Source organism: Streptomyces sp. NPDC101194, from assembly GCF_044767885.1.
Lineage (GTDB): Bacteria > Actinomycetota > Actinomycetes > Streptomycetales > Streptomycetaceae > Streptomyces.
Genome location: NZ_JBIWOS010000002.1, coordinates 828,308 through 885,173, shown reverse-complemented (window position 1 = coordinate 885,173; position 56,866 = coordinate 828,308). Strand labels below are relative to the sequence as shown.

Annotated in this window: 52 protein-coding genes and 1 pseudogene (2 of these 53 cut by a window edge); 18 read left to right on the top strand and 35 right to left on the bottom strand. The window is 69.7% G+C overall.

What is annotated here, in order from left to right; genetic code table 11:
• From ACIRP2_RS10780 to ACIRP2_RS10765, 4 genes are all read left to right on the top strand, one after another.
• Positions 1-1,373: the 3' portion of an APC family permease gene (locus tag ACIRP2_RS10780; protein ID WP_404248582.1), read on the top strand. 58 nt of this gene lie to the left of the window's left edge; the window shows 1,373 of its 1,431 coding nt (coding positions 59-1,431); its start codon lies off the left edge, out of view; its stop codon occupies positions 1,371-1,373.
• A gap of 309 nt (positions 1,374-1,682) precedes the next feature.
• The gene (locus tag ACIRP2_RS10775; protein WP_404248578.1) at positions 1,683-3,680 is read left to right on the top strand and encodes a hypothetical protein; all 1,998 of its coding nucleotides are present in this window, start codon (positions 1,683-1,685) and stop codon (positions 3,678-3,680) included.
• 83 nt (positions 3,681-3,763) lie between these two features.
• Positions 3,764-4,336, top strand: coding sequence for a hypothetical protein (locus tag ACIRP2_RS10770; RefSeq protein WP_404249452.1), 573 nt, complete (start codon positions 3,764-3,766; stop codon positions 4,334-4,336).
• 20 nt (positions 4,337-4,356) lie between these two features.
• Positions 4,357-4,806: a DUF3592 domain-containing protein gene (locus ACIRP2_RS10765; RefSeq protein WP_404248576.1), complete on the top strand. Its 450-nt coding sequence runs from the start codon at positions 4,357-4,359 to the stop codon at positions 4,804-4,806.
• Between the two features lie 27 nt (positions 4,807-4,833).
• On the opposite strand, the gene ACIRP2_RS10760 is transcribed toward ACIRP2_RS10765, so the two are convergent.
• The 3 genes from ACIRP2_RS10760 to ACIRP2_RS10750 form a co-directional block, all read right to left on the bottom strand.
• Positions 4,834-5,562 carry an Imm52 family immunity protein gene (locus ACIRP2_RS10760; protein ID WP_404248574.1) on the bottom strand — a complete coding sequence of 243 codons (729 nt, stop codon included), beginning with the start codon at positions 5,560-5,562 and terminating at the stop codon, positions 4,834-4,836.
• Between the two features lie 48 nt (positions 5,563-5,610).
• Positions 5,611-7,941 (bottom strand): Tox-REase-5 domain-containing protein, encoded by a 2,331-nt coding sequence (locus tag ACIRP2_RS10755; protein WP_404248572.1) that lies wholly within the window; start codon positions 7,939-7,941, stop codon positions 5,611-5,613.
• Positions 7,942-8,155: 214 nt separating this feature from the next.
• Positions 8,156-8,749 (bottom strand): hypothetical protein, encoded by a 594-nt coding sequence (locus ACIRP2_RS10750; RefSeq protein ID WP_404248570.1) that lies wholly within the window; start codon positions 8,747-8,749, stop codon positions 8,156-8,158.
• A gap of 242 nt (positions 8,750-8,991) precedes the next feature.
• On the opposite strand from ACIRP2_RS10750, the gene ACIRP2_RS10745 reads away from it, so the two are divergent.
• The 3 genes from ACIRP2_RS10745 to ACIRP2_RS10735 all read left to right on the top strand — a co-directional run bounded on the left by ACIRP2_RS10745 (position 8,992) and on the right by ACIRP2_RS10735 (position 10,572).
• Positions 8,992-9,495 (top strand): DinB family protein, encoded by a 504-nt coding sequence (locus tag ACIRP2_RS10745; RefSeq protein ID WP_404248568.1) that lies wholly within the window; start codon positions 8,992-8,994, stop codon positions 9,493-9,495.
• Positions 9,496-9,628: 133 nt separating this feature from the next.
• Positions 9,629-10,021, top strand: a complete 393-nt coding sequence (locus ACIRP2_RS10740; RefSeq protein WP_404248566.1) for a helix-turn-helix domain-containing protein — start codon at positions 9,629-9,631, stop codon at positions 10,019-10,021.
• A gap of 140 nt (positions 10,022-10,161) precedes the next feature.
• Positions 10,162-10,572, top strand: a complete 411-nt coding sequence (locus ACIRP2_RS10735; RefSeq protein WP_404248564.1) for a VOC family protein — start codon at positions 10,162-10,164, stop codon at positions 10,570-10,572.
• Between the two features lie 145 nt (positions 10,573-10,717).
• Here ACIRP2_RS10735 and ACIRP2_RS10730 read toward each other — a convergent pair whose 3' ends face one another.
• On the bottom strand, positions 10,718-11,587 hold the full coding sequence (locus ACIRP2_RS10730) for an LLM class F420-dependent oxidoreductase (protein ID WP_404248562.1): 870 nt from the start codon (positions 11,585-11,587) through the stop codon (positions 10,718-10,720).
• A 483-nt stretch (positions 11,588-12,070) separates the two neighbouring features.
• Between ACIRP2_RS10730 and ACIRP2_RS10725 the strand changes: the two genes are divergently transcribed.
• Positions 12,071-12,916 carry a hypothetical protein gene (locus ACIRP2_RS10725; protein WP_404248560.1) on the top strand — a complete coding sequence of 282 codons (846 nt, stop codon included), beginning with the start codon at positions 12,071-12,073 and terminating at the stop codon, positions 12,914-12,916.
• 59 nt (positions 12,917-12,975) lie between these two features.
• Here ACIRP2_RS10725 and ACIRP2_RS10720 read toward each other — a convergent pair whose 3' ends face one another.
• The 4 genes from ACIRP2_RS10720 to ACIRP2_RS10705 all read right to left on the bottom strand — a co-directional run bounded on the left by ACIRP2_RS10720 (position 12,976) and on the right by ACIRP2_RS10705 (position 17,552).
• Positions 12,976-13,812, bottom strand: coding sequence for a carbohydrate ABC transporter permease (locus ACIRP2_RS10720; protein ID WP_404248558.1), 837 nt, complete (start codon positions 13,810-13,812; stop codon positions 12,976-12,978).
• The gene (locus ACIRP2_RS10715; RefSeq protein ID WP_404248555.1) at positions 13,809-14,849 is read right to left on the bottom strand and encodes a carbohydrate ABC transporter permease; all 1,041 of its coding nucleotides are present in this window, start codon (positions 14,847-14,849) and stop codon (positions 13,809-13,811) included. Before ACIRP2_RS10715 ends, ACIRP2_RS10720 begins: the two co-directional genes overlap by 4 nt.
• Before the next feature lie 86 nt (positions 14,850-14,935).
• Positions 14,936-16,237 carry an ABC transporter substrate-binding protein gene (locus tag ACIRP2_RS10710; protein ID WP_404248553.1) on the bottom strand — a complete coding sequence of 434 codons (1,302 nt, stop codon included), beginning with the start codon at positions 16,235-16,237 and terminating at the stop codon, positions 14,936-14,938.
• Positions 16,238-16,316: 79 nt separating this feature from the next.
• Positions 16,317-17,552, bottom strand: coding sequence for an aminotransferase class V-fold PLP-dependent enzyme (locus ACIRP2_RS10705; protein WP_404248551.1), 1,236 nt, complete (start codon positions 17,550-17,552; stop codon positions 16,317-16,319).
• 281 nt (positions 17,553-17,833) lie between these two features.
• Here ACIRP2_RS10705 and ACIRP2_RS10700 point away from each other — a divergent pair, with 281 nt between their 5' ends.
• From ACIRP2_RS10700 to ACIRP2_RS10690, 3 genes are all read left to right on the top strand, one after another.
• Positions 17,834-18,559 carry a FadR/GntR family transcriptional regulator gene (locus tag ACIRP2_RS10700; protein ID WP_404248549.1) on the top strand — a complete coding sequence of 242 codons (726 nt, stop codon included), beginning with the start codon at positions 17,834-17,836 and terminating at the stop codon, positions 18,557-18,559.
• 411 nt (positions 18,560-18,970) lie between these two features.
• Positions 18,971-19,441 (top strand): hypothetical protein, encoded by a 471-nt coding sequence (locus tag ACIRP2_RS10695; protein ID WP_404248547.1) that lies wholly within the window; start codon positions 18,971-18,973, stop codon positions 19,439-19,441.
• A 290-nt stretch (positions 19,442-19,731) separates the two neighbouring features.
• Positions 19,732-22,308, top strand: coding sequence for an MFS transporter (locus ACIRP2_RS10690; protein WP_404248545.1), 2,577 nt, complete (start codon positions 19,732-19,734; stop codon positions 22,306-22,308).
• Positions 22,309-22,449: 141 nt separating this feature from the next.
• Here the strand turns inward: ACIRP2_RS10690 and ACIRP2_RS10685 are convergent, their stop codons facing one another.
• The 3 genes from ACIRP2_RS10685 to ACIRP2_RS10675 all read right to left on the bottom strand — a co-directional run bounded on the left by ACIRP2_RS10685 (position 22,450) and on the right by ACIRP2_RS10675 (position 25,791).
• Positions 22,450-23,034: a hypothetical protein gene (locus tag ACIRP2_RS10685; RefSeq protein WP_404248543.1), complete on the bottom strand. Its 585-nt coding sequence runs from the start codon at positions 23,032-23,034 to the stop codon at positions 22,450-22,452.
• A gap of 5 nt (positions 23,035-23,039) precedes the next feature.
• The gene (locus ACIRP2_RS10680) at positions 23,040-24,866 is read right to left on the bottom strand and encodes a hypothetical protein (RefSeq protein ID WP_404248541.1); all 1,827 of its coding nucleotides are present in this window, start codon (positions 24,864-24,866) and stop codon (positions 23,040-23,042) included.
• Positions 24,867-25,266: 400 nt separating this feature from the next.
• Complete coding sequence (locus ACIRP2_RS10675; protein ID WP_404248539.1) at positions 25,267-25,791, bottom strand: ATP-binding protein; 525 nt, start codon at positions 25,789-25,791, stop codon at positions 25,267-25,269.
• 318 nt (positions 25,792-26,109) lie between these two features.
• On the opposite strand from ACIRP2_RS10675, the gene ACIRP2_RS10670 reads away from it, so the two are divergent.
• Entirely contained in the window at positions 26,110-26,961 is an 852-nt protein-coding gene (locus ACIRP2_RS10670; protein ID WP_404248537.1) for a helix-turn-helix domain-containing protein, read from the top strand.
• Between the two features lie 11 nt (positions 26,962-26,972).
• The gene (locus ACIRP2_RS10665; protein ID WP_351080300.1) at positions 26,973-27,164 is read left to right on the top strand and encodes a hypothetical protein; all 192 of its coding nucleotides are present in this window, start codon (positions 26,973-26,975) and stop codon (positions 27,162-27,164) included.
• A gap of 68 nt (positions 27,165-27,232) precedes the next feature.
• On the opposite strand, the gene ACIRP2_RS10660 is transcribed toward ACIRP2_RS10665, so the two are convergent.
• The 14 genes from ACIRP2_RS10660 to ACIRP2_RS10595 form a co-directional block, all read right to left on the bottom strand.
• Positions 27,233-27,838: an OmpA family protein gene (locus ACIRP2_RS10660; RefSeq protein ID WP_404248535.1), complete on the bottom strand. Its 606-nt coding sequence runs from the start codon at positions 27,836-27,838 to the stop codon at positions 27,233-27,235.
• Between the two features lie 53 nt (positions 27,839-27,891).
• Positions 27,892-28,506 (bottom strand): hypothetical protein, encoded by a 615-nt coding sequence (locus ACIRP2_RS10655; protein WP_404248533.1) that lies wholly within the window; start codon positions 28,504-28,506, stop codon positions 27,892-27,894.
• Positions 28,507-28,537: 31 nt separating this feature from the next.
• Positions 28,538-29,146: a pilus assembly protein TadG-related protein gene (locus ACIRP2_RS10650; protein WP_404248531.1), complete on the bottom strand. Its 609-nt coding sequence runs from the start codon at positions 29,144-29,146 to the stop codon at positions 28,538-28,540.
• The gene (locus tag ACIRP2_RS10645; RefSeq protein ID WP_329818171.1) at positions 29,146-29,376 is read right to left on the bottom strand and encodes a hypothetical protein; all 231 of its coding nucleotides are present in this window, start codon (positions 29,374-29,376) and stop codon (positions 29,146-29,148) included. The genes ACIRP2_RS10650 and ACIRP2_RS10645 overlap by 1 nt, the downstream gene beginning before the upstream one ends.
• Before the next feature lie 245 nt (positions 29,377-29,621).
• Entirely contained in the window at positions 29,622-30,731 is a 1,110-nt protein-coding gene (locus tag ACIRP2_RS10640) for a response regulator (RefSeq protein ID WP_404248529.1), read from the bottom strand.
• Positions 30,732-30,786: 55 nt separating this feature from the next.
• Positions 30,787-32,103, bottom strand: coding sequence for a sensor histidine kinase (locus ACIRP2_RS10635; protein WP_404248527.1), 1,317 nt, complete (start codon positions 32,101-32,103; stop codon positions 30,787-30,789).
• Between the two features lie 51 nt (positions 32,104-32,154).
• Entirely contained in the window at positions 32,155-33,042 is an 888-nt protein-coding gene (locus tag ACIRP2_RS10630; protein ID WP_404248525.1) for a DUF5936 domain-containing protein, read from the bottom strand.
• A 14-nt stretch (positions 33,043-33,056) separates the two neighbouring features.
• On the bottom strand, positions 33,057-33,995 hold the full coding sequence (locus ACIRP2_RS10625; protein ID WP_404248523.1) for a type II secretion system F family protein: 939 nt from the start codon (positions 33,993-33,995) through the stop codon (positions 33,057-33,059).
• A gap of 10 nt (positions 33,996-34,005) precedes the next feature.
• A complete protein-coding gene (locus ACIRP2_RS10620) occupies positions 34,006-35,343 on the bottom strand; it encodes a CpaF family protein (protein WP_351080315.1) in 1,338 nt (445 codons plus the stop codon).
• A gap of 59 nt (positions 35,344-35,402) precedes the next feature.
• On the bottom strand, positions 35,403-35,801 hold the full coding sequence (locus ACIRP2_RS10615; RefSeq protein WP_404248521.1) for a TadE family protein: 399 nt from the start codon (positions 35,799-35,801) through the stop codon (positions 35,403-35,405).
• On the bottom strand, positions 35,798-36,241 hold the full coding sequence (locus ACIRP2_RS10610) for a TadE family protein (RefSeq protein WP_404248519.1): 444 nt from the start codon (positions 36,239-36,241) through the stop codon (positions 35,798-35,800). The genes ACIRP2_RS10615 and ACIRP2_RS10610 overlap by 4 nt, the downstream gene beginning before the upstream one ends.
• 39 nt (positions 36,242-36,280) lie before the next feature.
• On the bottom strand, positions 36,281-37,582 hold the full coding sequence (locus ACIRP2_RS10605; RefSeq protein ID WP_404248517.1) for a CpaE family protein: 1,302 nt from the start codon (positions 37,580-37,582) through the stop codon (positions 36,281-36,283).
• Between the two features lie 7 nt (positions 37,583-37,589).
• The gene (gene cpaB / locus ACIRP2_RS10600; RefSeq protein WP_404248515.1) at positions 37,590-38,297 is read right to left on the bottom strand and encodes a Flp pilus assembly protein CpaB; all 708 of its coding nucleotides are present in this window, start codon (positions 38,295-38,297) and stop codon (positions 37,590-37,592) included.
• A gap of 75 nt (positions 38,298-38,372) precedes the next feature.
• On the bottom strand, positions 38,373-39,239 hold the full coding sequence (locus ACIRP2_RS10595; protein ID WP_404248513.1) for a hypothetical protein: 867 nt from the start codon (positions 39,237-39,239) through the stop codon (positions 38,373-38,375).
• Between the two features lie 763 nt (positions 39,240-40,002).
• Here ACIRP2_RS10595 and ACIRP2_RS10590 point away from each other — a divergent pair.
• Positions 40,003-41,670, top strand: coding sequence for a chitinase (locus ACIRP2_RS10590; RefSeq protein WP_404249450.1), 1,668 nt, complete (start codon positions 40,003-40,005; stop codon positions 41,668-41,670).
• Positions 41,671-41,770: 100 nt separating this feature from the next.
• Here ACIRP2_RS10590 and ACIRP2_RS10585 read toward each other — a convergent pair whose 3' ends face one another.
• From ACIRP2_RS10585 to ACIRP2_RS10570, 4 genes are all read right to left on the bottom strand, one after another.
• Positions 41,771-43,246 carry a GntP family permease gene (locus ACIRP2_RS10585; protein WP_404248511.1) on the bottom strand — a complete coding sequence of 492 codons (1,476 nt, stop codon included), beginning with the start codon at positions 43,244-43,246 and terminating at the stop codon, positions 41,771-41,773.
• Positions 43,247-43,373: 127 nt separating this feature from the next.
• Positions 43,374-43,784, bottom strand: a complete 411-nt coding sequence (locus ACIRP2_RS10580) for a RidA family protein (RefSeq protein ID WP_404248509.1) — start codon at positions 43,782-43,784, stop codon at positions 43,374-43,376.
• Between the two features lie 6 nt (positions 43,785-43,790).
• Positions 43,791-44,549: an IclR family transcriptional regulator gene (locus ACIRP2_RS10575; RefSeq protein WP_376283258.1), complete on the bottom strand. Its 759-nt coding sequence runs from the start codon at positions 44,547-44,549 to the stop codon at positions 43,791-43,793.
• Between the two features lie 73 nt (positions 44,550-44,622).
• A complete protein-coding gene (locus tag ACIRP2_RS10570) occupies positions 44,623-45,675 on the bottom strand; it encodes a sugar kinase (protein ID WP_404248507.1) in 1,053 nt (350 codons plus the stop codon).
• Between the two features lie 127 nt (positions 45,676-45,802).
• Between ACIRP2_RS10570 and ACIRP2_RS10565 the strand changes: the two genes are divergently transcribed.
• From ACIRP2_RS10565 to ACIRP2_RS10555, 3 genes are all read left to right on the top strand, one after another.
• The gene (locus tag ACIRP2_RS10565; RefSeq protein WP_404248505.1) at positions 45,803-47,137 is read left to right on the top strand and encodes an amino acid deaminase; all 1,335 of its coding nucleotides are present in this window, start codon (positions 45,803-45,805) and stop codon (positions 47,135-47,137) included.
• A 92-nt stretch (positions 47,138-47,229) separates the two neighbouring features.
• Positions 47,230-48,861, top strand: a complete 1,632-nt coding sequence (locus tag ACIRP2_RS10560; protein ID WP_404248503.1) for an amidohydrolase family protein — start codon at positions 47,230-47,232, stop codon at positions 48,859-48,861.
• Positions 48,862-49,058: 197 nt separating this feature from the next.
• Positions 49,059-50,600, top strand: coding sequence for a S8 family serine peptidase (locus ACIRP2_RS10555; protein WP_404248501.1), 1,542 nt, complete (start codon positions 49,059-49,061; stop codon positions 50,598-50,600).
• Between the two features lie 192 nt (positions 50,601-50,792).
• Here ACIRP2_RS10555 and ACIRP2_RS10550 read toward each other — a convergent pair whose 3' ends face one another.
• Positions 50,793-51,644 (bottom strand): siderophore-interacting protein, encoded by an 852-nt coding sequence (locus ACIRP2_RS10550; RefSeq protein ID WP_404248499.1) that lies wholly within the window; start codon positions 51,642-51,644, stop codon positions 50,793-50,795.
• 84 nt (positions 51,645-51,728) lie between these two features.
• On the opposite strand from ACIRP2_RS10550, the gene ACIRP2_RS10545 reads away from it, so the two are divergent.
• Positions 51,729-52,550 (top strand): TetR/AcrR family transcriptional regulator C-terminal domain-containing protein, encoded by an 822-nt coding sequence (locus ACIRP2_RS10545; protein ID WP_404248497.1) that lies wholly within the window; start codon positions 51,729-51,731, stop codon positions 52,548-52,550.
• A gap of 132 nt (positions 52,551-52,682) precedes the next feature.
• On the opposite strand, the gene ACIRP2_RS10540 is transcribed toward ACIRP2_RS10545, so the two are convergent.
• The 5 genes and pseudogenes from ACIRP2_RS10540 to ACIRP2_RS10520 form a co-directional block, all read right to left on the bottom strand.
• Positions 52,683-53,828, bottom strand: a complete 1,146-nt coding sequence (locus ACIRP2_RS10540) for an RNA polymerase sigma factor (RefSeq protein WP_404249448.1) — start codon at positions 53,826-53,828, stop codon at positions 52,683-52,685.
• 8 nt (positions 53,829-53,836) lie between these two features.
• Positions 53,837-54,244 (bottom strand): YciI family protein, encoded by a 408-nt coding sequence (locus ACIRP2_RS10535; RefSeq protein WP_404248495.1) that lies wholly within the window; start codon positions 54,242-54,244, stop codon positions 53,837-53,839.
• Between the two features lie 306 nt (positions 54,245-54,550).
• Positions 54,551-55,429 (bottom strand): serine protease, encoded by an 879-nt coding sequence (locus ACIRP2_RS10530; protein ID WP_404248493.1) that lies wholly within the window; start codon positions 55,427-55,429, stop codon positions 54,551-54,553.
• 175 nt (positions 55,430-55,604) lie between these two features.
• Positions 55,605-56,338: pseudogene (locus tag ACIRP2_RS10525) on the bottom strand (GyrI-like domain-containing protein); the annotation flags it as partial.
• Positions 56,275-56,866 carry the 3' portion of a class I SAM-dependent methyltransferase gene (locus ACIRP2_RS10520; RefSeq protein ID WP_404248491.1) on the bottom strand. The gene runs 71 nt beyond the window's last position, so only the last 592 of its 663 coding nucleotides appear in the window; its start codon lies off the right edge, out of view; the stop codon is at positions 56,275-56,277. The gene ACIRP2_RS10520 and the pseudogene ACIRP2_RS10525, both read right to left, overlap by 64 nt.

Below are 56,866 nucleotides of genomic sequence, written 5' to 3'. Positions count from 1 at the left end.
GCTCCGTCTCCACGTTCGAGGTCGGCGCGCAGAGCGTCGCGAATGTCGCGCCCAGCGCCGTCATCGCGTTCGCCCCCGCCAGCATGGCGGCGTCCGCCGGCAACGGCGCCTGGTTCTCGTTCTTCCTGGCCATGGCCGCCGTCCTCGCCATCGCGTACTGCATCTGCGTGTTCGCCCGCCGGCGCGCCGGGGTCGGTTCGCTGTACGCCTTCTCCCGGCTCTCGCTCGGGGCACCGGGCTCCTTCGTGACCGGGTGGGCCCTGCTCATCGGCGCGGTGTGCATCGGTTCGGGTTCGCTCGCGGGTGCCGGGTACTACACGGCGCGCGCCCTCGACCAGATCGGCATCGGGATCTTCACCGGCATCCCCGGTCAGATCCTGCTCGATCTGCTGCTGGCCGCCGTCGCGATCCGGCTGACGATCGCCAGTGTGCGGACGGCGGCGCGCGTCGCCTCCGTGCTGGAGGTCGTGTCGATCGTCCTCATCGTCGTCGTGCTGGTCCCCGCCTTCTTCAAGAGCGGGAACATCATCGACACCGAGCAGCTGAGCCTCAGCGGCTCCACCCTCGACGGTGTCGTCTTCGCCGTGGTGCTGGGCGTGCTCGGCTTCGTCGGCTTCGAGGGCGCCGCGTCGCTCGGGGCCGAGGCCACCGATCCGTACAAGGCGATCCCCCGCTCGGTGATGGGCAGTGCGGTGCTGGCCGGTGTGCTCTACATGTTCGCGACGTACGCACAGGTCGCCGGGTTCGGCGGGGCGGACGCCCTGGCGAGGAGCAGCGACCCGATGGACGAACTGGCGGAGCTGTCCGGCCTCGGCTTCCTGAAGTTCTTCCTGCACGCGGGCTTCGCGGCGTCGTTCGTGGCCGTGGTGATGGCCTGCATCACCGTCGCCGCCCGCCTGCTGTTCGGGATGGCGAAGGAGGGTGTGATGCCGGCCCGGCTCGGTGTCGCCCACCCCCGCCACCGGACCCCGTCCGTGGCGATCTGGGCCGTCGCCCCGTTCGTCGCCGTTCCCGCGGTGATCGTGGTCGGCGCCGGGACCGCGCCGCTGAACGCGACGTCGTACATCGACACCATCGGCGTCTTCGGCTACATGCTCAGCTACACCCTGGTGTGTCTGGCCGCGCCGCTGTTCGTACGCCGGATCGGGGCCCGCGGCCTGCTCGTCACCTGGGGCCTGGGGCTGATCGGCGCCGCCGCGATGATCTACGTCTTCTACCGCAACCTGTGGCCGGTCCCGGCCTGGCCGCTGAACGTGCTGCCGTACGTGTTCGTCGGCGCGCTGGTCGTCGGCATCGTCGGCTTCGCCGTGCTGCGGGTCCGCAGGCCGGAGGTCGCCGAACGCGCGGGGACGTTCGCGGACGACCTGGACTGACCCCCGGAGCGGGTCCGGGCCGGCCGCCCCGTGGCCGGAACCGGGCCACCGTCCGGGACCCGGACCGGCCGCCCGGTGGCCGGTCCGGACCCGCTCCCGCCCGGCCCGGCCCCCGGTCTCCCACTCCCCCACCCTCACGACGCCCTGCTCCCCCGCACCCCGCGGGCGGGGCGGGGCATCGCTCGTTGGGCCCGACTTTGGGGCCAAGGGCCCAGGTCACCCGGTCCGTACACCCGTACGCTCACGCCCAGACCCGTATCTCGAACTGCGGGCACAGGCATGGCACATGAGCGTCGGAGAGGAAGAACCGTGACGGGTGGCGGGGGCTGGGGAAGCGGAAGCGCGGGCCACATACCACCGGGGAGCGGGGGTGGTGGTTCCGGCGCGGGCGGTGGCGTGTTCTTCGCCCTGACGCGTAGTTGGGCCGCGGGTGCCCTGGTCTACATCGCCGCCGGATACCTGGTGTCGCGCGGGCTCGTCGAGATGCTGGCCACCGACCAGCGGCTCACGTCGTTCGGCTGGCGGCTGGCCCTGCTGCACGTGCCGAGCGTCATCACGACCGTGCTCACGGTCCTGGCCGCGGCCCGCGTCCTGCCCGACGAGCGGCGCGAGTCGCGCCTGCTCACCCTGCTCGCCGCGCTCGGCGTCCCGCTGGCCGCGCTCCTCTACGGATTCGCGGTGTCCTGGCATCTCGTGGGCCTCGAGGGCACGTTGATGCCGGTCGTCACGCTCGTGACGGGTTCGGCCGCGGGACTCGCCGTCGACCGGTTGCTGGACGACCGCGAGGAGCAGGCGCCCGTGCCCCACTCGTACTCGTGGCGCGACGGCGGAGCCACCGCGATGGAGTACCTCGGGGTGATCGTCCTCGTCGTCACGCTGATCGGCGCGATGGCCATGGCGGGCGTGGGCGGCCAGATCGGCGAACGCATCCGCTGTGCGATCAACGCGATGGGCGGCGGCGGTGCCGCCTGCTCCACGGGCGGCGGCGGGACCACCACCGCGAAGCCGAAGACGGACGCCGACTACGAGCCCAAGATGTGCCAGGTCTCCAGCGTCTCCGACACCGTCGGGGACAAGGTCAAGATCGGCTGGTTCGAATGGGGCAACGAGTACGGCTTCCAGCAGAAGGTCAGCCAGGCCAAGACCGATGTGAACGGCGACGGCAAGGTCGACGAGAACGACAAGCTGGTCTACATGACCTTCACGGACGCCGCCTCGGCCGGCGCGACCGCCAGCACCCCGGGCATCAAGCTCGGCAAGCTGGGCAAGGCGGATGTGGACGTCGGCGGCGGCATCAAGATCACCAACGGTGACACCTGGGTCTTCAAGAGCGAGGAAGAAGCCAAGAAGATGCGGGACGACATCGAGGAAATGAAGATGTGGGAGACCTCCACCAAGTACAGCGGTGGATACGGCGGCGGCTGGTACTCCGGCATGAAGTGGGCCGACAAGAAGAAGGACGTCGAGAAGAAGATCGGCGACAAGAAGATCTCCTACTCGACCATCGGCCTCAACGCGTACGCGGACGGCGGTCTCTCCATCAGCGCGGGCGACGAGACCAAGCTCGGCGCCAAGCTCGGCGGCAAGGCCAAGTTCTCCCCCGAGGTGACCATCACCAAGGACGACGTGAACGGCAACGAGTCGTACACGTACACCGCCAAGCTCGAACTGGAGGGCAAGGTCGGCGGTTCGGCCGGTCCGCTCGGCGGCACGGCCGCGGCGAAGGACAGCCGGACCGGCGCGATCACCGTCACCCGCGACCAGAAGACCGGCAAGATCGTCCGCATCGACATGACCCAGACCCTCGAGGGCGGCGCCCAGTCCGACAAGGGCGACATCAGCGGCGACAACGGCAAGAAGGACGGCGACAAGCGCGGCGGCAAGGTCAGCGGCACCGACTCCTCCAGCGAGACCGGCATCGAGGTCCTGACCAACTCGATCGTCTTCGGCAAGGACACGGACCAGGCCACCGAGGACAAGCGGAACGTCGCCGAGCAGTGGCTGAACGGCTCCGGCGACAACACCGCCCCGTTCGAGTACATGTTCGGCGACCACTCCATGCAGCAGAAGCCCACCGGTACCGACCCGTTCGAACAGCTGATGTTCCAGGACGGGCTGTCGAGCAGCATGAAGTACCACGGTGAGACGGACGCCCAGGAGTTCGGCTTCGAGGTGTCGCTCGGCATGAGTCTCGGATTCTCCATCTCGGACGAGCACAAGAAGGAGACACTGACGGACGCGCAGTTCCTCGGGGCTCCGCAGGGCGACAAGCGCTCGTACCTTCCGTACAGCTACTGCGCCAAGTAGCCAAGGCGGTACCGGCTGCGGCACGGTACCGCTACGGCACGGCACCGACCACGCACGACGAAGAGGCGATAGCGATGACGACGATGAAGATGTCCCGGGCAATCGGCGCAGCTGCTGCCGCCGCCATCGGCCTCACCCTGCTCACCGGCTGCGGCGGCGACGCCGCCGCACTCCCGGAGGGCTGGGGAAAGCTCGACACCAAGAGCCTCTCCGTCGGGTACCCCGAGAACAAGGGGTACAAGGAACAGTCCGCGGCCGACCGCGCCAAGGCCAACGCCGCCGTCGCGGTCAAGGAGGAGGGCGGGCTGCGCAGCGGCCTGGTCTCCGTGCAGCTCGACTTCGCCACGGGCGTGGACGACGCCGGTGAGGCGGCGGCCGCCGCGGGTGCCGGTATCGGTCTCGGGGCCACCCGCAAGAACACCTCGGACGTGCGGCTCGCGGGCGCGGAGAGCGCCCGCGAGGCGCGCAGGATCGACTACGAGTTCACCTCCAGCGGCAAGGACCGGAGCCCGGCTCCGGGCACCCCGATGACGGGTGTCGTGGTGGCGGGCGTCGATTCGAAGCATGTGCCGTTCGCGGTCCGGATCAACGCGGTGAAGGGCTCGCTGAGCCGGCAGGACCTCGACGCGTTCGTCGATTCGATCACGGTCAAGTAGCGGATCAGGGGCGCTCGTTCATGCAGATCCTGCCCGGCGGCACGGCCACGTTCCTGCTTCTGTTCGGACTCCTCCTCGGCGTGTTCGCCATCCGGTCGGCGCTCCGTCTGAACCGGGTGCTGCGGCTGGTGCGGTACGGCGAACACGCCGAGGGCCGGTGCGCGGACCGCCGGACCGTCGACCGGGGTCCGGGCATGGACCGGAGTTACGCCACCGAGTACGTCTTCGCGTTCCGCACCAGGGACGGCCGCGACATCGAGTTCACCGACCATGCCCCGGGCCCCTTCGGCTTCGAGATCGGGGCGCCGGTCCGTGTCAGCTACGACCCGGCCGACCCTTCGGGGAGCGCCACGGTGGCGGGGCGGGGGGCGTGGGGGCCGGTGGTGATGCCGGCGGTGTTCGCGGTCGTGCTGGGGGTGTTCGCCGTGGGGCTGCTGGTCGGATTCGCGGCGATGCGTGGGTGGCTCTGAGACTCGCCGCTCACGGGCGCGCAGGGGTCAGAACGTGGCCCGGTCGAACGGCATCGGGAGCTTCTCCAGCGCCCCGGCGGCCCGCAGTCGTGTGTTCGCCTCGATGATCGTCTCGATGGCCGGGGCCTCCGTACCGCCACGGGTGAGGTCGATGACCAGCCCACCGTGTGCGGTGCGGACGTACGTGCCGGGCAGCCCCTCGGGGGCGAGGGCCGCACGGCCGGCGGAGAGAAAGACCGCACGGCCGCAGCGAGGGTCGCTGTTCGCCAGGTCGAACCGCTCGGCCACCGCCCGGTACTGGGGCCTGTCGTACACCTGCCCGGCGTCGATCTCCCAATGCTCCGCGAGGATGCGCAGGATCTCCGGAGCGCGCCGGATCACCTCCGCGGTTTCGTCCACCTCGCGCGACCGGAAGGCGAGCGAGACGGAGTTCACCGCGTAGTGCGAGGTACTGCCCGCGTGAATCGCCATGGACACGTGCGCCGCGGCGGGGTTCTGCGCCCACAGCGACGTCGTGTAGCCCACGACGTCGAGGTCGGGGCCCGTGTTCTTCCGCTCGATGTACTCCGCCAGTGCGGGGGCCGAGGGCTCCAGCACGGGATCGGACGGGAGGTCGTCACCGGCCTCGTGCCATACGTCGAACGTCGGGCCGTCGATGTCCCTGAGCGCGCCGAGCGTGCCGGACCAGCGTTCAGCTACGGCCCGAACGGATTCCCCGCGAAGGCCCCAGAAACCGTTGACCACCACGTTCAGCACGACGTTCTCCTCGGGCTCCGGTCTGCGGTTCCACACCCCGTCCGGCGGTCAGCCGGTCACGTCCGCCGGGGTGGGGATCACCTTAACCGGGATGCCCCGGTCCTCGAACATCTCTCGCGCCGCCTCCGCGACGTCCGGGTCGGACAGGTGCCACTCGACCGGCTTACCGCGTGCCGCGTCGACCTGACGGCGCGCCTGGTCCGCCCACCGGTCGGCGACCTTCGGCGTGAGCGTCCCGGTGTCGGCGTTGTAGTAGTCCTTGCCCTTGTACCCGTACTTCGCCTCCAGGTAGGTGCCCCGCGAGGCGTCCCAGCCGTCGAAGTCGACCGGCTTGCCGGTGAGCTTGTCCAGCGGAACCCGGTACTCCTTGCCGCGGCCCACCTTGGAGATCTGCTCCTGGTAGCGGGCACCCATCTCGGTCGGGTAGTTCCAGACGCCGGGCTTGATCTCCTGCCAGTTGCCCGCGCCGCCGTCCTTGGCCCCGGCCGGCGGGTCCTTGAGGTCCTTGTACCAGGCCGGCTTCGGCTGGTTCTGGGCGGCTTCCAGGGCCTTCCGGCGCTTGGCCGCGTCGGCCGCCTTCTTCGCCGCGTCGGCCTGCTTCTGGGCCTCGTCGGCGGCCGCCTTCTTCTCCGGGTCGACCTCGTCGCACTTTCCGGCGAGGAATCCGACGGGCACGGAGGTGCGGGCCGCGGCCAGGACACCGGTGCCCGAGCCGGGCAGCCCCAGGCCGGCACCGCTGCCGTAGGGGACTCGGACACGGCCGCCCATGCCGACGGTGCAGCCCTTGAGGCCGGCCTTCTCGGCGGCGTCGTCGGCGTGCTGCTGCGCTTCCTTCGCGGCCTTCTCGGCGGCCCCGACGTCGCCCGCCTTGGCGGCCTTCTTCGCCTTGGCCGCGGCCTCCGAGGCCTTCTCGGCGACTTCGCCGAGCTTGCCGAGTTTCCCGAGCTTGCCCAGCTTCCCGAACTTGCCGACGAGCTTGGCCTCGCCGTAGCCCGGAATGAGGAGCGAGCCGATGTTCCACAGGCCGGTGCCGATCGCCTGGCCCTCGTTGCCCTTCTTCCACATGTCGCGGACGTCGTCGCCGATGAACATGTCGTCCAGGACCTTCAGCCCAGTGCCACCGGACGCCTTGGTCCAGTCCCAGACCGCACCGAGGTAGTCGCCATCGGACCACTTGTCCCCGGCGCCCTTGGAGTCCTCGCTCCACTTGTCACCGAGGCTCTTGCCATAGTCCATCAGACCGTTCCACGCCTTGATGGGGTGGAAGATCGTGTCGAAGGTGCCGGTGATGTCGCCCCACAGGCCGTCGCCCACCAGGCCCTTGAAGAAACCGCCGGTCTGATGCGCGGCGCACGAGAAGAACGCGCCGACGCCGGAGGTGCAGCTCTCACCGGGCTTCTCGTCGCCACCGTTGTCGCCGTCGTCCGGGACGTCGCCGCCGTCCGGCTCCCCGGAGGTGTCCACGTCGTCGCCGCCGTCGTCGACCTTGATGGCGGTGTCGCCACCGCCGGAGGCGCCGGCCGCGCCCGAGCCCCCGGATCCGGAGCCTGCTGTGCCGGAGCCGCCGGAGTTCGTGCCGCCACCGGCGACCGACCCGCCCGCGTCCGAGCCCCCGGAGTCCGTGCCCCCGGAAGCAACCGTCCCGCCGGTGTCCGTCCCGCCGGAAGCAGCCGTGCCTCCCGCGTCCGCACCGCCGGAGTCCGCGCCGCCGGCCGTCGTGCTCCCGGACGTCGCGCCTCCGTCGTGCCCTTCGTTCCCGGCCACGACATCGCCCCCGGGCGCGGGGCACGCGCTCCCGGTGAGCTTGCAGATCGCGTTCTGCATCTCGCCCGTCAGTTGGGCGCCGATGCCCGTGGCGATGAGCCCGCCGATGAGGGCCACGACCACCAGGACCATGCCCAGGTATTCCATCGCGGTCTGGCCGTCGTCGTCGCGGCGCCACCTGATCATCCGCGCGATGCTGAACCGCCGGTGCGGCAGACGCTGTTCGAGGGGAAGGTCGAACCATTCGCGCGAACTCGGCCGGAACAGCAGGACGATCACGGTGACGGGCATCACCAGCTGCGTGACACCTCGCCCGCCGCCGTCACCGCCGAGGGTCGCCAGCGCGCCGAGGGTGAGCCAGACATGTACGGCCAGGAGCCCGCGCCAGATCCAGATGCCGCCGGTCCGCAGGTACGACGAGAGCACGAACGCGCTCACGCTCGGGAGCGCCGCGTACAGCAGCAGGCCGAACAGTTGGCCGTCGACCTCGTTCACCGCCGAGGCCACCGTCAGCACGCCCGCGCCGCCCAGGACCGCGGCGGCGAAGAGAATCCGGACGAGGATCAGCACTGCCTGCAGCGGGCGCGGCAGCGGCTGCCTGCCCTGCCGGACCACGGCAGCACCCCCACCGGCGCCACCCGAAATCGCAAATCCGCCCATGCCAGACACGACGAGTCCCCCAGCTTGTCGGTGTGCAGCCACAGTTCAGCCACTCCACGCATCCGACCACATCGGCACGCTTCGGGCATGGGTCTCAGGGCCCAATGCAAGGCTCAAAGTCGGTCATCCCGACGGTGGTTGCGGATTCGGGGAAGCGGAACGACTCCGGCTACCGGCTGGGCACCTCGCTCCCGAACAGCATCCAGGGCGACTGGTCGTAGGAGTTCACGCCAGCCAACTGGGGTTGCATCGCGGCTATTTCATGCCGTACGGCGAGGGTGTCCGGCCAACTGTCGAAGTAGGTGGTCCCGTTGATGACGACGCCGCTCCAGTCGGTCGCCGCGGAAGCGCCCTCCCGGTCGACCACGAAGCCGATGCAGAGCACGGAGGCCCTCCCTATCGCCTCCCTGATCGCCCGCGCGGCCACCTCCTGCTCGTCCCGCGTGAGCCGCCCGAAGCCGAATTCGAGAGCGACGACTCCGTCCGCGATCCGTCGGATGCGCGCGGGCACGTCGGTTCCGCTGTGCGTCCACAGGACGAAGTCGACCCTGTCGAGCCGTTGCAGGCCGGCCAGGAGTACGAGCTGTTCGCTGGTCACCCACGAAGGAGTGCCCCATGGATCCGGCCCCGGCCCGAGGAGTGTGACCCGCCTCGTGACGGGGTGGCGCAGCCGCAGTCCCGCCGCGTCGAGGTCGCCGAAGAGCGACTCGGCGTCCGGGCGGCTCCAGCCGAGGTGGTACGAGTAGAAGAAACCGTCACTCATCGATACATCACCATCGATACATCACCCCAGGGAAACGGTTCAGATGGAGGTGCAGATCAACGTGCGCATGGGCGCGCCGGACGGGCGCCCGTGACGGGCGCGGGCCGGGTGGGCTCACGGTTGGGTCGCCTACGAGCGTAATGAGCACGGCATGTCCCGGCGTGGGCCCACGGACCCAGGGGCGGGCCCCAATGGAACAATGCGGTGGACAGGGGCAGGGTCTTCGCACATCGTGTACGCCGATGACACGCACCGATTCGCCTCCCGCCTGGGACGAGCGCACCCAGCTGGCCACCTTCCTCGACTACGCCCGCGACACCGCACGCGCGAAGTGCGAGGGCATCTCGTCGGACGCTGCCCGCCGGGCCCCGCTGCCCGGCTCCCCCCTGATGACGATCGCCGGGTTGATCAACCACCTCAGCTGGGTCGAGTACTACTGGTTCGAGGTGGCCTTCCTCGGCGGCGAGGACGAAGGGCCGTGGACGGACGAGGACCCCGACCGTGAGATGCGGATCGCGGTGGACATGCCGCTCGCCGATGTGCTGTCGCTGTACGAGGAGCGGACCACGCGTTACCGCGAGCTGGTCGCCTCAACCGACCTGGACACACCGGCCCGACGCCCGCGCCGGGACGGCCGTTCTCCCGATCTGCGCTGGATCGTCCTGCACCTGATCGAGGAGACCGCCCGGCACAACGGCCATCTCGACATCATCCGCGAGATCGTGGACGGCACCACCGGCGCGTAGGGCCCGGGGGTCACGGGGGACCCACGAATTCCGGTCCGGGTCCGGACCCGGGCTCCGGGCAGGGGCCGGGCCCGGACCCGCATCCCGATCCGGATCCGTCGGCAACGGTGCAGAACCGTGGTGTGATGGCACGGTGAGCCGCGCCGCAGAAGAGACCAACCGCCGCATGCTCCGGGCTCGGGACGCGATGGACCGCGCCTACGCACAACCGCTGGACGTCCCCGCCCTCGCGCGGATCGCCCATGTGTCCCCGGCGCACTTCACGCGCACGTTCCGGGCCACGTTCGGCGAGACGCCGCACCGCTACCTCCAGCGCCGCCGCGTCGAGCGCGCGATGTTCCTGCTGCGGGAGACCGACCGGAGCGTGACGGACATCTGCTTCGAGGTCGGCTTCGGCAGCCCGGGAACGTTCAGCCGTACGTTCCGTGACATCGTCGGCCGGTCGCCGAGGACGTACCGCAAGGAAGCGACGCCCACGGGCGTCCCGACGTGTTTCACCATGGCCTGGATGCGACCGAGCGACTGACCGCCGGCACCACCCGCACCACCGCTCCCCGCCCGTGCGATCCACCGGTCCGCCGCTGCTCGTACCGTCCGTCGGCCGCGCCGTTCGACAGAGCAGTTTTGGATAAGTTCTCGTCGGGCCCGCCCAGTAGCGTGATGCACATGTTCAACGCCATCACACATTCGCAGATATACGTCCTCGACCAGGACGAGGCCCTCGACTTCTACGTCGGCAAGCTCGGCCTGAAGGTCAACACCGATGTCGACATGGGCTTCATGCGCTGGCTGACCGTCAGCGTCCCCGGTCACCCCGAGCGCGAGATCATGCTGGAGAAGCCGGGGGCCCCGGCGATGTCCGAGGAGACGGCCGAACAGGTACGCGAGTTGGTCACCAAGGGAGCGATGGGCGGCTGGCTCATCTTCACCACGGACGACTGCCGCAAGACGTACGAGACGTTGCTGAACCAGGGCGTCGAGTTCACCGAGGAGCCGACCGAGCGCCCGTACGGCATCGACTGCGGCCTGCGCGACCCCTTCGGCAACCGCATCCGCTTCACCCAGCCGAAGGCCTGAGCACCGTCCCGGTCGTGGGGGTGGGGGCCGGCGGGAGGATGCGCCGGCCCCCACGTGCGTGCGACCGGAGGGTACGTGGAGCGGCCTTCGCGTACGTGTGACCGGAACGGGCGCGGACCGGTCTGCCGACGCGCGTCCCGCGCGGCTACCCGATCGCGGCGATGCCGGGTGCGATGTGCTCGGCGATCTGGTGGGTGAAGCTGACCGGGTGCCGGTCCGGCAGCACCTGGATCTCGCCGATACCCAGATCCGCGTACGCTTCCGCCTCCACGAGAAATGCGCCGGGTTTGTCCAGCACGGGGCCGTTGTACATGACGGTCTTCTCGATGGCGTCGTAGTCGCGGCCCTCCGCGTCGCAGTGCGCGCGCAGCACATCGAGCTTGTGGGCCACTTCTTCCTGGTCGGTGGCGAACAGGTTGCAGGCGTCCGCGTACCGGGCGGCCAGGAGCAGGGTCTTCCGCTCGCCCCCGCCACCGATCATGATCGACGGGCGCTCGCCGATCGGCTCGGGTACGCACAGCGTCTCGGCGAGCTGGTAATGACGGCCCCGGAACGGTCCGTTGTCGTCGCTCCACATCTGGAGGCAGATCAGGATCGTCTCCTCCAGCCGTTCGAAACGCTCGGCCACCGGGACCACCGGCACACCGAGCCCGTACTGCTCGCGCTCGTACCAGGACGCGCCGATGCCCAGCCTGGCCCTGCCGCCCGACAGCACGTCGAGGCTGGTGACGATCTTCGCCAGCAGCCCGGGGTGCCGGTACATCACGCCCGTGACCATCAGCCCGAGCGTCATGCGCTCGCTCACCGCCGCCACGAAGCCGAGCGTGGTGTACCCCTCCAGCATCGGGTCGTCGGCGACGGTCTGACCGGTCTCCATCTGGAAGTAGTGGTCCATCACGGTGAACGACGAGATTCCCGCCTGTTCGGCGACCCGTACCGACTCCGCGAGCGTCGGCGCGATCAGCGCGGGGTCGGCCGGCGTCGAGTAGTTCCAGTAGTGCAAGCCGAGCTTCACGTCCGACCTCCGCGGGTCAAGGGGGAGCAGGCCCAAGGCGGCGTCGCCGCCGCGGCTGGAGGGTCGGCCGGATTCGCGCTCCGGGCCCGTGGGCGTTCCACCTCCTGACCACCCGCCCCACAGCCACCGTCCGTAGTCGGTAGTCACGCTACGCGTTCCTGCGGTCATCGGCACTTCCGCCGCCGTCCTCTCGCCCGAATGGTCGGCCACGCGGAAGCGTCGGGTTCGGGGCCCGGCCGTGAGTGGCGGCCCGCTCCGTACCCCGCCCCCGGGTGACGTACCCGGTACCCCCTCGGCCGGGACGACGCCCCCGCAACGGTCCGCATGCGAAGTCCGCTAGGAATCCGTGCATGAGCGTCACACAGGCTGCACACAGTCGCTCGACATCCTCGTTACCGTTGCTGGCCGCTCGATTCCACGTGCGAACGTGCACCAGGCCGCGATCCGGCGGCTCGACGGCATGTCAACTCAGGAAGACCGCAGATGGACTACTGCTCCTCGTGTCGTCGGCATCTCAATGGCGCCCTGGTGTGTCCCGGGTGCGGTGCCTACGCCCCGGACATCGCACCGGACATCACCGCGGACATCGCTCCGGGCGCGGTCGCCGGTCACGCCGTCCCTGCCCGGGCCACCGCGGCGGCCTACGAGTTCTCGCCCTCGGACACCTGGCACGACGACGGGGGTCCCGGTGACGAGGCGGCGGCCTCGACCGGCCCGGTCCCCGCCGCACCGCGCGGGCGGGCTGCGCGGCGGCGTGAGAGGGCGCGCTGGAAGAAGAACAAGCGCCGGGCCGTGGTGGCGACCGCTGTCGCGCTGGTCGGGGGCGGCCTGACCGTCACCGCGATGGACCGGCAGTCCGCCGACCGGGCACAGGCGGCCGGCGCTCCGACGGTCCCGGCGCCGGACGTCGCGAGCATGGGCTCCGAGGAGGAACCGACGCAGCAGCACCCCGGCGCGTCGGCGGCACGGCCGCCCGAGACCCGGCGCTCCTCGCTCACCCCCGCCGCCCGGTCGTCCGCGAACACCGCCCCGCGTCACCGGTCCGTCGCCGCCCCGGCCCACGTCACGCCGTTGAACGCCCGGCCGGACGCCCCCGTCGCTCCTCGTACGGTGGCGGCGTCGGTGCCTCAGCCGAGGAGCTCCGTCCCGTCGGCCGTCACCGATACGGCCCCCGACCCCACCGCCACGCCGCCGCAGCAGGCGGCCGCGCCCGCCGACAACACCGGCAACACCGGCAACACCGGCTCCGACTCGGCTGCGCCGGCGAACCCTCCCTCGGCATCGACGTCGCCCTCGCAGCTCTGCGTGCTCGTCCTCTGCATCGGCTGAGGCGCGACCCCGGCCTCCACCACCGGTTCACACCCCACTCGGGGACCTCCTCCGTCGCGCTACCCCTTGACCGCCCCCGAAGTGAGCCCCTGCACGATGTGGCGGCTCGCGAAAGCGAAGAGGATCATCGTCGGGGCGATGGTGAGGACCGCCGCGGCGGACATGGAGCCCCAGTCGATGTTGAAGCTGGAGATGAAACCGTTCAGGGCCGTCGGGACCGTCTTGTGGGCGTCGCCGTTCATCAGGGTCACCGACAGGAACAGCTCGTTCCAGCAGTTGACGAAGTTGAAGATGAAGGCGGCGACGATTCCGGGCCGCATCACCGGAAGGAGCACCCGGAACAGGGCCCCGAGGCGTGAGCAGCCGTCGATCATGGCGGCCTCCTCCAGCGCGTCCGGGATGTTCTCGAAGAAACCGCGGAGCATGACCGTGCAGAAGGGAATGCACACGGCGATGTAGACGAGGGTGAGCCCGAACCGGCTGTCCACCAGGTTCAGTTCCGTCATCATCATGTAGAGCGGGCCGAGCGCGATGAACGAGGGGATCATCTGCGTGACGAGGGCCGCCATCAGCACCGCGCCTTTGGTGCGGAACTCGAAACGGGCCAGCACGTACGCCGACAGCATCGATATCGCGGTCGCCACCGTTCCGGCGGCCGTCGCGATGATCAGACTGTTGGTGAGATAGACCCCGAACTCGGCCTCGCGGAACAACCCGGTGTAGTTCTCCAGGGAGAAGTGCGTGGGCCAGTAGGAGATCGGGAACGAGAAGATCGTCCCGGGGCTCTTGAAGGACGTGACGGTGATCCAGTACAGCGGGAACACCGTGACGGCCAGCCAGAGGGAGAGAAAGAGGATACGGACCGTGCGCCCTGCGGCGGACTCCTTCCCGATCACGAGACTGTTCCTTTCGTCGTGCGCGTCCTCGGATCACGGCCGGTGGCCCGTCTCCCGCCGGTGGCCGACCTCTCGCGTGTGGCGGTCAGATGGAAGACCGAGAAGACCAGGAGCATCGCGACGACGACGAGGCCGATCGCCGACGCCCTTCCGTAGTCGCCCTGTTGGGTAACGGTGATCATCCACGTGGTCACGATGTGCGTCTCGTTGGACGGCCCGCCGCCCGTCATCGCGAAGATGAGGTCGGGGAAGTTGAAGATCCAGATGACCCGGAGCAGTACGGTCAGCGACAGCGTTCCCCGGATGGAGGGAATCGTGATCCGGAACAGCGTGCGGACCTTTCCCGCGCCGTCGATCTCGGCCGCTTCGTAGATTTCGTCCGGGATGGACTGGAGGGCGGCGAGGATCATGATGGCGAAGAACGTGACGCCGTACCAGATGTTGGCGACGAGTACGGCGACCATCGCGGTCTTCGGGTCGGCGAGCCAGGGAATCGGCTCGTCGATCAGGCCGGCCTTCTCCAACAGGTCGTTGACGACACCGAATTCACTGTTGAACATCCAGCGGAACAGGATGCCGATCAGGAACCCGGAAATGGCCCACGGGAAGAAGATCAGCGCCTGGTAGAGCCCGCGGAGCCGGAACCGGCGGCGCAGCCACAGCGCGATGGCGAACCCGATGACGAACTGCGGCACGATCGATCCCACGATCCAGATCCCGGTATTGCTCAGGATCGTGCCGAACACCGGGTCGGTGAAGATCTCCCGGAAGTTCTTCAGCCCCACCCAGGAGGTGTCGGTGAGGTCGTTCAGGTTCCAGTTCCGGAAGGCCATCTGGCTGCCCGCGATCATCGGGTAGTAGATGAACACCGCGACGAACAGGGCGGCCGGGGCCATGAAGGCGGCGACGGTCAGACCTTGACGGCCGGTGAAGACGGGCCGTCGTGGGCGGGCGGCCGCCGGGGCGGAGGTGGCGGCGGAGCCGCGCCCGCCGGCACCGGGGCGGGGGCCCGTCCCGGCGTCCGGGCGGGTACCCACTGCGGCGTCCGTCCTACGGGGGGTGGGTGTGGGCGTCCCGCCCGGCTCGCCCTCCGGCCGCGCGGAGGGGGACGCCACCGGCTCCCTCACTGGCTCTTCCACTTGCCGGTCCAGTAGGAGTCCCAGCCGGACAGGAGCTGCTCGGGCGTCATCTTGCCGAGCAGCACCTTCTGGATCTCGGCGTCCGACTTCTGGATCCACTCGGTCCACCAGGCGGAGTCACGCGGCTGTGTGACGGTGATGTACGCGTCCGGGTTCTCCGTCATCTTCACGTAGCTCGCCCAGGCCCCGGTCTTGTAGTACGCGTCGTCGGCGGCGCTCTTCAGAATGGGCACCAGGCTGTTCTTCTTGTCGAACGTGGTGGCCGCGTCGCCCTCGGCGAGGAACTTGACCAGCTTGGTGGCCTCCGCCTTGTGCTTGCTGCCCGCGGCGATCCCCCAGCCCGCGGTCGCCACCGGCTGGACGGCCTTGCCGCCGGGCCCGGTGAGCAGCGGCGCCGTGGTCCACTGCTGCGGGCTGATCGCCTTCGACTCGCCGAGCGTCGCGATGACTTCCGGGTCCTGGAGGAGGAACGCCGTCGAGCCGTTGGAGAAGCCCTCGACCATCTCCGGGTAGCCCCAGGCGACGGATGACGGCGGCGACGCCTTCTTGAACAGGGCGAGGTAGGTCTTGAGTGCGGTCAGCGCTTCCGGCGCCGAGAAGATCGTCCTGCCGTCGGTGAGCTTGAAGCCGTTGTCGCGGTCGATCCTGTCGGCGACGTACGCCTCGATGACGGCGACGACGTTGCTGTTGGCGTTCGGCCCGCCCCGGAACGCGTACCCGTACTGGCGCTTGCCCGGGTTCTGGATCGCGGTGGCCTGCTCGAGGAGGTCGTCCCAGCTCGCGGGCGGGTTCTTGAAGCCGGCCCCGGTGACCAGATCGCTGCGGTAGAAGAGGCTGAGCCCGTAGAAGCCGTACGGGATGTAGTACGTGCGGCCCTCGGCGTCCTTGGCGTACTTGACGGTGTTGTCCGTCAGCTCGTCCCAGCCGGCCCAGCCCTTCAGGTCCTTGCTCATGTCGTACAGCCAGCGGTTGGTCGACCACGGTCCCGACGTGATGTCCCGGACCTCCAAGGTGTCGATGCCGCTGCCGGACTGGAGCATCTGCTGGATCTTCTGGTCCGCCTGATCGGTGGGCGGCGAGATCAGATCGACCTTGATCTTGGGGTTCTTCTTCTCGAACTCCGCTATGAGGTCCTTCAGGACCGCGGTACGGGTGGGGTTGGTGAGGCTCTCGACCATGTGCAGGGTGACGGTGCCGTCAGCGGCGCCGCCTCCTCCCACGGCACAGCCCGGCAGCACCAGAGCGGCGGCGAGACAGAGCGCCGTGGTGGCCATTCTTCTGCTCAACACTGTTGTCCTCCCAGTTCCAGGGGATCGGTGACGGTGGTGCGGGACAGGGATCTGCGCGGGCGGGGGTCGCGGGGGGTCACCGGGACACGGCCCGCGCGGCGCGGGCCCACTCGACGAGCACGGGAACGCAGCGCTCGACGAAGTCCTCGAAGTCGGCGGCGGTGTTGTAGACGTGCGTCGACAGGCGGAAGTACCCGGCGCCGCCGAAGCTCGTGAACGCCGCCTCGACGTCCAGTTCGGCGGCGACCCGGTCGCGCAGCGCGTCGGCCGCGGCATGGGTCGTGCCGAGACCGTCGGGGAGTCGTACGAGGCGCAGCGCGTTGACCGGCATGCCGACGTCCACGGCGGCGCCGGCGCCGGTGGCCTCGGTGAAGGCGTCACCGATGAGGCGTTCCGCGTAGTCCGCGAGTTCCGTCATGTACGTACGGGCCGTGTCCCAGCCCCAGACGCCGTCGATGAAGTCGAGGGCGGTCGGGGCCGCGAGATAGCTGGTCGCGTCGATGGTGCCCTGGGTGTCGAAGCGGTGCGGGAACGGTTCCTCGGCGCCCCAGGAGTCGATCAGCGGGTAGAGCGCGTCCCGCAGCGGTCCGCGGGCGACCAGGGCCGACGTACCGCGGGGCGCGCAGCCGAACTTGTGCAGGTTGCCGATCCACACGTCGCACTCCAGGCCCGCGAGCGGGTCCTCGGCGAGGCCGGGCACGTGCGCGCCGTCGACCAGGAGCGGAATGCCGCGCTCACGCGCCAGCGCGCCGATCCGCTCCACCGGCATCCAGCGGGCGGTGGCGGAGGTGATGTGGTCCAGGACGATCAGTCCGGTGGAGCCGGTGAGTTGGGCGGCCACGGCCTCGTACGCCTCGTCCTCGCCGGCGTCGAGCGGGATCCGCGCGGTCCGGACGGTGCCGCCCCAGCGGCGCGCGAGACGGCGGGCGCCCATGGTCACCGCGCCGTAGCCGTGGTCGGTCACGACGACCTCGCCGCCGGGCCTCGCCGGGACGTTCGCGTAGACCACGCTCGCGCCACCGCTGGCGTTGGGCACGAGGGCGAGGTCGTCGGCGGAGACCCGCAGGAACGCGGCGATCTCCGTCCGCGCCGCCGCCACGCGCGCCGGGAGCGCGGGGAACCAGGTGCCGGGCGAGCGGTCCATCTCCTCGCGCAGCCGGCCCTGCTCCCGCTGCGCGACGAGCGGCACCGCCCCGAACGACCCGTGGTTGAGGTGCTGGTGCGCGGACAGCAGCGACCACGCCTCGATCGCCGGCCGGCCGTCGGCCAGCAGCAGGGGGCGGGGCGCCGCGGTGACGCAGGTCTCGCTCACGTGATTCAAGATCTCCCCTTGGCCTCGTCGCCCCATCGGACGCTACGGTCGACACATCGGACAGTCACAGAAAGAGGTCTGATGACTTGCGGCGCATCCTGACACCTGACTCGGGGAAGAACAAGGTTTCTCACGAATTGGCTGCCCACTCCGAGCGATGTCATCGGATGACTCGGGGAGGGATCACGGAAGAAATCCGATGAATCTGTAGAATCGACAGCACAGTCGACCGTGGGTGGTTCCACCGGACCGCCGCCGTCGATGTCTCGGGAGGGGAAGCGATGTCCGCAGTCGACCAGGCACTCCACGGCCTGCGCCGCATGATCGCCGATGGGCGTCTCGTCGCCGGCCAGCGCCTGCCGCCCGAGAGCGACCTCTGCGAGGAACTCGGCGTCTCACGCGGCTCGTTGCGCGAGGGGATCCGTATGCTCGCGGCGCTCGGCGTGATCGAGGCACGTCACGGCTCCGGTACGTACGTCTCGCAGCTCCGGCCCGAGGACATCGTCGGCAGTCTCTCGCTCACCGTCGACCTGCTGCCGCTGACCGGACTCCTGGAGATGTACGAGATACGACGCGTCCTGGAGTCGCACGCGGCGGCGCAGGCGGCGGCACGGATCACACCCGAGTCGCTGAACACGATCTTCACGTACATGGAGGCGATGGAGGCCACCGAGGATCCGGACCGGGTCTCCGCGCTCGACCAGGACTTCCACGCGGAGATCGCCCGCGTCGGCGGCAACCCGACCCTCAAGTCCCTCCTGGCAGTCTTCCGCGCCCGCTCCCGCACGTACCAGGTCTTCACCCTGCCCGAGGGCCCCCGCATCAAGCGCTCCAGCGACGAGGACCACCGTGCGATCGCGACGGCGATCGCGAACAGGGACCCGGTGGCGGCGGCGGCCGCGGCGTCCGCGCATGTGGCGCATACGGAGAGGTGGCTGCACGCCTTCCTGCCGCAGACACCGGACCCGGACCCCGAGCCACCGACCGGCCCCGAAGCGGGCGCCTGACCTCGGTCCGCCCGCACTCCACCTTTCTCGCGCGGCCTTGCCGGTGCCGTGACCGGCAGTGTCCGCCCGGAGGAAGCGTCGTCCGGTGCACGCGATCGCACGGCGACCGGAAGCCTTCGCAGCAAAGCCGCCAGGGTCACGTCACACCCGGCCCCCCAAGCGCAACACAGAGCCAGTCTCGCCGCCCGACCAGCACTTACGGGCCAGAAGGCGACCCCTTTCCAGACACACACTCCCTCCCGTTCACGGCCGCTCAAGTGGCAGAAGGTGCACCCGAGTACGAGGAGTACTCGCTGCCGCACAAGAGCCTCGGGAAGATGATTGTCGACCACCCGAACACAGCCTGGTACGCGCACCGCACCTGAGAACTCCATGCTTGACACATCGGTCGATCCGTCTATGGGGGGAAACATGAAGAGCCGCTTCATCGTCGGCGTCACGCTCGCAACGCTGCTCGCCCTGACCGGGTGCGGCAGCGACGACGTGAAGCCGAAGGCAGGGTCCGACCGCAAGGCCGTCGAGGCGTACGTCGCCGCTCTCAACGAACGGGACGCGAACGCACTGCTGAAGCTCGACGGAGCCCGTGGTCCCGGCGTCGAACGGGACGCCCAGAAGGCCATCGACGAGAAGGGCGGCCGTGGCCTGGAGGTAGAGGGCATCCGGATCGACTACGATCTCGGCCCCGACACCGGCTCGGCGCTGATCACTGCCAAGGACAGCAAGGGTGCCGACTATCGGGAGCGCCTCACCATCACCCGCGACGGCAAGCAGTGGCATCTCGTGATCCTGCCCGTGTCGCCACCGCACGACAGCTCGAAGACTCCCGCCGGGACGACAGTCCCCTCCGGCGCGGTCGACGCGTCGAAGTCCGCTTCCGGCTGACCGGAGCCCCGTGACCACCTTCCGTGTCCCCTCACGGATGACGTGCTCGTCCCCTCGTCGCCGCCGGCGCCACAGCGCCACGCAGGACTCGGCCCTCGCGTACGGCGGAGGCACAGCGACAGCGTGAAGCCGGTGCGGTGGGGGCTGCCGAGACGCGGATACGGGGCCGGCGTACGCGCCTCGGCGGCAACCGCTCCTCGACCGGCACCGACCGATGGCGTCGGCACACTGCACCGATGATTCACCGTGATTCGACACCGGGGTCCGGATTCCTCAACTACCTTACTGCCGTGGACCAATTGATCACCGAGGATCCGCCGCGCATCGGTCCGTATCGCCTGATCGCCCGTCTGGGTGCGGGCGGTATGGGCCTGGTGTACCTGGGCCGCTCGGAAGCCGGACGAACCGTGGCAGTGAAGGTGGTGCAGGCCGAGCACGCCCAGCACCCGGAATTCCGCAAGCGGTTCGCACGCGAGGTAGCGGCTGCCCGGCGGGTGGGCGGGACCTGGACGGCAGCCGTGCTCGACGCCGACACCGAGGCCCCGGTGCCCTGGGTGGCGACCCAGTACATCCCCGGGCCCGATCTGACGACCGTGGTCGCCAAGGACTTCGGGCCGTTGCCCGAGCACTCGGTCCGCACGCTCGCCAACCGCCTGGCAGTGGCTCTGCAGTCGGTCCACGGGGCGGGATTGATCCACCGCGACCTGAAGCCGTCCAACGTGCTGGTGACAGTGGACGGCCCGCGCGTGATCGACTTCGGCATCGCGCGGGCCATGGACAGCCTCGCCGGGGACAGCCTCCACACCCGCACCGGGATGCTCATCGGATCCCCCGGCTTCATGTCGCCCGAGCAGGTGCGCGGCCTCGAACTCACCCCGGCCAGCGATGTGTTCTGCCTGGGCGCCGTCCTCGTCTACGCCGCCACCGGCCGCCTCCTCTTCGGCGCCACGGAAACCGGCCTGAACGCACACCTCTTCCGCATCGCGGAGGAGGAAGCGGACCTGACCGGCGTACCGGAGTCACTCGTCGATCTCGTACGCGCATGCCTGCACAAGGACCCGGCACAGCGGCCCACCCCCGCCGATGTGGCCGCCCGCACGGCCACCGACCAGGGCGGCGAATGGCTGCCCGGCTCGGTACTGGCCCAACTCGGGCGACACGCAGCCCAGTTGTTGGACTTCGCTCCGGAGACACGGGCCACGCAGCCGGACCCGCGCATCCCTGCCCAGGTCCAACCGCTTCCCCCGCCGCCCGCGTACACCCCGACGACGCCGGCGGACCCCCGCCAGGCACCGCCGGGGTTCGCACCGTCCGCGGGCCCGGCTCCCGGTGCCCGGCCCGCGTCACCGGCCGGCGTCCATGGCCCGCACCCCAGGCGGTGGTGGGGACTGGCAGTGGCCGCGCTGGCGCAACTGCTGATGCTGATCGGCACGACGACCACGAACTTGGCACTGCCGTCCGTCTACGCCGATCTGCACCCCGCCGCCGACGACCTGGGCTCGCTGCCCCTCGCCTCCGCGCTGGCGTTCGGCGCGCTGCTGCTGCTCGGCGGACACATCACTGATCTCCTCGGCAGCAAAAAGACGTTGATCACCGGTCTGGTCGGCTACGCGGTGGCGTGCGCGATCGGCGGCTCGGCCCCTTCCTTCGGCGTGCTCATCGGAGCCAATGTCCTGCGGGGCGCGTCCGCCGCGCTGCTCTCATCGGCCGTGCTGGCCCTGGTGTCGATCGGCTTCACCGATCCGAAGGAACGGGGCAGGGCCTTCGGGATCTATGCGGCGATCGCCGGCGGCGGAACGGCGATCGGCCTGTTCGCGGACGGATGGCTGGCCGAAAGCCTGAGCTGGCGCTGGAGCTTGTACGCCGGCGTCCCGCTCGCCGTGGCAGCCGTGATCTGTGTGGCCGCCCTGGTGCACGACGGCCCGGTCCGCTCCCCCGCCCGCCTCGACGTTCCGGGCCTGCTGCTCGGCTCCGTCGGGCTTGTCGCCCTCGTCTACGGCTTCGGCCGGGCCGAGTCGCGCGGCTGGAGCGATCTCCTGGTCGTGGTCCTCCTCGTGGGCGGGATCGGCCTGCTCCTGGCCTTCGCCTGGTGGCAGACCGCGACGCCCGGCCCACTCCTGCCGCCCTATGTCTTCCAGGACCGCAATCGCGTCGGCTCCTGCCTCGCCCTGGTCTTCATCGGCATGGGCATGTTCGCCCTGCACCAGATCCTGACCAACTACCTGCAGGGCGCCCTCCACTTCGCCCCGTCCCAGATCGGCACGGGCCTGCTGCCGATGGCCGGGGCGGCCGTCGTCGCCGCCACCCAGGTCTCCGCCCGCCTGTACCGCCGACTGGCGCCCCGCGTCCTCATCGTGCCGGGCCTGGCGCTGACGGCGATCGGCCTGGCACTCCTGACCGGCCTCGACACCGACAGTACGTACGCCGCCCACGTGCTCCCCGGCACGCTCCTCGTCGGCTTCGGTCTGGGCCTGGCCTTCGTGCCGCTCTTCGCCACCGCGACCGGCGGAATCACCCCGCAGGACTCCGGCGGGACCGCGGCCATGGTCAACACGGCCCAGCAGTCTGCCGTCTGGGCCGCCTCGCCCCTGTTCGGCGGCATCCTCGCCTCGGTGGTCTCCGCCCGGCTGGATCACACGTCAGGCGCTCCTGAGGGCTTGTCCAAAGCAGCCGAGCAAGGCATCCTGCTCGGCGGCCAGAACCTTCCGGCGTCGCTGTCCGGCGTCGTCAAGGAGGCTGACAGGGCGGTCCTGGACGGCTACTCCGTCACCCTTTGGTGGGCGGTCGGCCTCACGCTGCTCGCGGGTCTGCTCGCCGGCCTGCTGGTCACGGCCAAGGCTCCGAGTGGTGATCCCGGCTCCCGTTGATGCCGTGCCCCGGTCGATCCGCGGGCCCGGCGGGGTGCGGGCACTCCATGACGACGTACGGGACGCCGACGGGACGTGCCCCCGCCTCCCCTTGGGGGCACGCGGGGCACCACCCCCGGGCGCACGGTCAAAGTCCGTACCTCAAGAACGATGGAACACGACGAGCGGCGGCTCCTGCCGTCCGATCAGCCCGGAGAGCTCCGGGTGCCGCGCCGTCTCCTCCGACCGCAGAGCGAAGCGGTCCGGCCGGCGGCCGCGCCAGGGCCGGCCGTCGAGGATGATCCCCTCCCAGTCCTCGTCCTCCGACACGCCTCGCTGATCGACGACGAATCCCCTGCACTCTTCTCGACGAGCGCCGATCTCCGAGGAAACCGCACGGACAACGTGACTCTGCTGCACCTGGCTCATTCCATCGAGCCCGAATTCCAGGGCAATCACATCACTACCGGAACAGCGGCGTATTCTCGTGAAGACGTCCGTGTCACCATCCAGCCAGAACTGGAAATTCACTTCATCGATTCCGGTCAGACCGGCTGCACCCATGAGCTCCGTGCGCGCGACGAAGACCTGCTCGCCCCAGGAGATCGGGCCGTTGGTCACCATGCTGATCAGGCCGGTCGAGGGGTTGCCGAGCATCAGACCCTGCCCGTCCAGGGCACGCAGCACAGAGGCTGCCCGACCCGCGTCCCAGCCCCTGTGGTACCAGTGGACAAAACCATCACTCATCGAGCTCACCTCACAAAGGTGTGGACATTGCCATCACCGAGAATTCTTCTCGCCAGATTCAGTGCAGCCTCCGGGGTCCCTTCCTCCAGATAGACCTGGGCCCGGACCCCCTGCTGCTCCGCCGCGTATTTAAGAATGTGGCACTTCTCTCCGAATCTGGCCAGGTTCCTCGCTTTCGCCGGTCCGCCCACCGCAATATACGAACCGTCCCCGCCGATGACGTCCACATCAGATGTTCCCGCACCGGGTTTGGTGATTCTCAGTCCGGGTTTGCCCGGCTCGCCGGACGGGATCCTCCCCTGCGTCAGCTCGGCCACCTTCCGTTCGCGCGCCGACCCCACGGCATCCGAGGTCGCAGGGTCCGTCGAGTTCTTCCCCGCGCCGGCCGACGACTCTCCCCCGCTCACCCCGTCGCCCGCCCCATCGGCACCCGCGGCCGTCATGAGGACGAGGCCGGCGGTGCCGAGGAGAGCGGCATCGAGAAGTGCCTCGGCCGTCAGCGCTCCCACCGCTCCACCACCGGCGAGAGCCAGTCCGCCCGGTGGAAAGAGAGCGAGGAGGGAGAACAGGAGGAGAGCGAAACCGAGAAGGACGAGGAACGTGTCGAGCGCGTCCAGCAGGTGGAGGGTGGGGATTGCCCTGCCTTCCGGGCCCGCGGCTCCGAGCCCGCGATACAGCAGGAGCCCGCCGGCGACCGCCGCTCCCGACGCGACGCCCAGGCGAAAGCGGTGAACGGCGAGCACCTCGCCCGCAAGCTGGTTCGACGATGCCCGCCAGGTGCGGAGCAAGGCGGTCACCTGCCATGCGATCCAGATCAAGGCAGCCGCACCGAAGCCCATCAGGATTCTTGAGCCGCCCGCAGCGGTGAAGAAGCCCTGAAGTGCGGCGGTGGAGGTGAATGTGCCGACACCGAGGAAGAGAACCGACGGAAGCATCAGCACGCACGCCAGGAGAAACAGCCACCTCCGGCGGGAGACATGTGCTCGGGCCACCTTGAGCCGGCTGCGTAACTCATCTCTGCGCCAGACGTCCTGCCGGTCCGTCATATCCATTCGGTTCGCTGTCCGGACAAGCGCCCGATACAGGGAATCGGAGCTGCCGGGCGGAGCCACTGCCACGGCATACAGCAGGGAGCGGCGCAGCCGGACGAAGCGCAGCACTGTCACCAGGCTCCACGGCAAGCACCACGCCGCATAGCGCACCAGCGCACCGGCCCTGTCGCCGTCCATACGCTCGGAGGACAGCAAGACGCGCGGTACGGTGCGCCTCCCGCGGCGCAGCTGACGTAGATCGAGGGCCATGGCGAGAGCCAGGCACACCAATGGGGCGAGCCACGCCGTCGCGTCCAGCTCCGCCAGCCATTGCGTGGCCCGCTCGCCCGGCTTCTCGGCGGCGTAGTTGTTCACGGTGTGGTGCACGGTCGCGGCTGCCCACGGCACCGCACCCACCAGGCGGACCCACCCCCGCGCACGCCAGAACAGCCCGACTCCCAGCCCGGCCATGGCCGTCCACACGAGGTGCGTGAACGTCTCGGCCGCCGGCGGGACGGCCATGCTCGACTCACCGAAAGGCGCGGGAACCCATGCGGTCAGCACCTGCACCGGACCGGGAACATACGGAGGGAACAAGCTGTCCGGGATGATCCAGCCGCCCTCCGGTCGCGCTATGGCTCTGTCCGCGTCCATACCGAACCGCAGCACCGACTCCAGCAGCCCGAACCCGGCACCCAACGCCGCGCCCAGCACCACGAAGTCGGTCAGCCCCCATTGCCTGCGCACCTTGGAAAGGAGGCCCGCGAGCAACAGCGGGCTCACCTTGACGATCTCCTCCACCCAGGGCGCCACCGTGTAGCCGGTGGAACCGACAACGTCCCCCAGGGGCCGTCCCGACTCACTCGCGTACGCGCGGGTGTAAGCGAGTTGGATCAAGGCCGTGGCCACACCGCACCCGTACACCCCGACCGCGAGCGCCAGCAGCACTGTCGACAGCCGCACTGAACGGGTCGGCCACGCCACCGCGAACACCTGCAACACGCCCCAGACAGCGGCCGCACCCATCAGTACCACCATGTCCGCCCCCGACATCCGCATCACACATTGCGATCGGGAACGATCCTAGACAGCTTTTCCCTTACTCACCAAGGGATTTCAGAACCAGGACACGCGAACGCGAACAATTAACAGAAGCTCGGGGCCCAGATGTCGCGCACGCGCGCGCCCGCAGCGGCGTCCGTCACCTGGGCAGCGAGACCCAGGCCTTGATGCCCCCACGGGGCAGGCTCGCGTCACAGACACCCCACTCCCCTCCCCAGTCGTCGACAACAGCCGCCAGCAACCAGAGCGCCCGCCGACGCCGCGTCTCACAGAGCGTGGCGGTGCCCGGCTCGCGATGGCGGGGATGCTGGTCCCAGACGAGGAGACGGAGCGCGTCGTCGCGGTGGCGCAGGGATACGTAGAGATCCTTGTGCGGGCTCATCCTGGCGGTGACAGCGATGAGTTCGGCCGCCGCGTGCGTGGCGGGCCAGACGTGCGGGGAGAGCCCGTGCGCGTCCAGGGCGGCAGCGATCACCGTACGGCCGATGAACGAGCTGCGGACGTCGCCGGGCAGGGTGAAACTCAGCGCGAGGCCGCGCACGGAGCGCCCCTTGGAGCGCAGACAGGGCTGGGGGTACTGCCGGGTGTCGGGGTGCGGATACGGGACCGGCGTACACACCTCGGTGGCGGCCGGGCAGAGCGCGGTGAGTGGCGATGAGTGCATGACTGACTCCCCTGATACGGGTGACGAGTTGGCGACGTCTCTCTTTCGCGTGGGTGCGCACGGATGGCTCACACGGTTGCGTTGCGGACGAGCAGTGGCCTGTCTCCCCGGCACGGGACTGCCCCTCCCAGGGCAGGAGGTTGCGGGCAGGACCGCGCGATGCACTTCCGGCTCGTCGCTGCGTGAGCGGTGCGTCACCTAACGTAGCGCAACGTTGGCACTGATGCCGCGAGAATGGAGGCAATTGCCTCTCTCTCATTGGACTGGGCGCCCACTGCGGCGGCAGACTGTGTCCACAGTCCGTGGAAGAGAGGGCCCATGCCGAGCAGTTCCACTCCGACAGAGCGCCAGAAACGACTCGGCGCCGAACTGCGCAAGATGCGCGTCGCAGCCGAGGCGAGCACCGTCTACGCGGCAGGTCTGCTGGGCATCGATCGCACGAAGATCTCCAACATGGAGGTCGGTGTCCGCCCGATCACGCCCTCGCGCGTCCGCACCCTGGCCTGCAACTACGCCTGCGCCGACCCTCAATACGCCGACGCACTCGCGGAGATGGCCGAGCAGCGGGAACGTGGATGGTGGGAGCAGTACAGGGGCACGCTGCCACCGGGCCTGCTGGACATCGCCGAGCTCGAATGGCACGCGACTCGCATCCGCACAGCGCAGACCGTCCATCTTCCCGGCCTGCTCCATACCGACGCATACGCCCGCTCGGTGTTCGGCGCCGTGCTGCCCGAGCTGTCCCGTCTGGAGATCGAGTTGCGCGTTGCGCACCGGATGGAGAGGCAACAGGTACTCGACCGGGAATCGCCCATCGACTACGTGGGTTACGTCCACGAGGCCGCCCTGCGGATGCAGTTCGGCGGCCGCGACGTCACGCGGGCGCAGCTGGCCCATCTCTGCGAGATGTCAGAGCGTGAGCACATCGAGGTGCGGATCGTTCCAGTTGATCGGGGCGCGTTCCCCGGCGCCGGACACGCGCTCCTCTACGCCCATGGCGTCGTGCCCCAACTCGACACCGTGCAGCTCGATTCGGCTCACGGCCCCGAGTTCATGCATGCCGACGCTCAACTGACGAAATACCGCGCACACCTGGACTGGATGGAGGACGCCTCACTGTCCACTGCCGCGTCCAGGGACTTCATTCACGCGATCTCCAGCCAACTCTAAGGAAGTTCGCCATGTCCGACATCCATTGGGAAGAGCCTTACTGCGGCGAAGGAAACAACTGCTTCAGGCTCGGCACAGACACCGAAGGCAACGGATTCATCGCCATCCGGGGCGAGGAGGATCGTTACCTCACCGACAGCCGCGAGGCGCTTCAGCAGATGATCCGCGACATCAAGGCCGGCAAGGCCGACCACCTGCTTTAGCGACAACAGGAGCCCGGTACCGCGACGTGCACGCGGTACCGGGCCCCTGTTGTGTGCGGTGTGGGACCTCAGGAAGATCCACCACGCGGGAAGGAGACCTCCACCCGGCGGTTCTTCTTGCGGCCCTCTTCCGTGCTGTTGTCGGCGATCGGGTACTGCTCGCCGTATCCACGGATATCGAAGGTGACGTTCGATCCCAGCTGCTTGACCAGCACCGACTGCACCGAGTTGGCGCGCTGCTTGGACAGGACATCGCCGTGTGCCGAGGAACCGAGATTGTCGGTGAAGCCGAAGACGCGCACCTTGGTGGCGTTCTGCTTCTTGATCTCGGTCGCGATGGCAGCGATGCGCGCGTTGGCTGCCGAGCTCAGCTTTGCGCTGTCCTTGCCGAACAGGACCTCGGCCTGGAGCGCGAACTTGATGTTCGCGTTGCTGTCCTCCCGGCGCTCCTGGCCGCCCTCGTCCTCGATCACCTGGATGATGTCCAGGACCTTGGCCGGAGCGAGTGTGGCCCCCTCAACCATTTTGAGGTCGGGGTCGTTTCCGTCCACGGCGACCGGCGGCTTCTCGGACGATTCCGTACCCGGCGGCACGCTCGGTCCGTCATCCGCCAGGGCCGTCGATACCCCGATGACCGACGTGCCGGCCATCAGCGCGACTGTCGCGACGGCCATGCTCGCCAGGTGAATTGGTCGACGCCTCATACGCATGTAGGTCATGTCGTCCGTCACCCGGAGATCTTCAGCGACGTGGTGGCAAACGTCGGCAGGTTGAAGTCGACCTCGGTCGTTGTGCTGGGCGGTGCCGGGAACTGCATGAACACGGGAACCGTCTTGCCCGGCTGGACCGCTGACATCCCGGTGGTGCAGAGGCAGCGGCCGTCCGTGTCACGGAGGATGTAGTAGCGCTTCTTGCCCGCCTTGTCCACGAGCGTCGCACCACCGACGGAGTTGAGGTTCTTGCTGACGATGACGCTTTCGTTTCCGGCCCAGGCGGACGGGTTGACGGTGGCGTCACCCTGGTTCTTCAACTCGCCCTGCACCGTGACGAAGCCACCGGCGTCCCGCTTCACCTGGTTGACGACCAGCAGCATCCCCTTGTCGCCCCGTACTTCGGCGAGCTTCACATTCGGGTCCACGTTCTCCCCGGCCGCGGTGTCCTCCTGCTTCGCTCCCTTGTCCTCGTCCGAGGGCTGCGAGGACGCGGGGGAGGACGGCGAGCCGGTGTCCTTCGACTTTCCTCCGTCATCGGTACCGCAACCGGTGACGGCCAAGGCCAGTGCCGCCGCCATCGAGACGGCTGCCACTGCCCTTCGGGACTTCGTGGAGCGCCGAATGCTCATCGCTTCTGATTCCTTTACTCGTCGTTCGCTGTCAACTGTCGACCAGGTGCACGTCAAAGAGGATCTTGCTCACCTGAGACCAGGGAGGAGGGCTGCCCGGCTTGATTTCGAGCATCTCCCCTCCCCTGCACGAGAAGAAGTACACGTCCTCGATGGAGTCATCGTTGAAGTCCACGGACCGCCACCTGGGGCAACGCCACTCGATGACGGCAGTGGCGTGCCCGTTGGCAAACGTGCGCTTCATGCCGGGAACCACGGACGCACCCACAGGCTTGAGGGTCTTGACCCCGACACTGATCTCGTCCCGCTCACCTCCGGGCGACGGACGGCAGTAGTTGACCTTCGCCTCGTTCTCTGCGGCGAGCGCATGAGCCGCAGGGCACCCGGTGACGGCGTGCCCCTGCAGGAACATGTCCAACATTCTCTCGGGAAGCGAAGCGAGGAACGGACCCTCGAACTGCTCACGGGACTGCTGGGCAGCAGCCAGTGCGGCGGCATCTGCCGCCCCCTGGGCTCCATTGCGCAAGGCCGCGGCCTTGCCGACGGTAAAGAAGGCAAACGCGAGGAAGAGCAGGCCCGCCACCATCACAACGTAGATGGGGAAAGCCTGCCCTGCCTCGCCGCGAAGCTTCGCGGTCATTAGCCGGCCTTGATCTGCGACACCAGGTCGGAGATCTTGCTCGAGATCGAGCCACCGATACCCGAGGCCGCGATCGCGCCGATGATCGCCACGACCACCAGGATGATGCCCAGGTACTCGAACGCCGTCTGGCCGCGGTCCTTGGCCTCGTAGCGCTTCTGGATGGCGCTGACGGTGGTGTTGGCCCAGCCGTTGATGCGAACGGCGGTCTTCAGGGTGATATTCGACATGATGTTCCCCTCCGGGTTCGGCCGGCCGGTAGCCAGCCGACTCGCAAGTTTCTTGGGTGCCGCCCGCGGAACCGGCTTCCTCCTGGCCGGTGCCGCTGGCGACATGAGAAACATACGGCGGCACGCCCTGCCCGCCGGAGGGTCCCAGGGCCCATTCCCGGGCCCAAAGGGTCAGTTGGGCCTGTCCCGCTCGTACATGCAGGGCCCCACGCCCCGCACGCAGCACCGCATCGGTGTTCTGCCGCTCAGCCACGATGACCACCGGCCCCGCGCACCCCTGGTCCCGCCGTGGGGGCCGTGCCGAGCCAGCGGGCGATGGCCTCACTGCGGCTCGCGCTGTGCAGCTTGGTGAAGATGCGGTTGATGTGGTTCTTGACCGTCTTCTCGCTGATGAAGCAGGTGGCGGCGATCTGCTGATTGCTCATGCCGGACGCGATCAGCTCCATGACCTCCACCTCCCGTGAACTCAGCCCGTACTGCTGCCTGTTGAGCTTTGTGCCCGGTTCCCCGGTCATGGAAGACTGTGCCACAACTGGTTGCATGTGCGAAAGACCCTGCGGTGTACGGACGGGTCGCGGCGCAGGTGGCGAAGGTTCTGGCTTGGGCGCGTGTGCAGGCGCACCGTGTTGCTGAACGGAACTCGGGGCGTGGCCGTCATGCCCGGACCCCTGGTAGGGAACGCCTGTGGTCAGCGCCGTTCCGAGCCCCTCCGGAAGCGGTCGCGACTGTGGTCCGGGGCCCTGGCGCATGTGGGCGAGCAGAGCGTTCGCCGCGGTGGCGGTGAAGTGGGCCCGGCCGTCCTTCGTGTCGCGTACGGCCTGCACCAGCTGGTCGGCCGTGAACTCGCCGTGGACCAGATAGCCGCTCGCGCCCAGACGCAGCGCCTCGTGGACGATCTCGTTCTCGCGGCTGTAGGTCAGCATCATCACGGGCGCGATCTGAACGAGGTGCGGCAGCGCGGAGATGCCGTCCACACCAGGCATCCGGACGTCGAGCAGGACCACGTCCGGACGGTGTCGGACGGCCATGTCGTAGGCCTGGCGGCCGTCTGCGGCCTCCGCGACGACTTCGATGTCGTCACGGCCGGAGAGCAGGACGCCGAGGCCGGCCCTGACCACCGGGTTGTCGTCGGCGACGACGACCCTCAGAGCGCCGGGAACCGGTTGACTCGGCGCCTCCGGGAAGGGGGGCAGGGACTCGGATGCCGCGGGCTGCTGGGGGACGGGAGCTTGGACGGGGAACGCGGAAGAGCCGGTCTCCGAGGTGAGCGGGGTGACGTGCGAGGACGTGTGCTGGGACGCGTGGTGCTGTGCGGCCCAGTTCTGGCCTGACGCGCGGGAGACGTCGTCCGGCATCTGCGACCTCCTCTCAAGTGTCTATGGGGGGGGGTGAGGGTGAAAACGGAGCGGTTCAGTCGGACTGCTCCGCGCCGGCAGTGGCGAGCAGAGCTGCGATCGGGAGTTCCAGGCGAACCTCGGTGCCCTTGGTCGCCTTGCCCTTTCCGATACGGATTCGGGCGCCGATGGACGCGGCACGCTCGACCATTCCGACCAGGCCGAAGTGGCCGGCGCGCCGGAGGTCGTCGAGCGTCGTGCCCGGGGGCAGGCCGCGCCCGTCGTCGTACACGCTGACGCGCAGGACGTCGCCCTTCACTCCCGCGAGTACGACGAGGTAGGTGGGTTGTGCGTGACGGTGGGCGTTCTCCATCGCTTCGGAGGCGATGGTGAGCAGCTGGCGGGCGACCACCTGTGGGACGGGTGGGATCGGGACGTCATCGAGGAGTCGGAAGGTGGCGGTGAGCTCGTGTCGTCGGGTGAAGTCATCTGCTCGGGCACGGAGTTCGCTTGTCACGTCCACACCTCCGTCCAGCCCGGACTCGCGGCGCAGGTCGGAGAGCAGTTCACGGGACTCGGCAGCGGCACGACGGGCGGCACGGGCGACCAATTCCGCCTGGTGCTTGACGGTGAGCGGGTCCATCCGGTCGGAGGAGACCGCCAGGCCGTCGGCCGCCAGTGCCAGCCCGTGCAGGGTCTTGGCCACCGAGTCGTGCATCTCCCGCGCGAGACGGGCGCGTTCGCCCTCCACCGCCTCACTGACGGCGAGCCGCGCCTTGGTCTCGGTGAGAGCCTGACTGGCGGAACCGAAGCGGAGCAGGAGGTTGCGCAACGTGACCCCGACCGCTCCCGCTATCACGCAGAAGCCCGGCAGGAGGAACGCCGTCGCATTGGCGGCTTCCAGCCTCGGATCGGTCCCGTACACACCGAGGACGATCGCGGTCTGGAGGGCCGCGAAGATCGCGGCGCCCCGCCAGCCCTGAACCAGCCCGGCCAGCATCGGGGTACACACGGTGACGTAGGCGAGTGTGGATTCCGGTGAGGCAGTGATCAGCAGCAGGGCACCGAAGAAGGCGTCTATGCCGAGCAGCCAGGGGTGACGCAGCAGAACCGGTCCGAAGCGCTCCCAGTCACGGAACAGGACGTAGCTGCCCATGAAGGTGACGAGGATGGCCGAGCCGATCAGCCATGTGGCGAGACCCGCGGCAGTGTGATCGATGGCGAACGGTGTGGCTACGGCGATCATGGCGAGCCGGAAGCCGAAGACCTGGCGGCACATCGCCTGCAGCGCGTTGAGCTGGATCGCGAACGCCGGGCGTGAGCCGGGATCGGCAATCGCCTGGCGTACCTGCGCATTCAGTCCGGTCTGGATGCTGCCGAGCTGGAACGACATGAGCCTCTCACCTCCCCTCGGCGGTTCTGCCCACCGTCCGCCTCGTTCACGTCATCCGCCCATGAGGGTGCTGAAGTCGACGTTGACCCCGTAGACGAAGCCGACCGTCAGCATCACGAGCGTTCCCGGGAGAAGGAACGTGGTGACCGCGAACGTCGCCTTGGGAACAGCCCTGGCCGCCTTCCGGCGGGCGTTCTGGGCATCCGTGCGCCGCATGTCGTTGGCGATCTGGATCAGGGTCTCGACGATCGGCGCACCGAGTTCCTCGCCCTGCTGGAGCGTGGTCACGAACATCGCGACCTGCTCCGAGTCATTGCGCTTGCGCAGCTGCTCGAACGCCTCGCGGCGGCTGACGCCCATGTCCATCTGGCGCAGGGTGATGCGCAGCTCGTCGGCCCACGGTCCCTCGTACTTGTCGGCGACCCTCGCCAGGGCCTGCCGGAAGCCGAGGCCGGCGGAGACCACGACGGCGAGCACATCGAGGAAGTCGGGAAGGGTCCGGTCGATGTGGTCCCGACGGACGCGGACCGCGGACCAGATACCGACCTCGACCCAGAACAGTCCGAAGGCGATCAGTATCAGGGAGAGGAAGATCTGCCCCCGGATGATCATCGAGAAGGCGCCGAGCGCGCCGAGGCCGCCGTAGACGGCGCGGCGGGCGGCGTAGCGGTCGATGGTCAGACCGCCCGGGTTACCGGCCATGTCGATCTGCCGGCGCTTCTTGTTGACCGACTTGGGACCCATCATGCGCAGCACCATGGGAGCCCAGCGCATACCGAGACGGTCGATGCCGGAGCCGACCGCACTGGTACGGGTCGAACCGACTTCCAGCGCGATCGCGAGGTCACCGGGGAGCTTCGCATCGGCGCGGTACATGCGGATACCCGCGATGGCTCCGAAGACCGCGATACCTATGACACCTGCCAGCAGCAGATCCATGTGTGCACCGCCCTTCAGACGTCGATCTTGGAGAGGCGGCGGATCACGATGAATCCGACCGCGTACAGGGCAAGGGAGACGATCACCGCGACCTGGCCGATGAGCGCGCCGGTCATACGGTCGAGGGCGCCGGGCATGACCGCGTTCATCAGGAGCATGGCGCCCAGGCCGAAAGCGGGAACGGCATAGGCCGTGACGGTCACCTGGGAGAGCTGGGTCTTGACCTCGCGTCGGGTTTCCTTGCGCTCCTCCAGCGTCTCGGTGAGGTTGCGCAGCGAGCTGACGACCGTACCGCCGGCCCGGTTGGACAGGACGAGGGTGGTGACGAGGACGACGAGTTCACGGGACGGCAGCCGGTCCGTCAGCTCGCTCATCGCGTCTTCGAGGGGCTCGCCGACGGCGAGGCGGCGGGACACCCTGGCCAGTTCCTCTCCCGCCGGGTCCTCCATCTCGTCCGCCGCCATGCCGATGGAGGTGCGCAGCGCGAGGCCGGCCTGCGTGGCATTGGCGAGGATGCGCGCGAGCTCGGGGAGCTGGTTGATGAAGTGCTCGGTGCGTTTGGTCCGCTGCCAGTTCAGGAAGGCGTTGGTGCCCCAGAGGCCGATGAGCGCGGCGACCGGGCCGAAGAAGCTGGCGAGCAGGGACGAAGCGATCATCCAGAGCCCCGTCATGGCGACGACGGCGTAGACGAAGAACTCGCCCGGCGTGATGTCGAGGCCGGTGGCGGCCAGTTTCAGTTCGAGCTTCCGGCCCAGGCCGGTCTTCCGCAGTCGGCTGTCCAGTGCCCGGAACCGGCGACGACGGCCCGCCTCCGGTACGTGTCCGGTGTGCGAGAGCCGGTCCACCAAGGCGTCCCGGTCGGCCTTGCCACCGCTGTAGGCGTGCAGACCCGCGACGCCGGTGACACCGGCGAGCAACGTGACGCCGATGGTGAGAAGAGGGAGATTGGTCATGGCACGGTACCTAGTTGGCCTCTCGGGTGGCGAGCTGTTCGGCGGAATCGGCAACCCCGAAGGCCTGCGGAATGGGCTGGCTGGCCATGTAGAGGCGCTCGGCGATCTTGCGCGGGATCGGGAGGTACTTGAACTCGCCGTTGATCCGTCCTTCGGCGTCCATGGGCTGGGCGTCGAACCGGGCAACGGACACGATGCGGTAGGGGTCCCTGCCGTGCGAGTCGAGGACGGCGATCTCGGTGATCTTGCGGGAACCGTCGGCGTGACGGGTGAGCTGGACGATGACGTCGACGGCGCTGTTGATCTGGTCGTGCAGCGCCTCGAACGGGATCTCGATCTCGGACATCGAGGCCAGGGTCTGCAGACGCATGAGCGCGTCCTCGGCGTTGTTGGCGTGGACCGTGGCGAGCGAGCCGTCGTGACCGGTCGACATCGCCTGGAGCATGTCGAGCGATTCACCTCCACGGACCTCACCGACAACGATGCGGTCGGGCCGCATACGCAGAGAGTTGCGGACCAGGTCACGGATGGTGATCTGACCCTTCCCCTCGACGTTCGCCGGCCGGGACTCCAGCCGGATGACGTGGCTCTGTTGGAGCTGGAGCTCGGCGGAGTCCTCGATGGTGACGATGCGCTCGCTGTCGGGGATCAGGCCGGAGAGCGCGTTGAGAAGTGTCGTTTTCCCGGTACCGGTGGCTCCGGAAACGATCACATTGAGCTTCGCCTGGACGAGCCCGGACAGCAGAATCAGCATCTGCTCGTCGAGCGACCCGACGTTGATCATTTCCTGGAGTGTGAAGGCCCTCGGGAACCTTCGGATGGTGAGGGTCGCACCGGTCAGCGACAACGGCGGGATGATGACGTTGACACGCTCACCACTGGGTAGACGCGCGTCGACCATGGGGTTGGACTCGTCGACGCGGCGGTTGACCGTCGACACGATGCGTTCGATCGTCTGCATCAGTTGTTCGTGCGAACTGAAACGCATCGGGAGCTGCTCGACCTTGCCCCTGCGCTCGACGAAGATCTGGTCCGGCCCGTTCACCATGATTTCGGTGATGGACGCGTCTTCGAGGAGCGGTTCCAGAATGCCGAGCCCGAGGGCCTCGTCGACGACCCGGCGGATCAGCTGGGTGCGTTCGACGGTCGAGAGGACCGGTCCTTCGCGGCTGATGATGTGGCTGAGCACGCGCTCCAGCCGCGCTCGCCGGTCTGCGGCGGCGAGCGAGGACATCTCGGCCAGGTCGATCTCTTCGAGCAGCTTGGCGCGGTAGGTGGCCACCATGTGGCTGTCCTCCCGCGCCCCGCCGTTCTTCTCGGGGGCGGTCATGCGTGCCCGCAGACTCATTGCGTAACTCCTCGCTCGGACTTGCTAGTGGTGCTCCGGTTGTGCAATGCGGGCCCGGCTCACCCTCGCGGCATGGTGGAACTGCGGCTGGCCCAACCCCAGTCGTCGATTCCGGGCACGACGGAGGGGATCCTCACGCGAGTGGTGTACGTCACTTCACCGGACCCGCCATGGCGCCTGAACTTCGAGTTCTTGTAGCTGCCGAGCCAGTCGCTCATCGCGTCGCGCCCCGCCCGCTCGGAATCCCCGCGCGACATGTCCTGGGTGGCGGTACGCGCGGCCGCGCGGGCACCGGTGCCCGCCTGGTTGGCGGCGTACGCGGCGACGCCCAGCTGAATCGCGAAGAGGCCCACCAGGAGCAGCAGCGGGATGAAGCCCATGTACTCGATGGCGACTTGACCACGGTCCCGGCGGGCTTCGGTGGTCCTCCGGCCCGGTGTGTGTGCGCGCATGCTCATCGCTCGGCCTCCAGCGGCGACGCGGCGTTGCCCTCGATGGTCATCGGCCAGTTGAGCACTCCGGGAACCAGTACCGGCACCCGGAGCTTCACTGTGGCCTTGTACAGCGCGCCCGAGCTTTCGCACTTCGTCCGCTTCATCGACTCCCGCCAGACCTTCGGCAGGTCCTCCTCGGCCGCGTCCCGGCACGCCTGTCCTCGCATGCTCTGCGCGATGGCGCCCTTGTGCGCCGCCTGGTCCGCCGAGTTCCCCGCCAGGGAGAACGTGTAACCGATCAGCGCGCACTGCCAGAGCGCGACCGCCAGCAGGATGATCAGCGGTGTGACGCCCAGGAACTCGATCGCGGTCTGGCCGCGGTCGCGTCCCCGGCCGAAGAGACGGACGCGCATCCCACCCCGGCCCGGGGCGGCGTCACCGTAGCGCCTTCCCCGTATCTCCATGTCTGTCGTATCGGTAAGTGCCATCGGTCAACTTGCCCCCTAGGTCGTCGCCCGGTTCCGGGAGCCGCCGTCGCGTCTGCCGACGCGCGGGCGCCCGATCGAGCCTCGGTCGTTCTTGAACTTCGCACCGGCCTTCGCGCCGGTCTTCGCGCCGTTCTTCTCCTTCTCAGGAACCTTGACGATGCCGAGCTCCCCCGCAAGGGCCCAGAGGGCCTGTTTGACCGTGCTCTTGGAGTCGAGTTCGTGCAGCCGGCCGGCGTCGACGACGGCCTGGAGTTCCTTGAAGTTCGCCGGAATCGCGGTGTTGGCCGTGCTGGTGCCGGTGATCTTCTCGATCAGCTGCGGCTGGATCTCGGTGTTGCGGATGAAGCGGTTGACGACGGTGACCGTCTCCTCCGCCTTGCGGATCTGGAGCCGGTCCCACATCCGTACGAGTCGCTTGGCACCGCGCACCGCGATCACGTCGGGCGTGGTGACCAGCAGCGCCGTGTCGGCCATCTCGATGGCCGCGGCGCTCGCTCCCTGCAGCTGACTGCCGCAGTCGATCACCACGACCTCGTAGCGCGAACGCAGGGCGCTGACGATCTGCCGGGCCGAACGGTCGCTGACCTCCTCGGCGCTCTCGCCCTCACTGGGGGCCAGGAGCAGCGCAAGGCCGGTGCCGTGGCTGAACACGGCGTCGGAGAGGACGCGCGGCGAGATGTCGGTGATCGACGACAGGTCGACGATGGAGCGCCGGAACTGCACATCGAGGTACGAGCCGATGTCGCCGGCCTGGAGGTCCAGGTCGACCAGGGCGACGGAGCGCCCGGACGCCTGTGCCGCCAGGGCGAGTTGCACGGCGGTGACGGTGGCTCCGACACCGCCCTTGGCGCCGCTGACGGTGATGACCGTACCGCCGGGGCCGGTGAAGACATCGGCCCCGGTGCTCAGGTGGCGGCGGACGCCGACCGACCACTGGGCTGCGGACTGGACCCGGTTGGCCAGTTCCTCGTAGCTCAGGGGCAGGGTGACGACGCCTCGCGCCCCCGACTCCATGGCGTTCGAGAACAGGCCGGGGGTGACGTCGGCGGTGATCAGCACGACCCCGATGGCGGGGAAGCGCAGGGAGACCTCCCGGATCAGTTCCAGTGCCGGCACCGGGCCGATCCGCTCGTGGACCAGCACGACCTCGGGCAGTTCGTCGAGCGACTCGCCCGCGAGCCGGGCGAGCGTGTCGATGAGCTGGGTCGAGTCGGCGACCGGTGTGGCCGGTTCCGCGTCGGGGAGCTGGCTGAGCAGGGTGCTGACGGATCTGGCCGCGTCGACGTCACCGACGGCCGGGAGGATCCTGGTGGTCATGCGATCCTCACTTGTCCTTGTCGAGCGTGTAGGTGCGGTCGCCCGGACGGATCGTGCTGTCGCTGCCGGAGGCCAGGAGCGCGAGGCGTACGTGCTCCGCGAAGGACTCGGCGTAGGCGATGCGCTGGGTGTCGAGCGTGTTGAGCGCGAAGGTGATCGGGACGGCCTCGGTGCCCATGTTGGACTTGCCGTCGCGGTTCGGTTCCAGAGCGGTCAGCTTGCCGACGTCCAGCACCTTGGCGTTGGAGACGATGACCTTCGACTGGGAGGGGTCGCCGTCGCGCTCACCGGCGAAGGTGGCGTAGATGTTGACCGTGGCACCGGGGGTGATCTTGCCCGCGACGCCGGTGGCGGCGTCGATCATGATGGCGATCTCCTGTTCCCCGGGCTGCAGCGAGGGGCGCTTCTGCATCATGTCGGACTGGAGCAGGGAGCCCTTGCGCAGCTGGGTGACGGCGATCTTGCCGCTCACCTCGGAAAGGTCGGTCACCGCGTTGGTGGAGAGCCAGCGCTTGGGCATCGAGATCTTCTCGAACTGCGCGGGCGACAGGCCGGTGTAGGGCGCCACGTCGGACTTCAGCTGGTAGGCCGAGACTTCGGGCCCGACCTTGGTGTTGACGTCGCTGATCACCGAGAGCACGCCGGCGAAGGCGCCGAAGGCGCACAGAACCGACAGAAGCAGGAGTATCACGCCGCGGCGCTGGCGGGAGTTCATGGGCCGGACAACCTCGTTCGAATCGTATGCGTGGGGCAGCGGACAGGAGGGCGTCTACGGAGGAAAGCGGAAGCGCTAGGACTGGGGTGGTGCGAGCGCTCCCTGGCTGAGGACACCGGCGGAGTGCATTCGGTTCTCGGCCGCGGGTAGCGGGGAGGAGCAGAACCCGCAGCGATCACCGATGAGTTCCATTCCGCACCAGTGGCAGTTCTCGCGACGCACGGAGGCCACCAATTGGTACAGGACGGAGATGTCTGGCAGATAGGCGGCGAATTCCACCAGTTTCCCGGTTCCCCACCATGCGGGGGAAGCGGAGGGGAGCGCAGCCTCGTGAATGGACTGGACCTGCCACGCGGGCGCGAGGGTCTGCTTCACCCACTCGGACTGCGACTGCCCCTTGGCGGTCAGCAGATGGGTGGCGAATTCCGGGCCGGTCGGTGGGTCCGCCTTCGGGCCGACCTTGACGAGCTGCGGTTCGGGCCCGGCGACCACGGCGAACTGCGAGCCCGGCACCCAGGACTTGGCGTGTGTCCTGAGGTCGACCGGTACCCGGTCGAACTTGGTGACGGAGTTCAGCAGGGCGCCCGCGTGGATGTAGTGGGACAGCAGCCGGGCGGCGGAGGCGACCACTCCAGGGCTGAAGTCACAGATGGACAACTGGCGCAGCTGCCGCACGAGTACGGCGACACCCAAGGGGGGGAGGTCCACCTTGAGCAGCGCGATGCGGTCGCTCTCCAGGACGGAGCGCACGGAGTGGAGCCGGCGCTCGTGCGCGGGCGCGATGCCGGTCGGGTAGACGGCGACGACGTAGCCGTGCTGTTCGAGCAGCACGTGCATGTCACCGATGGCCATCTCCAGAGCCTGGGCGTCGGGAGCCTGCAGCAGGGCAGCCGTCGGTGTCTGCTGGTCGGTCGGAGGTAGTACCAAATCAGCACTGGTCACTGCTATTGCGGTCGGCACGCTGTTCCCCGTTTCGGCTCCGGCCAAACGCCGGTCATGACGTAGGCCGCAATCGCTCCTGCTCCGCGGTTCTGCTTCAGCACTTTATCCACGTCCTACCTGGCAGAGAACACTTTTCGGAGGCCAGTACGACAACAGCTGCGGGACAGCGGGGCCGCACCCCGGTGCTAAAACGGATCAAATCGAAAATCGTTAACTCCTGTACCACTGCGGAGTGTTACGAATCCATCTTCTGATTACCTGCGGTCCGGAATTCGTCTTCGCACGTCAGCCCGGACGTGCCCCCTCCCGCACGACGCCCCGGCGAGGACCGGGTCGTCACTGTGAGGGCATCTGGACCATGTCACCCGCACGGGGACGCAGGAGGTCAACAAAACGTCAATTCATTCGCTGTTCACGGCGGTTCCGGAACCCCTGGGGGGCGGAGCGCGGGTGACCGACGGGGCCGTCGGCGAGCGGCCGACGGAGGGCCTCGGTCACGGCTTTCACCGCCAGAGGTCTTGACAACTTGATTGGTCTGGACCAGTTTATCGGCCAGCGGTGGCCACCGTCGTTCACGTCCACTCCCCCGTCATCCCCGTGTCGCTCCCCGGACAGCCCCGGTACGCCGGTCGACCCCGCCGGCTCGCCCCGAGGTGTCCCGCACGGCCCCCAACTCCCCCACGGAGGCAGCAAAGTGGAATCTTCCCCCGCCAGCGGCCACAGAGCCCGCAGTCGCCGTACCCGGCCACTCCTCGGCGGCGCCATGGCCGTCCTCGCGGCCGGTGCGCTCACCGCCACCGGACTCGTCGGCAGCGCCCAGGCCGCCGACGTCAACGTCGCCAAGAACGCCGGCTTCGAGTCGGGGCTCGCCAACTGGACCTGTTCCGGTGGCAGCGGCACCACCGTCTCCTCCCCCGTGCACAGCGGCACCGCCGCCCTCAAGGCCACCCCGGCCGGCCAGGACAACGCGAAGTGCACCCAGACCGTGGCCGTGAAGCCCGACTCGACGTACACGCTCAGCTCCTGGGTGCAGGGCGGATACGCGTACCTCGGCGCGAGCGGCACCGGGACCACCGACGTGTCGACCTGGTCCCCCGGCTCCAGCGGCTGGACCCAGCTCACCACCAGCTTCAGGACCGGGCCGAGCACCACCTCGGTCACGGTGTACACGCACGGCTGGTACGGGCAGGCCGCCTACTACGCGGACGACATCTCGGTCAGCGGCCCCGACGGGGGCGGCGGCACCGACCCCACGCCCGAGATCCCCGGCGCGCCCGCCGGACTCGCGGTCGGCGCGACCACGTCCTCCTCCGTGTCCCTGTCCTGGAACGCGGTGTCCGGCGCGACCGGCTACACCGTCTACAAGGACGGGTCGAAGGCCACCACGTCCACCGGCACCTCCGCCACGATCACGGGTCTGACCGCCGACACGGCCTACCAGTTCGCGGTCACCGCCACCAACGCGGCCGGAGAGTCCGTCAAGTCCGCCACGGTCAGCGGCCGTACGGCCAAGGACGGCGGCGGCAACCCCAACCCGGGCACCTCGGTGCCCAAGCACGCGGTGACCGGCTACTGGCAGAACTTCAACAACGGCGCGACCGTGCAGAAGCTCAGCGACGTACCGGCGAACTACGACATCATCGCGGTCTCCTTCGCCGACGCCACGACCACGCCGGGTGCCGTCACCTTCAATCTGGACACGGCGGGCCTGAACGGCTACACCGTCGACCAGTTCAAGGCCGACATCAAGGCGAAGCAGGCGGCCGGGAAGAACGTCATCATCTCGGTCGGCGGCGAGAAGGGGTCCGTCGCGGTCAACAGCGACGCCTCCGCCACCAACTTCGCCGACTCCGTCCACTCGCTCATCCAGGAGTACGGCTTCAACGGCGTCGACATCGACCTGGAGAACGGGCTCAACTCCACCTACATGACGAAGGCGCTGCGCTCGCTCTCGCAGAAGGCGGGCTCCGGCCTCGTCATCACGATGGCCCCGCAGACCATCGACATGCAGTCCACCGCGGGTGAGTACTTCAAGACGGCGCTCAACATCAAGGACATCCTGACCGTCGTCAACATGCAGTACTACAACAGCGGTTCGATGCTCGGCTGCGACGGCAAGGTCTACTCGCAGGGTTCGGTGGACTTCCTCACCGCGCTCGCCTGCATCCAGCTGGAGGGCGGCCTCGACCCCTCGCAGGTCGGTCTCGGCCTCCCCGCCTCCACCAGCGGCGCGGGCAGCGGCTACGTGGCCCCCTCGGTCGTGAACGCGGCCCTGGACTGCCTGGCCTCCGGCACCAACTGCGGCACCTTCAAGCCCTCCAAGACCTACCCGGGTCTGCGCGGCGCGATGACCTGGTCGACCAATTGGGACGCCAAGTCGGGCAACGCCTGGTCGAACGCGGTGGCCCCGCACGTGCACGGCCTGCCGTAACGGCCTGATCCACTCTCCCGTGCACCGGGCCGTGAGCACCGGCCGGCATCAGTGACCAGCAGCGCCGCCGCTCCCCCGGCGGCGCTGCTGCACGTGGGGGCTAGATCACCAGGCTCAGCAGCGCCGCCACCGCGAATCCCGCCACCGACAGGACCGTCTCCAGGACGGTCCAGGACTTCAGGGTGTCGCGTTCGGAGATGCCGAAGTACTTCGACACCATCCAGAAGCCGCCGTCGTTGACGTGCGAGGCGAAGATCGAGCCGGCCGAGATCGCCATGATGATCAGGGCGAGATGCGCCTGCGACAGGTCCTGGCCCTCGACCAGGGGGACGACGATGCCCGCGGTGGTGACGATCGCAACCGTCGCCGAGCCCTGGGCGACCCGCAGGACCACGGAGATCAGCCAGGCGAGCAGGATGACCGGCAGGCCGACGTCGTTGAAGGTGTCGGCGAGCGCGTCCGCGATGCCGCTGCCCTTCAGCACGGCTCCGAAGACACCGCCCGCGCCGACGACCAGCAGGATGTTGCCGACCGGCTTGAGGGACGAGGTGGACACCGATTCGAGGGACTTGCGGGACCAGCCGCGGCGGATGCCCAGCAGGTAGTACGCGAGCAGCAGCGCGATCGTCAGCGCGACGAAGGGGTTGCCGAAGAACTCGACGACGGAGCGGAGGGTGGAGGGGTCCAGCGCGATGGAGGAGAACGTCGCGGCGAGGATCAGCACCAGCGGGGTGCCGATGATCGTCAGTACGGTGGCGAGTGCGACCGGCTCCTCCCGCGGGGTGACCCCGGCGGCCCGCTGTTCGGCGACGACCGCGGCTCGGGCCTCCTCGGCGGCGTCGACCATGTCCTGCGGGACGTCGACGAAGATCCGCTTGCCGATCCAGGCGGCGTAGCCCCAGGCCGCCAGCACGGACGGGATGCCGACGACGGCGCCCATCAGGATGACCCAGCCGAGCGAGACGTGGAAGAGCCCGGCGGCGGCGACCGGGCCCGGGTGCGGCGGCAGGAAGGCGTGGGTCATCGACAGACCCGCCAGCAGCGGCATCGCGTACAGCAGGATCGACTTGCCGGAGCGTTTGGCGGCGGCGTAGACGATCGGCGCGAGGACGAAGATGCCGACGTCGAAGAAGACCGGGATGCCGAAGACGAGGCCGGTCAGGCCCATGGCGAGCGGGGCGCGCCGCTCACCGAAGAGGTTCAGCAGGCGGGCGCTCAACACCTCGGCCCCGCCGGAGACTTCGAGGATCGCCCCGAGCATCGTGCCGAGGCCGATGATGATCGCGACATGGCCGAGGATGCCGCCCATGCCGGATTCGACGACGGAGACGGCGGCGGACTTCTGGACCGTGCCGAAGAGTTCGGTGACGGAGAGACCGGCGCCCAGGCCGACGGCTATGGAGACGGCGAGCAGCGCGACGAACGGCTGCAGTCTCACCTTGATGATCAGGAAGAGGAGGAGTGCGATGCCGAGGACGGCGACGGTCAGCAGACCGGCGGTGCCGTCGACGAGCAGGAGGAGTCCACCGGTGTGGGGTGGCGTCTCGGCCGGTGGTGGGGCTGCGGCGAGCATCATGGGGCGACTCCATTGTCGGAGAGGGTTTTTGGGTAGGGGGGAGCGCGGCACGGCGCTCCCGTGGTGCGGGGCGCCGTGCCGTGCGCGGTGGTGCGTTGAAGCGGGTGCGGCAAGTGGATCAGCTGGATCAGCCGAGGACCGCGAGCGCGTCGATCTCGATGAGCAGGCCCTTGGGGAGGCCGACGTAGACCGTCGTACGGGCGGCGGGGGCCGCCTTGAGGTTCTGCTCGCCGAAGTAGCTGTTGTAGATCTCGTTCATCTCGGCGAAGTGGTCGACGTCCGTGAGGTAGACGCGCATCATCATGACGTCGTCCCAGCTCGCGCCGCCCTCCTCCAGGATCGCCTTGACGTTGGCGAAGGTCTGGAGGGTCTGCTCGCGCAGCGTCGGACCGGCGGGGGTGGGGGCCTGGCCCTCCACGGCGGGGAGGAAGCCGACCTGGCCGGCGACCTGGAGGATGTTCCCCTTCCTCACCCCGTGCGAGAACTTCGCGGGCGGCGTGGTGTGGGTGCTCGGGGTGAGGGCGATCTTCTCGGTCATGGCTGTTCAGGCTCTCTTGGGTTGGTTGGTGCCGGAGTACTCCCGGCTGATGGTGTCGGCGGTGCGGCGCACCAGGGGGAGCAGAGTGAGGAGTTCCTCGGCCGTGACGACGACATTGGGCGCGGACACCGACATCGCGGCGACGACCCGGCCGTCGGCGCCCCGGATGGGAGCACCGATGCAGTTGATGGACTCCTCGTGGCCGCCGAGGTCGGTGGCCCAGCCCTGTTCGCGGACGACGGCGAGCTCCTTGAGGAAGGCACCGGCGTTCGGGATCGAACGGGACGTGTACATGGGGTAGTCGAGCTTCTCGGCGATCGCGCGCCGCTCGGGCTCGGTGAGGTCGGCGAGGAGCAGCTTGGCCACGGCGGCGACGGTGATCGCGACGGGCTTCCCGATCCGCGAGTACATCCGGACGGGGTAGCGGCTCTCGACCTTGTCGATGTAGAGGACCTCGTGCTCCTCGTACACCGCGAGATGCACGGTGTGGCCGCAGCTCTCGTTGAGTTCGACGAGGTGGGGGTGGGCGATCTCCCGTACGTCGAGGTTCTCGACGGCCTCCTGCGCGAGCGCGAAGAGGCGGGCGCCGAGGCGGTAGCGCTGGTCCTGCTGGCGGTAGACGAGTCCGTGCTCGTGGAGCGTACGGAGCAGGCGCAGCGCGGTGGACTTGTGGACGCCGAGCCGTTCGGCGACCTGCCCGAGGTCGGCGGGTCCCTGGGCGAGCAGCGGCAGGATGCTCAGCGCCCGGTCGACGGTCTGACTCATGCGCGTGCCTCGCTGTTCCCGTCCCGGCCCTCGCCCGGGACGCCCCTGTCGTCCGTTCGCTCTGTGCGCCCGCTCACGTCGTACGTACCTCCTGGTCGTGCCCCGTCCACCCGGGGCCGAGACGAAGTCTCCCCCAGGCGTCGTCGTCCAGTGCGGCAAGGGCGTCGGCGTGCGCGCGGGCCGGAGGCCCGGTGAGGTCGCCGGGGACGGTGAGGACGGCGGCGGCCATCAGATGACCGTGCCGGACACGGTCGCGCACGGGGAGGGCGCGCAGGGTGGCGGAGAGGAATCCGGCGGCGAAGGCGTCGCCCGCGCCGACGGGGGCGACGACGTCGACACGGAGGGCGGGGACGGTGGTGACGGTGTCGGCCCCCTCGGCCCGCGAGAACACCGTCGCCCCCGCGCCGCCGCGCTTCACGACCAGCACCGCCGGTTCGGGCAGCGCCGTGCGGATCGCCTCCGCGCCGAGCACCTGCCACGCCTCCTCCGCCTCGTCCTCGCCGACGAAGACCAGGTCGCAGCGGCGGGCCAGGTCCAGGAGGACGCCGGGGGCGGCGTCGGCGTCGCGCCACAGACCGGGGCGGTGGTTGACGTCGAAGGAGATCAGCGGGCGGGCGGGCCGGGGCGCCGTCAGGTCGTGGAGCAGGGCCAGGCAGTCGGCGGAGAGCGCCGCCGTGATGCCGGACAGATGCAGGACGCGCGCGGCGGGCAGCGCCTCGTACGGGACGTTGTCCGGGGACATCGCGGAGGCGGCGGACCCGGCCCGGTAGTACGCGACCTCGTGCACCTCGGTGGCCCGGTCCGTCGCCGTACGGAAGTAGATCCCGGTGGGCCGGTCCGGATCGCGCCGCACGGCGGAGGTGTCGACCCCGTACCCGGCGATCGCCTCCACGAGGTGGTCCCCGAATCCGTCGGCGCCGACCCGGCTGACCCAGGCCGTCCGGTGCCCCGCCGCGGCGAGCGCGCAGGCGACGTTGGACTCGGCGCCGCCGATGCCGCGACCGAAGGAGGGCACGTCGGCGAGGCGTCCGGGCTGCGACGGCAGGAACGTCACCATGGACTCGCCGAGGCACACGACCTCGGCGGCCGTGGCGGTCTCGGCGGTCCTGGCCGGGGTTCCGGACACTCGGGGCTCCTCGCGGGGTAGGTGGTCTTCGACGATGCAGGGCAGCGGTTTCGGGAGCGGTGGAGCCGGCTCTCGGCATTGACCCGGCGTCGGCTCGGATGTTAGACAGCGTCAAGCGATATACGCAATGGGTGTTGCATATGCTGCAACGACTACTTCGATCGAGGAGGCCCCCTTGGCCGCCGACCGTCCTGTGGCCGGACTTGCCGACGAGCTGGTCGACCACCGCTTCAAGGCGCTCCCTCCCGACGCGGAGGGCCTGACCGTGGGCGCCCTCGCCGCCGAGCGGCGCAGCCTCTTCACCGGCGGCTTCACCACCCCGGTGCTCGCGCTGTCCGCCGAGTCGGTCGAGCACAACCTCGCGCTCCTGGAGGCGTACGCGCGGCGTCACGGGCTCGCTTTCGCCCCGCACGGCAAGACCTCCATGTCGCCGCAGCTCTTCGACCGCCAGCTGGAGCGCGGCGCCTGGGGCATCACCGCCGCCGTGCCGCACCAGGCACGGGTCTACCGGGCGTACGGGATCCGCCGGATCTTCCTCGCCAACGAGCTGGTCGACGCGGCGGCCCTGCGCTGGCTCGCCGGCGAGCTGGACGCCGATCCGGAGTTCCGCTTCATCTGTTACGTCGACTCGGTGCGCGGCGTGGAACTGATGGACGAGGCGCTGCGGGCGGCGGGCGCCTCCCGGCCCCTCGACGTCGTCGTGGAGCTGGGCGCGGGCGAGGGCGCCCGCACCGGCGTGCGCACCGAGGCCGAATGCGTGGCGGTCGCCGACGCGGTGGCCGCCACCGGGACCCTGCGTCTGGTGGGCGTGGCCGGCTACGAGGGCGAGGTGCCGGACGCGTCCGGCGAGCGGGTACGCGAGTGGCTGCGGCGGCTCGTCGCGCTGGCCGTCGAACTCGACCGGGCGGGCCGGTTCACGGAGACGGCGGCCGAGGGCATCGTGATCAGCGCGGGCGGCAGCGCGTGGTTCGACGCGGTGGCGGACGTGTTCGCGGACATCCCGGACCTCTCCGCCCCGGTGCTCAAGCTGCTGCGTTCGGGGGCGTACGTCTCGCACGACGACGGCCACTACCGCCATCTCACCCCGTTCAACCGCGTCCCGGAGGAGGGGGCCCTCCAGCCCGCCTTCCGGCTCTGGGCGCAGGTCGTCTCCCGGCCTTGTGCCGAGCAGGCGTTCCTCAACGCGGGCAAGCGGGACGCGGCGTACGACCTCGATCTCCCCCAGGCGCAGGTCGTCCGGTCCGGCCGCGACGGCACGGTCCGGCCCGCGACGGGGATCACGGTCAGCGGTCTGTCGGACCAGCACACCTGGCTGCGCACGGAGCCGGACGCCGAGCTGGAAGTGGGCGACTGGGTGGGGATGGGCCTGTCGCATCCGTGCACGAGCTTCGACAAGTGGCAGCTGATTCCGCTGGTGGCGGCGGACGGCACGGTCACGGACTACATCCGCACCTTCTTCTGACCTCTTCCCGGGGCCGGGGCTCCGGCCCCGGCCCCGGGCCCGGCCCCTCGAACGCCGAAGGGGCTCGATTCCGGTGAAAGGCGGCCCACTCCATGGACCTGGTCATCCGCAACGCCCTCGTCGTCGACGGCACCGGCACGCCCGCCCGCCGCGCCGACGTGGCCGTCGACGGCGGCCGGATCGCCGAGATCCACCCCGAACACGCGCCCGGCCCGCGCCCCACCGCCCGCCGCACCCTCGACGCCGACGGGCTCGCCCTCTCCCCCGGCTTCGTCGACATGCACGCGCACAGCGATCTCGCGCTGCTGCGCGACCCGGATCACAGCGCCAAGGCCGCCCAGGGCGTCACGCTCGAAGTCCTCGGCCAGGACGGCCTGTCCTACGCCCCGGTCGACGACCGGACGCTCACGGCGGTACGGAGGGCGATCACCGGCTGGAACGGCGGTGCGCCCGAGGACACGGATCTCGACTTCGACTGGCGCACGGTCGGCGAGTACCTGGACCGGCTGGACCGCAACTTCGACGGCCGGGGCATCGCGGTCAACGCCGCCTACCTCGTCCCGCAGGGCACGGTCCGGATGTACGCGATGGGCTGGGAGGACCGGCCGGCCACCGAAGCCGAACTGACCCGGATGAGGGAACTCGTCGCCCAGGGCATGGCGGACGGCGCGGTCGGCATGTCCTCAGGTCTCACCTACACCCCCGGCATGTACGCGGACGACGCCGAACTCACCGAACTGTGCCGGGTGGTGGCCGGACACGGCGGCTACTACTGCCCGCACCACCGCTCGTACGGGGCGGGGGCGCTCGACGCGTACGCGGAGATGGTGCGGCTCACCCGGAACGCGGGCTGCGCCCTCCACCTCGCCCACGCCACCATGAACTTCGGCGTGAACGAGGGCAGGGCGCCGGACCTCCTCGCCCTGCTCGACGACGCCCTCGACGCGGGCGCGGACATCTCCCTGGACACCTACCCGTACACCCCCGGCTGCACGACCCTCGTCGCGATGCTGCCGAGCTGGGCGAGCGAGGGCGGGCCCGACGCCGTCCTCGCCCGGCTCGCGGACGACGCGACGGCGGAGCGGATCCGGCACCACCTGGAGGTGCTGGGCTCGGACGGCTGCCACGGCGTGCCGATCGAATGGGACACGATCGAGATCTCGGGCGTCGGCGTGCCCGGCCTCGCCGACCACGTCGGCCGCACGGTGGCCGAGTCCGCCCGGCTGCGGGGCGAGGCGCCCTGGGTGACCGCGCGCCGGCTGCTCGTCGACGACCGGCTCGGCTCGACGATCCTCCAGCACGTGGGTCACGAGGAGAACGTCCGGCAGATCATGCGCCATCGGGTGCACACCGGCGGCAGCGACGGCATCCTCCAGGGAGACAAGCCGCATCCGCGCGCGTACGGCACGTTCCCGCAGTATCTCGGCCGGTACGTGAGGGAGTTGGGCATCCTGTCCCTGGAGGAGTGCGTCGCCCATCTCACCTCCCGCCCGGCGAAGCGGCTGCGCCTGGCCGACCGGGGGTACGTCCGCGAGGGCTACCGCGCCGACCTGGTCCTCTTCGACCCGGAGACGGTGGCGGCCGGTTCGACGTTCGAACAACCGCGTACGCTGCCCGTCGGCATCCCGCACGTGCTGATCGACGGCCGCTTCGTCATCGAGGACGGCCGCCGGACGCAGGTGCTGGCGGGCCGGGCCGTGCGGGGAGCGGGCCGCGCCCGCTGATCCGGCCCGAAGCACCCCTACGACCACGACGGCGACGGGGTCGTGGGCGCGACCCGCACGGGTGGCGGGCGCGTGAACGGGGCCACGACTTCGGCATCGTCGACGTCCCCGCGAACGGTCAAGTGACCCCGTCGATCAACTTGTCGAGTCTCCACACGCGTCATACCACCCGTACCGCGAACCAACTGGAGACCTCTATGACAGCGCCGCGCACCTGCTCCCGTCGCCTCGTCGCCCTTCCGCTGGGGATGGTCATGGCGACCGCCTTCGCCTTACTGCCCGACGTCTCGGCGTCGGCGGCCGAGGCGGTCCGGACGACCCGGGCGGCCACCACGGCCACGACGGCCGACGCGACCTCCCTCGGCTACGTCGTCAACGTCGCTGCCGGACGCGGCCCGTCCACGACGGTGAAGAAGGCGATCACCGACGCGGGCGGCACCATCGTGATCTCGTACGACCGGATCGGCGTGATCGTCGTCCACTCCTCGAACCGCGACTTCGCCCGGACCGTCCGCAGAGTTCCGGGCGTGCAGTCGGCCGGCGTCACCCGCAACGCGCCCCTCGCCGCGCAGTCGACGACCGAGGTCGGCGCGACGCGGGTGCTCGGCGCCGAGGAGGTCGCGAGCGCTCCGTCGGCCGAAGGCCGGGACCCCCTGGAGCCGACGCAGTGGGACCTGCCCGCCATCGGGGCGGACAAGGCGCACGAGAAGACGCTCGGAAGCCGCGACGTCACGGTCGGCGTCATCGACACCGGCGTGGACGACACCCATCCCGACCTCGCCCCGAACTTCGACCGCGAGGCGTCCGTCAACTGCGTCTCGGGCAGGCCGAACACCGCGGACGGGGCCTGGCGGCCGAACGCGTCGGAGGACGCCGCCCACGGCACGCATGTCGCGGGAGTGATCGCGGCAGCCAAGAACGGCATCGGCATGACCGGCGTCGCGCCCGGCGTGCGGGTCGCCGGCATCAAGGTGTCCACCCCGGAGGACTACATCTACACCGAGGCCGTGGTCTGCGGCTTCGTCTGGGCGGCCGAACACCACGTGGACGTCACCAACAACAGCTATTACACCGACCCCTGGAACTTCAACTGCCTCGACGACCCGGACCAGAGGGCACTCGTCGACGCCATCGCCCGGGCCTCGCGGTACGCCGAGCGCAAGGGCACGGTCAACGTCGCGGCCGCGGGCAACGAGAGCCGCGACCTGGACGCGGACTCCCTCACCGACCCCGCCTCCCCGAACGACGGCACGCCGGGCGACCGCGTGATCGACCCGCACACGTGCTTGGTCCTGCCGCCCCAGCTGCCCGGTGTGGTGACCGTGGCCGCGACCGGCGCGAAGGGCATCAAGTCGTCGTTCTCCAACTACGGCCTGAACGTCATGGACGTCGCCGCGCCCGGAGGCGACTCCATCCGCTACCAGCCGCCGACCGCGCCGGCCGTCGAAGGCGGGATCCTCGGCACGATGCCCGGCGGCACGTGGGCCTACAGGTCGGGCACGTCGATGGCGTCCCCGCACGTCGCGGGGGTGGCCGCCCTCATCAGGTCGACGCACCCGCACGCCACCGCAGGCCAGGTGAAGGCCCTGCTGTACTCCGGGGCCGACGCCACACCGTGCACGGATCCGTACGACATCGACTCCGACGGCAGGATCGACGCCGTGTGCAAGGGGCCGAAGAACCACAACGGGTTCTACGGGCGGGGGATCGTGAACGCGTTGAACGCCGTGACGAAGTAGGCGGCTTCCGCGCACGAGGGGCCGGGCCGTCGGCTCCGTCGATCGAACACGGCCCTTCGCGAGGCCCGTCGCCGTCGGGCGACGGGCCTCGGTCACGGCACCAGGACGGGTCCTCGAACCGGCGTCGTTCGGCCGGAGGCCGGGCCGTGCGTGCCGGACGCCGCGCGCCCGCCGGGGGTTGCGGGACAGCCCTCAGGACGGGTCCCGGTCCTCCGCCGCCCGCTCCTTCGCCCAGGCCAGGTCCTCCTCGGTCGGGGCGTCGTCCTGGGTGAGGCGTTCGCGCCAGTAGCCGCTGAACTCCACGGCAGCCTTGGGCAGTCCGCGCTCCTCGACCAGGTGACGGCGCAGGGCCCGTACCGCCCCGGCCTCACCGGCCAGCCATGCCGCGCCGGATCCGGCCGGCAGCACGGCGCCCCTCACCGCGTCCACCAGCTTCCCGCCGCGGTCCCGGTGCACCCAGTGGACGGTCACCTCACCGGGCGACGCGAGCACCTGCTCCTCCGCCTCGTCGGCGACCTCGACGTACGCCACCGCCCGTCCTCCGGCCGGGAGGAACTCCAGGAGTGTCCCGATCGCCGGGAGCGCCGTCTCGTCCCCGGCCAGCAGCAGCCAGTCGGCCGCGGGCAGCGGCCGGGCGTACGCCGACGACGGGCCGACCATGCCGAGGACGTCCCCCGGGCGCGCGTCCCGACCCCAGCGGGCGGCGGGTCCGTCGTCCCCGTGGAGCACGACGTCGACGGTCATCCTTCCGCTCCGACGGTCGTACGCGCGGACGGTGAAGCTCCGCATCAGTGGACGCTCCGGTTCGGGGATCGCGAGGTACGCCTCGTACCAGCGCATGCCGTAGGTGTCGTCGGCGTCCGGCTCCGGAAGACGGGGGGCCTCCTGGCCCGCCCTCGGGAAGCAGAGCTTCATCTGCTGGTCGGGCCGGTCCTCCAGGAGTTCCGCCAACGCGTCCCCGGTGAAGGCGACACGTGCCGTCCGCGGGGTGATCCGCTCCACCCCCACGACCTGTACGTACGACACGGGCAAGGCCTGACCCATCGCGGCACCCACTCTCTGCGACTGATACTTTATGGCATAAGGAATTGCCTGGGTGAAGTTACTTTATGGCGTAAGGAGTCGCAAGTGGTGGTCTTTGCCGGACAGGGCGATGCCCGCCGTTCGATGGTCCTGCTGTGGCGCGCCGAACAGCCGGCGCGACCACGCCGCGGTCGCGCGCCGGGTCCCAGACCGGGGCTGAGCGTCGACGCGATCGTGACCGCCGCGATCGCCGTCGCCGACGAGGACGGCATGGCCGCCCTCTCGATGCGCGCGGTGGGCGAGCGGCTGGGGCGTACCGCGATGGCGCTCTACACGTACGTCCCCGGCAAGAACGAGCTGCTGGACCTGATGTACGACGCGGTCCACGCCGAACTGCCCATGGAGTACGCCGATACCGGCGACTGGCGTGCGGCGCTGACCGACTGGGCGCACGACACGCTCGCGTTCCACCTGCGCCACCCCTGGGTGCTCCAGGTCTCCCAGGCCCGCCCGGTCCTCGGTCCGCACGAGTACGCCGCGCTGGACACTCTCGTACGCCTCCTGAACCGCACCGGGCTCGACGCCGCCCTGCTGCGGCGACTGGTCGGCACGCTGTCCCACTTCCTCTGCGGCTGCGCCGGGACCGTCGCCGAGGCGCGCCGGGCGGCGGCGGAGACGGGCGAGCCGGACGAGGAGTGGTGGTACGCCCGCTCGGCGCTGCTGGGCGAGGTGGCACCCGACTTCGCGGACCGCTACCCGGGCCTGAGCGCCATGGAGCGGGCGTCCGCCCCGCAGCCGCCCCCGGCCGCTCCCGGCGACGAGGCGATGCCGTACCTGGAACGCGAGGCCCGGGAGACGTTCGCCGTCGGACTCGGCGTGCTGCTCGACGGGATCGACGCGGCGATCCGCCGCACCGCCGGCCGGTGAGCCGGTGCGGGCCGCCGCAGGGCGGCGCGCGTGCGGCCCACCGGCCACGGACGACCCACGCCGGCGGCACCGGCGCACCGGGCCGGCCCCGAACCGGACCGGCCGAGCACTGCGGGATCCGGGCGCGGCCCGTCAGCCGCGCCCGCCGGCGTTGAGCCGGGCGGCCTGGCGCGTCAGGTGGTCGCGCTCGGCGAGGTTGGGCGCCTTCCGGGCCGCCTCGACGTACAGCCGTGCCGCCGTCGCCAGGTCGCCGTCGCGCTCGTGGAGGTACGCCGCCACCGCGGTGTGGCGGGGCAGCGAGCCGTCCAGTGCCGCGAGTGCCGCGAGCCCGGCGCGCGGTCCGTCGGCCTCCCCGACGGCCACCGCGCGGTTGAGCCGGACGACCGGGCTGTCGGTCAGGCGCGCGAGCTCGTCGTACCACTCGACGATCTGCACCCAGTCGGTCTCCTCGGCGGTGGGCGCGTCGGCGTGGAGTGCCGCGATGGCGGCCTGGGCCTGGAACTCGCCCAGCCGGTCCCGGGCGAGGGCCGACTGCAGGATCTCGACGCCCTCGGCGATCGCCCCGGTGTCCCACCGGCCGCGGTCCTGCTCGGCGAGCGGCACCAGGCTGCCGTCGGGCGCGGTCCGGGCGGCGCGCCGGGCGTGGTGGAGCAGCATGAGGGCGAGCAGCCCCGCCACCTCGGGATGGTCGATCACGGCCGCGAGCTGCCGGGTGAGCCGGATGGCCTCGGCGGCGAGGTCGATGTCGCCGGAGTAGCCCTCGTTGAAGACCAGGTAGAGGACGCGCAGCACGGTGGCGACGTCGCCGGGCCGGTCGAGCCTCACGCCGGAGACGGTGCGCTTGGCGCGGCTGATGCGCTGCGCCATGGTCGCCTCCGGCACCAGGTAGGCCTGGGCGATCTGCCGGGTGGTCAGTCCGCCGACGGCGCGCAGCGTGAGCGCGACCGCGGACGACGGGGTCAGCGACGGGTGCGCGCACAGGAAGTAGAGCTGGAGCGTGTCGTCCACCGCGGGCGCGGGTCCGGGCGCCGGCTCCTCGTCGACGCGGTCCTCACGCCGGCGGCGGGCGGCCTCCGCCCGGGTCGCGTCGAGGAACCGGCGCCAGGCCACGGTGACCAGCCAGCCCTTCGGATCCCTCGGGGGGTCGGCCGGCCAGACACGGACCGCCTCGACCAGCGCGTCCTGCACGGCGTCCTCGGCCGCCGCGAAGTCGGCTCCGCGGCGGACGAGGATCCCGAGCACGCTCGGCGTGAGGCTCCGGAGCAGGGCCTCGTTCATCCGGGAGGTCACTCCGTGATGGTGGGCGGCGCGGCCAGGAACGGTCGCACCTCCAGCCACTCGTGGATCGGCTTCCCGCCCGCCCCGGGTGCGGCCGACAGTTCCCCGGCCAGTTCGACGGCGCGCTCATAGCTGTCGACGTCGATCACCATCCAGCCGGCGATGAGGTCCTTGGTCTCGGCGAACGGGCCGTCGGTGACCGGCGGGCGTCCCTCGCCGTCGTACCGGACCCATGTCCCCTCGGGGGCGAGCGCCTGGCCGTCGACGAACTCGCCGGTCCCTTCGAGCCGGGCCGCGAAGTCCTGCATGTACTGCATGTGCGCAGAGATCTCCTCAGGCGTCCACTGATCCATGCACACGTCATTGATCGGAGCCGGGGCGCCGCGGTAGTGCTTGAGCAGCAAGTACTTGGCCATCGTTCTTCTCCTCCGTGCTGGTACGACCCATCTTGGCCGCGTTCACCGCTGGGACGGAGCCGGGCACGGGTTCTCGACATCGCCGTCCGAAATTTTTTTCCGGCTCCCGTGGATGAGCCCGGGTGAGCCGTCTCGCGGTGTCCGGGGCCACGAAGCGATGCCTGCGTCGCGCAGAGGCCACGGAAGAGCCCGCCGGAATCCGGCGGGCTCTTCCGTGCATGGTGCTGTCCGGTTGTCCGCGGTGCGGCGGGCCACCGCCGTCGACGCCCGAACGGCGGCGCCGGCGACGACTACGGGGTCACACACTCACGGCTTGGGCAGGGCACACCCCGGCCGGCTGAGGTCGAACTTGTTGCCGGTACCGATGCACGGCACGATGCCGTAGGTCTCCTGGGCGTAGTTGATGCCCTGGCGCACCGTCACATTGCCGCTCTCGTCGACCTCGCACGGATTGTTGTCCGTGCAGCGCTGACCGTCCTCGTTGCCGGTGTTGTTGACGGCGACGACCTTGCCGGTCGCGTTGTCGATCACCGGGGAGCCGGACGTTCCGCCGATGGTCTGGCAGGCGGAGGTGTAACGGACCGAGTCCTTCCAGGTCCACGCGCCTTCCTTGAGACGGTAGACGAACCCGTCCACGTTGCAGGCGTACGTGCGCTTCCAGTAGCCGGAGACGACGGTGATCGCCGTGCCCTGGACGGGGTGCGCGGTGTTGAGCTCCAGCGCCTTGATGCCGTAGCTGCTCTCGATCTGCGCGTAGGTGCGGGTGAGTTGGTACACCGATATGTCGGTGTCGGTCATCGTCCCGTACGCGATCTTGCTGGCCCGCAGGGTGCCGACGCCGCTGCCGGCGGCGTTCAGCAGGGTGAAGCTACGGGTGGACGGCTGGTCGAACACCACCTCGCCCGGTCCCGGGAAACCCGACTCCATGCAGTGCCCGTTGGAGAGCACGAGCGCGGGGTCGTCGGGCTGGGAGTCGGGCGTACGGACGACCGAACCGGAACAGTTGCTGAGCGCGACGGTGCCGGCGAAGTTGACCGCCTTCGGCTTGATCTGCACCTTGGGCTGGATCTGTGCCTTGACCGTGCCGGTCGCTGCCGCGTCGTGGCCGGTGGCCGCGGTCGCGGGTGCGATTCCCGCCCCGAGGAGCAGAACGGTGAAAAGCGCGCCGACGAGAGGCTTCTTCATGTGGGGGTCCCCTCTAGTGACCTGTGCAGGGCCCGAACGGCCCCTGCGACCGAAGTTCCTTCGGTTTTGACATGCGCATGTTTGCGTACGCGAGGGGCCCCCACAAGGGGCGGTTTCCAGCCGCCCGACACCGGACGGTCCGGCACCGGACGGTCCGGTGTCGGGCCGTCCGTTCTCAGACCGTGGTGCGCTCCACCGGGATCCAGAGTTCCGCTTCTGCTTCACTGCCGTCCTGCGACAGCCGGGTGCGCAGGATCTCGGGACCGGGCCTGCTCCGGTACGGATGGGACGGGAACCACTGGGTGAACACGTCCCGCCACACGTACTGGAGCGCCTGCGGGAACGGTCCGGAATTCTCGACGACGGCCCAGGTGCCCGCCGGGACCACCAGTGCGTCCAGGCCCTCGGGCACAGCCGCGCCGGTCACCACGGCGTGGTGGTGGTCGAGTTCGGTCCCCTCCGCACGACTCTCGTCGAGGTTGTCGCTCACCGCGACGATCCCCTCCGGTTCCTGGTCCGACCGGCTCGCGACGCGGCGCGTCGTCTCCTGGTCGATCCCCCGGACGAACTCGGCGATGGCCGGGTTCACACCCTCGCGCACAAGAGGAACCCGCGCCTTCTTCCCGACCACACGGAACTCCTCCTTCTCCACGATCCGACAGCGCATGCTGCTGCTCCCTTCGACCACGAGTCGGAAGGACATCCGGGGCTGGGACCGCAGAGCCGCACCGGTCCGTCCGGCCTCGCCCGGACCGACCCCGTGCGAGCACTCACGTGAGGAAGCGCGTGCCCCCGTCGGACCCGACATCCTGTGCCCGGATCGGTCGGGCGGGCCGCCGCAGGTGTCAGCCGTCGCTCTCCCGCGCCCGCGCCTTGAGCACGTCGTAACCGACGAAGTCGAACATGCTGAATCCCTCGGCCGGCGGGAGCGGCTCACCGGTGAACCGGTGTGCGCCGACGCCGTATCCCGCATCCGGTCCGGACAGCCACTGGCGCTCGAAGCCGCGCTGCTCGAACCAGTCGCAGATCAGCGGCACCCGGTCCGGCGCGGCGCGGTTCCGGGTCCAGACGACGGTGCCGCCGCTCGCGCACAACTGGGTGCAGGTGGCGACGGTGCGCTCGATGTCCTCGTCGGTGATGTTGCCGAACACCCCGCAGATCAGGACGAGATCGGCGGGCGCCATCCCTCGGTAGTGATCGGTGAGCGAGGCGTCGCCCGTCACGACGTCCACCTGCGCGAGACCGGCCGCCCGCACCGACTCCAGGGCGAAGGCGGTGTTTCGCGGATCGAGCTCCACCAGGAGCGCGCGCACGTCGTCGCGGCGGGGGTGCTCGGCGAGCACCTCGATCAGGTCGCGCCCCTGACCCGCGCACACGCTGATCACCCGGAACGGGCCGGGAGGTGCGGCGTCCAGGGCCGACCGGACCCGGGCGGCG

Excerpts from the sequence above, each read along its gene's own strand:
- ACIRP2_RS10770 (WP_404249452.1), top strand. The coding sequence starts at position 3,764 with ATGAAGATGTCCCGGGCAATCGGCGCAGCTGCTGCCGCCGCCATCGGC.
- ACIRP2_RS10765 (WP_404248576.1), top strand. The coding sequence starts at position 4,357 with ATGCAGATCCTGCCCGGCGGCACGGCCACGTTCCTGCTTCTGTTCGGA.
- ACIRP2_RS10750 (WP_404248570.1), bottom strand. The coding sequence starts at position 8,749 with ATGAGTGACGGTTTCTTCTACTCGTACCACCTCGGCTGGAGCCGCCCG.
- ACIRP2_RS10745 (WP_404248568.1), top strand. The coding sequence starts at position 8,992 with ATGACACGCACCGATTCGCCTCCCGCCTGGGACGAGCGCACCCAGCTG.
- ACIRP2_RS10735 (WP_404248564.1), top strand. The coding sequence starts at position 10,162 with ATGTTCAACGCCATCACACATTCGCAGATATACGTCCTCGACCAGGAC.
- ACIRP2_RS10725 (WP_404248560.1), top strand. The coding sequence starts at position 12,071 with ATGGACTACTGCTCCTCGTGTCGTCGGCATCTCAATGGCGCCCTGGTG.
- ACIRP2_RS10700 (WP_404248549.1), top strand. The coding sequence starts at position 17,834 with ATGTCCGCAGTCGACCAGGCACTCCACGGCCTGCGCCGCATGATCGCC.
- ACIRP2_RS10695 (WP_404248547.1), top strand. The coding sequence starts at position 18,971 with ATGAAGAGCCGCTTCATCGTCGGCGTCACGCTCGCAACGCTGCTCGCC.
- ACIRP2_RS10685 (WP_404248543.1), bottom strand. The coding sequence starts at position 23,034 with ATGAGTGATGGTTTTGTCCACTGGTACCACAGGGGCTGGGACGCGGGT.
- ACIRP2_RS10675 (WP_404248539.1), bottom strand. The coding sequence starts at position 25,791 with ATGCACTCATCGCCACTCACCGCGCTCTGCCCGGCCGCCACCGAGGTG.
- ACIRP2_RS10670 (WP_404248537.1), top strand. The coding sequence starts at position 26,110 with ATGCCGAGCAGTTCCACTCCGACAGAGCGCCAGAAACGACTCGGCGCC.
- ACIRP2_RS10665 (WP_351080300.1), top strand. The coding sequence starts at position 26,973 with ATGTCCGACATCCATTGGGAAGAGCCTTACTGCGGCGAAGGAAACAAC.
- ACIRP2_RS10660 (WP_404248535.1), bottom strand. The coding sequence starts at position 27,838 with ATGGCCGTCGCGACAGTCGCGCTGATGGCCGGCACGTCGGTCATCGGG.
- ACIRP2_RS10655 (WP_404248533.1), bottom strand. The coding sequence starts at position 28,506 with ATGAGCATTCGGCGCTCCACGAAGTCCCGAAGGGCAGTGGCAGCCGTC.
- ACIRP2_RS10650 (WP_404248531.1), bottom strand. The coding sequence starts at position 29,146 with ATGACCGCGAAGCTTCGCGGCGAGGCAGGGCAGGCTTTCCCCATCTAC.
- ACIRP2_RS10645 (WP_329818171.1), bottom strand. The coding sequence starts at position 29,376 with ATGTCGAATATCACCCTGAAGACCGCCGTTCGCATCAACGGCTGGGCC.
- ACIRP2_RS10640 (WP_404248529.1), bottom strand. The coding sequence starts at position 30,731 with ATGCCGGACGACGTCTCCCGCGCGTCAGGCCAGAACTGGGCCGCACAG.
- ACIRP2_RS10635 (WP_404248527.1), bottom strand. The coding sequence starts at position 32,103 with ATGTCGTTCCAGCTCGGCAGCATCCAGACCGGACTGAATGCGCAGGTA.
- ACIRP2_RS10630 (WP_404248525.1), bottom strand. The coding sequence starts at position 33,042 with ATGGATCTGCTGCTGGCAGGTGTCATAGGTATCGCGGTCTTCGGAGCC.
- ACIRP2_RS10625 (WP_404248523.1), bottom strand. The coding sequence starts at position 33,995 with ATGACCAATCTCCCTCTTCTCACCATCGGCGTCACGTTGCTCGCCGGT.
- ACIRP2_RS10620 (WP_351080315.1), bottom strand. The coding sequence starts at position 35,343 with ATGAGTCTGCGGGCACGCATGACCGCCCCCGAGAAGAACGGCGGGGCG.
- ACIRP2_RS10615 (WP_404248521.1), bottom strand. The coding sequence starts at position 35,801 with ATGAGCATGCGCGCACACACACCGGGCCGGAGGACCACCGAAGCCCGC.
- ACIRP2_RS10610 (WP_404248519.1), bottom strand. The coding sequence starts at position 36,241 with ATGGAGATACGGGGAAGGCGCTACGGTGACGCCGCCCCGGGCCGGGGT.
- ACIRP2_RS10605 (WP_404248517.1), bottom strand. The coding sequence starts at position 37,582 with ATGACCACCAGGATCCTCCCGGCCGTCGGTGACGTCGACGCGGCCAGA.
- cpaB (WP_404248515.1), bottom strand. The coding sequence starts at position 38,297 with ATGAACTCCCGCCAGCGCCGCGGCGTGATACTCCTGCTTCTGTCGGTT.
- ACIRP2_RS10590 (WP_404249450.1), top strand. The coding sequence starts at position 40,003 with ATGGCCGTCCTCGCGGCCGGTGCGCTCACCGCCACCGGACTCGTCGGC.
- ACIRP2_RS10585 (WP_404248511.1), bottom strand. The coding sequence starts at position 43,246 with ATGATGCTCGCCGCAGCCCCACCACCGGCCGAGACGCCACCCCACACC.
- ACIRP2_RS10580 (WP_404248509.1), bottom strand. The coding sequence starts at position 43,784 with ATGACCGAGAAGATCGCCCTCACCCCGAGCACCCACACCACGCCGCCC.
- ACIRP2_RS10575 (WP_376283258.1), bottom strand. The coding sequence starts at position 44,549 with ATGAGTCAGACCGTCGACCGGGCGCTGAGCATCCTGCCGCTGCTCGCC.
- ACIRP2_RS10565 (WP_404248505.1), top strand. The coding sequence starts at position 45,803 with ATGGGTGTTGCATATGCTGCAACGACTACTTCGATCGAGGAGGCCCCC.
- ACIRP2_RS10560 (WP_404248503.1), top strand. The coding sequence starts at position 47,230 with ATGGACCTGGTCATCCGCAACGCCCTCGTCGTCGACGGCACCGGCACG.
- ACIRP2_RS10555 (WP_404248501.1), top strand. The coding sequence starts at position 49,059 with ATGACAGCGCCGCGCACCTGCTCCCGTCGCCTCGTCGCCCTTCCGCTG.
- ACIRP2_RS10550 (WP_404248499.1), bottom strand. The coding sequence starts at position 51,644 with ATGGGTCAGGCCTTGCCCGTGTCGTACGTACAGGTCGTGGGGGTGGAG.
- ACIRP2_RS10540 (WP_404249448.1), bottom strand. The coding sequence starts at position 53,828 with ATGAACGAGGCCCTGCTCCGGAGCCTCACGCCGAGCGTGCTCGGGATC.
- ACIRP2_RS10535 (WP_404248495.1), bottom strand. The coding sequence starts at position 54,244 with ATGGCCAAGTACTTGCTGCTCAAGCACTACCGCGGCGCCCCGGCTCCG.
- ACIRP2_RS10530 (WP_404248493.1), bottom strand. The coding sequence starts at position 55,429 with ATGAAGAAGCCTCTCGTCGGCGCGCTTTTCACCGTTCTGCTCCTCGGG.